Origin of the sequence: Streptomyces sp. SID14478, assembly GCF_010548525.1 — a bacterium.
GTDB lineage: Bacteria > Actinomycetota > Actinomycetes > Streptomycetales > Streptomycetaceae > Streptomyces.
Genome location: NZ_JAAGMG010000516.1, coordinates 1 through 41,164, shown reverse-complemented (window position 1 = coordinate 41,164; position 41,164 = coordinate 1). Strand labels below are relative to the sequence as shown.

The following is a 41,164-nucleotide window of genomic DNA, read 5'->3' as shown; positions in this document are numbered from 1 at the left end:
CCGTCCTCCGGTGCGCCCGCGCCGAGCCTCTCCTCGCCGCCCAGTGCCTCCGCGTCGCCCTCGGCGTCCCCGACGGCGCGGCACCGCGCGCAGCCGTCGCAGGGCGCGGGTACCGGCTCGGCCGCCCCAGTGAACTCGCGCTCTTCCAGGGCCGGTTCACCCCAAGGCTCCCCGTCGACGTCCAGCCCGGCCGGCACGACCCCGCGCCCGACGTCCTCCGCCCCGACCGCGTCCCCTTCCCCGTCGGAGACGTGCGACCGCTTCCTGTGGTGGTGCACCTAGGCCGGTCTCAGGCGGCCCCGTCCACCCCGACCATCCGCCGCAGCATGTCCCGCAGCGCGAGACGCTCGTCCCGGGAGAGGCCGGCCAGCGGTTCGCGCGCGAAGTCCAGGGACTCCCGCAGGCTGCGCGCCACCCGCGCGCCCTCCGTCGTGAGCGCCGCCACCTTCACGCGCCGGTCGCCGGGGGAGGGCCGGCGCTCCACGAGGGCCCGCGCCTCCAGGCGGTCCACGATCCCCGTGATGTTCGACGGCTCGCACTTCAGTCGCTGCGCGACCTGCCGCATCGGCAGCGGGTCCAGCGCCAGCAGGCTCAGCACCCGCGCCTGCGCGCCGGTCAGACCGTGCCGCGCGGCCGCTTCCTCGTACTCCTGGTAGTAGCGCGCGACGACGTCCCCGATCAGCTCGACCACTTCGAGCGTGAGCGGGTCCGTACGGCGGGGACGGGTGGCGGTCATGGCGTCCAGCGTACCCAGTTACTTGACATCGTGAAATATTCAGGAGCATGGTTGTTTCACGTACTGAAATACTTTTCCCTGTCGTGACCCCGTGAGGTAAGGACCCAGCGCATGCCCGCCGACACCCCCCAGATCCCCGCCACCGGCCGCGAGTGGGCCCTGATCAGCCGCCCCGTCGGCTGGCCCGTGCCCGAGGACTTCGCGCTGCGCGAGGCCCCGGTGGCCGCGCCCGGCCCCGGCCAGGTCCTGGTCAAGAACCTCTATGTGTCGGTCGACCCGTACATGCGCGGCCGGATGAGCGCCGCGAAGTCCTACGTCGCGCCGTACGAGCTGGGCAAGGCCATGCAGGGCGGCGCGGTCGGCGTCGTCATCGCCTCGAACGACGAGGGCGTCGCGGTCGGCGACCACGTCCTGCACTTCTTCGGCTGGCGCGAGTTCGCGACGTTCGACGCCAAGCAGGCCGTGAAGGTCGACCCCGAGGCCGCGCCCCTGTCGACGTACCTCGGCGTGCTCGGCATGACCGGCCTCACCGCGTACGCGGGCCTGCTGCGCACGCTCTCCTTCAAGGAGGGCGACAGCGTCTTCGTGTCCGGCGCCGCGGGCGCGGTCGGCGGCCAGGTCGGCCAGATCGCCAAGCTGAAGGGCGCCTCGCGGGTCATCGGCTCGGCCGGTTCGGACGAGAAGGTCAAGCTCCTCATCGAGGAGTACGGCTTCGACGCGGCCTTCAACTACAAGACGGGCGACGTCCACACGCAGCTGAAGGAGGCGGCCCCCGGCGGCATCGACGTCTACTTCGACAACGTCGGCGGCGACCACCTGGAGGCCGCCATCGCCCGCCTGAACCGCGACGGCCGCATCGCCATCTGCGGCGCCATCTCCGTCTACAACAACACGGAGCCGGCCCCCGGCCCGCGCAACCTCTCCCGCCTGATCCAGACCCGCGGCCGCATCGAGGGCTTCCTCGTCGGCGACCACTACGACCTGCAGCCGCAGTTCGTGCAGGAGGTCGGCGCCTGGGTCCGCTCCGGCGAGCTCAAGTACCGCGAGACGGTCGTCGAGGGCATCGAGAACAACCTGGAGGCCTTCCTGGGCCAACTGCGCGGCGACAACACCGGAAAGATGGTCGTGAAGCTGGGCCAGTGACCCCGGTCACACCCCGTGGTTCCATGATTCGGTAACCTGATTCCGCCCACCGAAATCAAGCGTATGAGGGAGCCGGTCATGGCCATCACGCAGTCCGACGTCGTCTACACCGCCGTAGCCACCGCCGAGAACGGCCGCGACGGTCGCGTCTCCACCGACGACGGCAAGCTCGACGTCGTCGTCAACCCGCCCAAGGAGCAGGGCGGTTCGGGCGCGGGCACCAACCCCGAGCAGCTCTTCGCGGCCGGCTACAGCGCCTGCTTCCAGGGCGCCCTGGCCGTCGTCGCCCGCCAGGAGGGCGCCGACATCACCGGTTCGACCGTCACCGCGAAGGTCGGCATCGGCAAGAACGACGACGGCTTCGGCCTCATCGTCGAGATCTCGGCGAACATCCCGAGCGCCGACGCGGCCACCGCCCAGGCCCTGATCGAGAAGGCCCACCAGGTCTGCCCGTACTCCAAGGCGACCCGCGGCAACATCACGGTCACGCTCTCCGTCTGACCGTCGGACGCCGTCGGCCCGTCCCGTAAGGTTTGCGCCATGCGTGATCTCGGGGCGGGCTTCGGCTATCTGATGAAGGGGCAGCGCTGGGTTGCCCGGCACGGCAAGCGGTACGGCTGGAGCCTGCTGCCCGGACTCATCACCCTCGTCCTGTACGTGGCCGCCCTGGTCTGTCTCGCCCTGTGGGGCAGCGACTTCATCACCTGGGCGACCCCGTTCGCCGACGACTGGACCTCCCCGTGGGCCGGCCTGTTCCGCGGATTCCTGACGGTCGTGCTGTTCGCCCTGGCCCTGCTGCTCGCGGTCCTCACCTTCACCGCCGTGACCCTCCTGATCGGTCAGCCCTTCTACGAGTCGCTGTCCGAGGAGGTCGACCGGGCGGAGGGCGGGGACGCCCCCGAGTCGGGCCTGCCCCTGTGGCGCGAGCTGTGGATCTCGGCCCGCGACAGCCTGCGGGTACTGGTCCGGGCCGGTCTGTGGGGCATCCTCCTGTTCGCGCTCGGCTTCGTGCCCTTCGTCGGCCAGACGGTCGTCCCGGTCCTCGGCTTCTTCGTCACGGGCTTCTTCCTGACGGAGGAGCTCACGGCGGTGGCGCTGCAGCGCCGCGGCGTCCAACTCCGCGACCGGCTGGCCCTGTTGAGGACCCGCAAGGGCCTGGCCTGGGGCTTCGGCGCACCGCTGGCGGTGTCCTTCCTCGTGCCGTTCGTCGCGGTGTTCCTGATGCCGGGGGCGGTGGCGGGGGCGACGCTCATGGTGCGCGACCTGGAGGAGAACGCGCCGCCGGGGGCGCGGGGGACGACCCGAGCCACCACGAACGACCCGCGCCCGGCGCCGCACGCCGACGGAGCGGACGAGACGTCACGAGGACTGACCGCATGAAGACAGCGAACATGGGCGTCCTGTTCCTCGTGGAGCTCGCCGCCCTCGCGGCCGTCGGCTCCTACGGCTTCACCCGCGACGTATCCGCCCCGCTGGCCTGGCTCCTCGGCCTCGCCGGGCTCGCGGTCATGATCACGACCTGGGGCCTCTTCGGCTCCCCGAAGGCCCGCTGGAAGACCCGCGGAGCGACCCGCGTCGGCTTCGAACTCGTCTGGTTCGGCGCGGGAGTCGTGGCCCTGGCGCTCTCCGGCGCGTACGTCTGGGCGGTCGTCCTCGCCCTGGTGTGCGCGGTGAGCAAGGCGCTGGCCGTCAGCTGGGACCAGTACTAGCCCGGCCGGCGAGCAGGTCGAGGAAGTCCCGGAACGCGCCGGGCATGTCCACGGCCTGCGGGTCCAGCAGCCACTGGAACTGCAGCCCGTCCATCACCGCGACCAGCAGCGGCGCGGCCCGCTCCGGCGTGAGCCCGCCCGGCAGCCGCTCCCCGTACTCGGCGCGCAGCACCTCCGTCATCGACGCCCGCACCCCGGCGTAGCGCCGCGTGAAGAACTCCCGCGCCGGATGCTCCTCGGTGACCGACTCCCCGAGCAGCGCCGAGAAGGTCTGCACGATCCCGGGCCGCATCGCGTTGTACTCCACCAGTGAGCCGAGCAGGTCGAGCCGCCACTGGCTGTTCGGCACCGCGTCCCACTGGTCCCGCTCCTCCAGGACCGCGACGAGCAGCGCCTCCTTGGTCGGGAAGTGGTGCAGCAGCCCCTGCTGGGTGAGCCCCACGCGCTCGGCGACCGCCGCCAGACTCGCGCCCCGGTAGCCGCGCTCGGCGATCACCTCGAGCGCGGCGCGCAGGATCTCGGCCCGGCGTTCCTCGCTCCTGGCGCTTCTGGTGCTGCTCATGCCGTCACCGTACGACATCACGGGGGCGCCCCCGGCCAGCTTTTATAACGGCAAAATAACGAAACCTACCACTCTACAGGTAACGGGTGCAGGATGGAGGAGCTCAGACTTCGACGAGGAGGTGCCGGCATGGCGAACCAGGTGGGCGACGAGAAGGCGCAGGCGCGGGAGGCGGTGGTCGAGGCCGCGCTCGGCAAGCTCGACCTCGACACCAAGGCGCGGCTGCTGGCCGGCCAGGACATGTGGTCGCTGCCCGCGATCCCCGAGATCGGCCTGGCGTCGCTGGTCATGTCCGACGGCCCGATCGGTGTGCGCGGCGTGCGCTGGACCGCCGACGACCCCTCGATCGCCCTGCCGTCCCCGACCGCCCTGGCCGCGACCTGGGACCCCTCGCTCGCCCGCAGGGCCGGCGCGCTGCTCGCCCAGGAGGCCCGCCGCAAGGGCGTCCACGTCCTGCTCGCGCCGACCGTGAACCTGCACCGGTCCCCGCTCGGCGGCCGCCACTTCGAGGCGTACAGCGAGGACCCGTACCTGACCGGCGCCATCGGCACCGGCTACGTCCAGGGCGTCCAGTCCGGCGGCGTCGGCACCACGGTCAAGCACTTCGTCGCCAACGACGCGGAGACCGACCGCTTCACCGTCGACAACATCGTCTCCCCACGCGCCCTGCGCGAGCTGTACCTGGCCCCCTTCGAAGCGATCGTCGCCAACGCCCACCCGTGGGGCATCATGACCGCCTACAACCAGGTCAACGGCACGACGATGACCGAGCACCGCTACCTCGTGAACGAGGTCCTGCGCGGCGAATGGGGCTTCGACGGCTTCAACGTCTCCGACTGGATGGCCGCCCGCTCGACCGTCGGCGACATCAAGGGCGGCATGGACGTCGCGATGCCCGGACCGCAGACCGTCTACGGTCCGGCGCTCGCCGCCGCCGTCCGCGCCGGCGACGTCGAGGAGTCCGAGGTCGACGACGCCGTGCGCAACGTGCTGCGCCTCGCCGCCCGCGTCGGCGTCCTCGAAGGCGCCGAGCCAGCCGTCCCCGAGGCCCCGGCCGGGATCGACGGCGAGGCCCTGGCCCGCGAGGTCGCCCGCCGCGCCTTCGTCCTCGTGCGCAACTCCGGTGTGCTGCCACTGCGTCCGGACGCCCGGATCGCCCTCATCGGCGCGGCCGCCCGCGACGCCCGCGTCCTCGGCGGCGGCTCCGCCACCGTCTTCCCCGCCCGCATCGTCTCCCCGCTCGACGGCCTGGGCGCCGCTCTTCCTGACGGCTCGCTCACCTACTGCGTCGGCGCCGACCCGAGCGAGGAACTCGCCCCCGCCGACAAGGGGTTCGTGCTGCGCGCCGTCTGCCGCGACGCCGACGGCACCGTCCTCGGCGAAGGCTCCCTGCCCAACGGCCAGGTCCAGTGGCTGGGCGACGACCTGCCCGCCGGGGTCACCCACGAGGCCCTGCACAGCATCGAGGTCACCGGCACGTTCACCCCGCGCGAGAGCGGCGACCACGCCTTCGGCACCCGCGGCCTCGGCGCCTACAAGCTCACCGTCGACGGCACCGTCCTCTACGACGGCGTCCAGCCGATGGGCGACGAGGCCGACCCCTTCGAGGCGTTCTTCGGCGCCCCGGTGGAGCGCGGCAAGGTGCACCTGGACGCGGGCAAGCCCGTCGAGGTCTCCCTGCTCCACCCGCTGGACAAGTCCCTCGCCATGCCGCTGCCCGCCATCATGTTCACCTTCACGCACCTCGGCCCGCGCCGCGGTGCGGACGAGCTGATCGCCGAGGCCGTCGAGGCCGCGCGCGGCGCCGAGGTCGCGGTCGTCGTGGTCGCCACCACGGAGCGCGTCGAGTCCGAGGGCTTCGACCGCGTCGACCTCCAACTGCCGGGCCGCCAGGACGACTTGGTGCGCGCCGTCGCCGCCGCCAACCCGAACACCGTGGTGGTCGTCAACTCCGGCTCCCCGGTGGAACTCCCGTGGCGTGACGACGTCGCGGCCGTGCTGCTCAGCTGGTTCCCCGGCCAGGAAGGCGGCGACGCGCTCGCCGACGTCCTGCTCGGGGCCGAGGAGCCGGGCGGCCGACTGCCCACCACCTGGGGCGCGTTCGCCTCCGCACCGGTCACGCGGACCACCCCGACGGACGGCGAACTCGCCTACAGCGAGGGCGTGTTCATCGGCTACCGCGCCTGGGACAGGGCCGGCGCCACCCCCGCGTACCCGTTCGGCCACGGCCTCGGCTACACCGACTGGACGTACGAGTCGCTCGACGTGAGCGGCACGACCGCGACGGTCCGGGTCCGCAACACCGGCGCCCGCCCCGGCCGCGAGACCGTCCAGCTGTACCTGGCCCCGGGCGAGCCCGACCCGGCCCGCCCGGCCCGCTGGCTGGCCGGCTTCACCAGCGTCTTCGCCGCCCCCGGCGAGGCGGTCGAGGCCGTCGTCGAACTCCCGCGCCGCGCCTTCGAGATCTGGGACGAGAGCGCGGGCGCATGGGCGCACCAGGCGGGTCCCTACGAACTGACCGCCGGGCGCTCGCTCACCGACGGGCGCGTCAGCGAGACGCTCATCGCCTGACGGCCCCCCCTGCTCAGGGGCGGCGGCACCTGACCCCGCCGCCCCTGTGAGCCGCCGCGCGCGCTCAGCCGCGCACCCCGAACCCGTACACCGTCTGCGACCGGTAGACCTCGCCCGGCCGCAGCACGGTGGACGGGAAGTCGGGCCGGTTCGGCGAATCGGGGAAGTGCTGCGTCTCCAGGGCGATCCCGTCGCCCGGCGCGAACGGCAGCGTCTCGTCGAAGTGGTCGGACGTGTAGAACTGCAGCCCCGGTTCGGTCGTGGCCACGCTCAGCACCCGCCCCGACCCGGGATGGTGCAACTCGGCGACGCCCACGGCCCGGTCCGTGACGCCCTTGTCGAGCACGTAGTTGTGGTCGTACCCGGCCCCCGCCTTCCGGCTCTGCCGGAAGTCGAACCGCGTCCCGGCGACCTCCGCCGCCGCACCCGTCGGGATCAACTCGTCGTCCACCACGGTCACCCGGCCGGCGTCGATGCGCACCGTGTGACTGCCCGTCGCGTTCCCGGAGCCGGGCCCGCCCAGATTCCAGTAGCTGTGATTGGTGAGGTTCACGAGCGTCGGGGCGTCGGTCGTCGCCTCGTACGAGATCCGCAGCGCCCCGCCCTCCTCCAGCGCGTACGTCGCCGAGACCTCCAGCCGCCCGGGGTAGCCCTCCTCGCCGTGCGGGGAGACGCGGCGAAGACGCACCGCGTGCTCGCCGACCGCCTCGGCGTCCCACACGCGCTTGTCGAAACCGCGCTCACCGCCGTGCAGCGCGTTGCGGCCGTTGTTCTGCGCGAGGTGGTAGATCCGCTCGTCGAGCGGGAACCGGCCGCCCGCGATCCGGTTCGCGTACCGCCCGACCAGGGCGCCCAAGTAGGGCTCCGGACGGGCCAGATACCCGGCCAGATCGTCGAACCCGAGCACGAGCCCGCCCGCGGCCCCGTCCCGGTCGGGCGCCTCGACCGACTGCAGGATGCCCCCGTAGGTCAGGACCCGTACGCGCACCCCGTCCCGCTCCAGGGTCCAGCGGTGGACGTCGGTGCCGTCGGACAGGGCGTCGAAGAGTTCACTGCGCATGATCGAGACCCTACGCCCGCCCCAGGCCCCGTCAGGCGCCCGGTTCCTTCGCGGTCACCCCGCGATACGCCAGCGTCGCCAGCCGCGCCTGCCCGCCCTTGCTGGGGTGGAACCAGTCCCAGTGGCTCAACTCGCCCTCCCCGAACCGGTAGGCGAAGACCGCCCCGTCGTCGTACCGGCACCGCTTGTCCTTCGCGCACACGTCCTTCAGCACGGCGTTGTACGCCTCGACGCGCCGCTGCACCGTGTCGCGCCGCTCGGTGGCCGCCAGGTCGGTGGCGTCCGGATCGGCCAGCATCGAGGAGCAGATCCCCAGCTTCCACACCTGCTTGCCCAGCGGATTGCCGCGCCCCGCGGACCACAGGCGCTTCAGATCCGGCACGCTCATCACGTACACCTGCGTCGTGGGCGCCTCGCCGCGCAACTGCCGCAGCGCCTCCTCGAAGTCGGCCCGGAAGCCGGCCACGGACGTCATCGCGTCGGTCGTCGACCGGCAGGCGTCGTTCGCGCCGGCCATGACCGTCACCAGTTCGGGGCGCACGGCCGCGGCCCGCTCCATCTGGCCCGGCAGATCGGCCATCCGCGCTCCGGTCTGCGCGTAGTTCCAACTGTGCGTCCTGGCGCGGCCCTTGCCGAGCAGTCGCACGGCCAGGCTCTTTACCTGGGCGTCGGTGCCGGTCGCCCAGGACACCTCGGGGCAGTCCGACAGCACGCTGCAGGCGTCGAATCCCCGCGTGATCGAGTCACCCACCGCGGCAACCGACCGCGGACTCGTGTCCCACGTCGGAGTGGGCTTCGGCGACGGCTTCGCGGCGGCCGTGGAGCCCTGGGGGCCGGGGGAGTTGTCACCGGAGGCGTCACACGCGGTGAGCGCCGTGAGTCCGAGCACGGTCGCGGCCACGGTGGCCACCGTCGCCCGGACCGCGCCGCGCGGGGCGGCTGACCGGTGCCTTCGCTTCCGCATCCCGTCGTCCCTTCCGTCACCCGCTGTCGCCTTTTCGCACCCGTACCGACCAGGCTGACGCCGTACGTGGGGCCGGGGTTGCGCCCCGCCGGGTGAAAGGTCGGCGTTTGTACGCCCCGGGACCGACAGTACGTCACACTCCTTGCACCGCTGCGCGATAGCCTCGCCCCGGGGTCCCCGGTCGACCCAGTGAGACCCCGCTGTACCGGTTCCGCTAAATTACAACACGTCAGATGTGTCCCTTTTTGTCTGGAGCTTGTCGGTCCGGGCAGAGGGAAGAAGGCTCGGCACGGGCGCGAGGCCGCTGGGGAAGGCGAACCTCGACCCACACTGGAGGTCCCGGTGACGACACGTGGAGTTCTGTACGTGCACTCCGCACCGCGCGCGCTGTGCCCGCACGTCGAATGGGCGGTCGCGGGCGTACTCGGCGCGCGCGTCAGCCTCGACTGGATCCGGCAGCCCGCGGCGCCGGGTACCTGGAGATCGGAGTTCTCCTGGCGGGGTGAGGGGGGCACCGCGGCCCAGCTGGCCTCCGCGCTGCGCGGCTGGCAGCTGCTGCGCTTCGAGGTGACGGCGGAACCCTGCGCGGCAGCGGAGGGCGAGCGCTACAGCGCCACCCCCGAACTCGGCATCTTCCACGCCGTCACCGGCATCCACGGCGACATCCTCATCCCCGAGGACCGTCTGCGCGCCGCTCTGGCCCGCTCCAAGGGCGGCGAGACGGACCTGGAGTCCGAGCTGGCCAAGCTCCTCGGCAAGCCCTGGGACGACGAACTGGAGCCCTTCCGCTACGCGGGCGAGGGCGCGCCCGTGCGCTGGCTCCACCAAGTGGTGTAACAGCCCCGAGCAGGTGGTGCCGCGGCCCCGAGCAGGTGGTGTCGCGGCCCCGAGCAGGGGGTGTAGCGGTCCTCGGGAGTCTTGAGAGGCTTCGAGAACCCCGCGAGCCGAGCATCAGAGGGCCCCGAGAGCCTCGTGAGCAACGGCGGGGGCCCGCCCCGGAAACCCGGGGCGGGCCCACTCTCGCGTACGACCGAACGGTCAGCCGAGCACTCAGACCGAACGGAACGCCAGCACCACGTTGTGGCCACCGAAGCCGAACGAGTCGTTCAGCGCGGCGATCCGGCCTTCGACGGGCAGCTTGCGCGCCTCGCCGCGGACGATGTCCGCGGCCGCCTCGGCCTCGGGGTCCAGGTTCTCCACGTTGATGGTCGGCGGAGCCACCCGGTGGTACAGCGCGAGCACCGACGCCACCGTCTCGACGCCACCGGCGCCACCGAGCAGGTGCCCGGTCATCGACTTCGTCGCGGAGACGGCGATGTGGTCGGTGTCGTCGCCGAACACCTTGCGCAGCGCCTTCAGCTCGGCCACGTCACCGGCCGGCGTCGACGTCGCGTGCGCGTTCACGTGCACGACCTCGGCCGGGTCCAGGTCCGTGTTGTTCAGCAGGTTCTGCAGGGCGGCCGCGATGCCGCGGCCCTCCGGCTCCGGCTGCACGATGTCGTGGCTGTCGGCGGAGATGCCCTGACCGACGGCCTCCGCGTAGACGCGGGCGCCACGCGCCGCGGCGTGCTCGGCCGACTCCAGGACGATGACACCCGCGCCCTCACCGAGGACGAAGCCGTCCCGGGCGGTGTCGTAGGGGCGCGAGGCACCCTGCGGGTCGTCGTTGTTCTTGGACATCGCCATCATGTTGCCGAACGCGGCGATGGGCAGCGGGTGGATGGCCGCCTCGGTGCCACCGCAGACGACGACGTCGGCGCGGCCGGTGCGGATCATCTCGATGGCGTAGCCGATGGCCTCGGCGCCGGAGGCGCAGGCGGAGACCGGCGTGTGCACACCGGCGCGGGCGCCCACGAGGAGACCCACGTTGGCGGACGGGCCGTTGGGCATCAGCATCGGCACGGTGTGCGGGGAGACGCGGCGGACGCCCTTCTCCTTCAGCACGTCGTACTGGTCGAGGAGTGTGGTCACGCCGCCGATGCCGGACGCGATGACGGCGCCCAGACGCTCGGGGTCGACGGCCGGGTCGTCGCCGGCCTTGTCGGTGAAACCGGCGTCGGCCCAGGCTTCCTTGGCGGCGATCAGCGCGAACTGCGCGGAGCGGTCCAGCTTGCGGGCCTGCGGGCGAGGGATGACCTCGCTCGGGTCCACGGCGGCCGGGGCCGCGATACGGACCGCCTGCTCGGCGGCCCACTCCTGTTCGAGGGGCTTGACACCGGAACGTCCGGCGATCAGACCCTCCCAGGTGGACGTCGCGTCGCCACCCAGCGGTGAGGTTGCGCCGATACCGGTGACGACCACGGTGCGATTGGTCGGGCTCACAGGAATTCTTTCTCCAACGGATGCGAGGGATTCAGCGGCGCCACCGCCGGGTGGCGGAGCGACTGACCTTGAGGTGCGAGCTTGTGGCTCAGGCCTGGTGGTCGAGGATGTACTTCGTGGCGTCGCCGACGGTCTTGAGGTTCTTGACGTCGTCGTCCGGGATCTTGACGTCGAAGCGCTCTTCGGCGGCGACGACGACCTCGACCATGGACAGCGAGTCGACGTCCAGGTCGTCGGTGAAGGACTTGTCCAGCTGGACGTCCTCGACCGGGATGCCGGCGATCTCGTTCACGATCTCGGCGAGACCGGCGACGATCTCTTCCTGAGTGGCGGCCATTGTGGCGCTCCTTCGGTGTGTATCCAGAGGGTGTGGCGCCCGCCGCGGAGCGGCAGGTGTTACAGCCGTACGGATCGGGTGATCCGTACGGGATGCCTAGGGGAGGGTAACGACCGTGGCGGCGTACACGAGACCTGCCCCGAAGCCGATGACGAGCGCGGTGTCGCCGCTCTTCGCCTCGCCGGTCGCCAGGAGCCGCTCCATCGCGAGCGGAATCGAGGCGGCCGACGTGTTGCCGGTGGTGCGCACGTCGCGGGCGACCGTGACGTGCTCCGGCAGTTTCAGAGTCTTCACCATCGAGTCGATGATCCGCTCGTTGGCCTGGTGGGGAATGAAGACATCCAGGTCGTCCGGGCTGATCCCGGCCGCGTCCAGCGCCTGCTGGGCGACCTTCGCCATCTCGAACACGGCCCAGCGGAACACCGCCTGGCCCTCCTGCGTGATCGCAGGGAACTTGACGTTGCCCTCGGAGTCCAGGGGCAACTGCGTCACGTCGCCGATGTGGAACTTGTCCCACGGCACGGTCTGCTTGATCGTCCCGGCCTTGTCGCCCTCGGAGCCCCACACGGTGGGGCCGATCGCGGGCTCGGTGGCCGGGCCGACGATGACGGCGCCGGCCCCGTCGCCGAACAGGAAGGCCGTCGCGCGGTCCTCCAGGTCGGTCAGGTCCGAGAGCCGCTCCACGCCGATGACCAGCACGTACTGGGCGCTGCCCTCGACGATCATGCCCTTGGCCAGCGTCAGGCCGTAGCCGAAGCCGGCGCAGCCCGCCGAGATGTCGAACGCGGCGGCCTTCTGCGTGCCCAGCTTGTCCGCGATCTCCGTCGCGATGGCCGGCGTCTGCGAGAAGTGCGAGACCGTCGACACGACGACGGCGCCGATCTGCTCGGCCCCGATCCCCGCGTCGGCGATGGCCTTGCCGGACGCCTCGATGGACATCATGGCGACGGTCTCTTCGTCATTGGCCCAGTGGCGGGTGGCGATGCCGGAGCGCGAACGGATCCACTCGTCGGACGAGTCGATCTTCTCGAGGATCACCTCGTTCGGCACGACGCGCGTCGGCCGGTACCCGCCGACGCCGAGGATGCGCGCGTACGGTGCACCCTTGCTGGGCTTGATCTTCGACATGCTGCTCGGATCTCCTTGTCAGGCCGTGGCTTCAGCGGACTCGGCGATCAGGGCGCGGGCAGCGTCGAGGTCGTCGGGGGTCTTCAGGGCGAGCGTCTTGACGCCAGGAAGGGCGCGCTTGGCGATGCCGGTGAGGGTGCCGCCCGGGCACACCTCGATCAGCGTGGTGACGCCGAGCTCCTGGAACGTCTCCATGCACAGGTCCCAGCGGACCGGGTTCGCCACCTGGCCGACGAGGCGGGAGATCACTTCGGCGCCGGTCGCGACGGACTTGCCGTCCTTGTTCGAGACGTACGTGACCGTGGGGTCGGCGGGGGCCAGGTCCTTCGCGGCCTCCTCCAGCGTCGCCACGGCGGGGGCCATGTGCCGGGTGTGGAACGCGCCGGCCACCTTCAGCGGCACCACGCGGCGCACGCCCTCGGGCTTGTCGTCGGCGAGCGCGGCCAGCTCCTCGAGCGTGCCGGCGGCGACGATCTGACCCGCCCCGTTCACGTTCGCCGGGGTCAGGCCGAGCTTCTCCAGGTGGGCGACGGTGACCTCGACGTCACCGCCGAGCAGCGCGGACATGCCGGTCTGCGTGATCTTCGCGGCCTCCGCCATGGCCAGACCGCGCGTGCGCACGAGCCGGAGAGCGGCGGCGTCGTCGAGCACGCCCGCGAACGCGGCCGCGGTGATCTCGCCGACGCTGTGCCCCGCCACCGCACCCGGCGTGATGTCGCCGAGCGCGGACGCCGACAGGAGCCCGGCCGCGACGAGGAGCGGCTGCGCCACGGCCGTGTCGCGGATCGCGTCCGCGTCGGCCTGCGTGCCGTAGTGGGCGAGGTCGAGTCCGATGGCGTCGGACCACGCGGCGATGCGGTCCGCGGCACCGGGGAGGTCGAGCCAGGGAGTCAGGAAGCCGGGCGTCTGGGCGCCTTGGCCGGGAGCGACGAGTACGAGCACTCTCACACTCTCTCTTGTGGACGGTGTGGGCCGCCCGTGGGGACAGGGACGAAGAACCGCAGGGGGAATTGTAGAGCCCCTACAAAAGCCTACGACTGGGGATCCCCGTCGGCCAGACGCCCCAGGATCAGCGCGATGCGCAGCGTGAACGCCGAGCGGACATCCGACGGCGACCAGCCGGTGACGTCGGTCACACGTCGCAGCCGGTAGCGGACGGTGTTCGGATGTACGAAGAGCATCCGGGCCGCGCCCTCCAAGCTGCTCGCCTGCTCCAGATAGACGCTGAGCGTCTCCAGGAGCGCCGAGCCGGCTTCCTCCAGCGGTCTGTAGATCTCCTCCACCAACTGCTCCCGCGCAGCCGGGTCGCCCGCGATCGCACGCTCCGGAAGTACGTCGTCCGCCAGGACCGGCCGCGGAGCGTCCTGCCAGGCCCCGCAGGCCTTGAGCCCGGCGGCCGCGGCCTGGGCGGACCGGGTGGCGGCCAGCAGGTCGGGCACGACGGGGCCGGCGACCACAGGACCGGCCGCGAACGGCCCGATCAGCGACTTGGCGACGGCCAGCGGATTGTCACTGCCGCCCGCGATGACGACCAGCCGGTCCCCGAGCACACCGGTCAGGACCTGCAGCTTGGCGTGGCGCGAGGCCCGCCGGATCGCCTCCACGGTCAGCTCGCTGTCGCCGTCGGGCGCGGTCCCGAGCACCACGCACACGTGCTCCGGCGAGTTCCAGCCGAGCGCCGCGGCCCGACTCACCGCGCCCTCGTCGGCCTCCCCGGACAGCACGGCGTTCACCACGAGGGACTCGAGGCGCGCGTCCCACGCGCCCCGCGCCTCGGCCGCCTGCGCGTACACCTGGGCGGTCGCGAACGCGATCTCCCGTGCGTACACGAGCAGCGCCTCCCGCAGCACGCTCTCGTCACCCGGCGCGGCCACCTCGTCGATGGCCGACTCCATGACCTCGATCGTCGTGCGCACCATCTCCACGGTCTGGCGCAGGGTGATCGCCCGGGTCAGCTCCCGGGGCGCGGTGCCGAAGACGTCCGTCGAGATGGCCTGCGGGGCGTCCGGGTGCCGGAACCACTCGGTGAACGCGGCGATACCGGCCTGCGCCACGAGCCCGATCCACGAACGGTTCTCCGGTGGCATCGCCCGGTACCAGGGCAGCGTCTCGTCCATGCGCGTGATGGCCTGCGCCGCGAGGGCCCCGGACGACTTCTCCAGGCGCTTCAGGGTCGCCGAGTGCGCAGGGGGGTCCGCGTGCAGGTTCGGGCGACGGTCCGCCGGTTCGTTCGCTGAGGGCTGCGCTGATTCCGATTGGGGCACGGGAACAAGACTGCCTTATCGGAAGGGACCGGCGGAGTGGAGGGTCCGAGGCGATCCCGGCGAACGGCCGGAAACGGCGGCTACCGTGTACGGCGTGATTGACGTACGTCGCTCAGGCGACCGCTACCCCGGAGGCGAACCCGGGGCCGGGATCACCTCCCGCCACGCGTTCTCCTTCGGTCCGCACTACGACCCGGACAACCTGCGCTTCGGCGCGATCCTCGCCTGCAACGAGGAACACCTCGCCCCTGGCGCCGGTTTCGACGAGCACCCCCACAGCCACACCGAGATCGTCACCTGGGTCATCACCGGTGAACTCACCCACCGCGACTCGGCCGGCCACGAGTCCGTCGTGCGCCCCGGTGACGTGCAGCGCCTCAGCTCCGGCGGCGGAGTCCGCCACGTCGAACGCAACGACGGCGCCGAGCCCCTCGCCTTCCTCCAGGTGTGGCTTGCCCCTCGAACTCCCGGCGGCGACCCTGCGTACGAGGTGGTCCACGGGATCGCCGACTCCACCCCGTACGACGTCCCCGCGGCGGGCGCCATGCTGCACGTACGGCGATTGGCGGCGGGCGAGCGCACCGGACTGCCGACCGCCCCGTACGTCTACGTCCACGTGGTGCACGGCGAGGTGCGGTGCCAGGACGCGCAGTGGGAGCAGGGGGACGCCGCCCGGATCACCGACGAGGCCGGGCTGGAGATGGTGGCGACCACACCGGCGCACGTGCTGATCTGGGAGATGACCGGCTGAATCCGGCCGCGGACCGGCCATCACGGCACCCGGTCAGACCTCCGCGAGGACCGCGTCGGTGAACGCCGGCCAGACCTCTGCCGCCCACGGCCCGAAGGCCCGGTCCGTCAGCGCCACGCACGCCACCCGGGCGTCCGGGTCCGCCCACAGGAACGTGCCGGACTGGCCGAAGTGCCCGAACGTCCGCGGTGACGAAGAACTCCCCGTCCAGTGCGGCGACTTGTGGTCCCGGATCTCGAACCCGAGTCCCCAGTCGTTCGGGTTCTGGTGCCCGTACCCCGGCAGTACCCCCTTCGTTCCCGGGTACTGCACCGTCATCGCCTCCGCCACGGTGCGCGGGTCGAGCAGCCGGGGTGCCTGCACCTCCGCGGCGAACCGCACCAGGTCGTCCACCGTCGACACCCCGTCCTTGGCGGGGGAGCCGTCCAGTGTGGTCGAGGTCATGCCGAGGGGCTCGAACACGGCCTGCCGCAGGTACTCGGCGAACGGCATGTCCGCCGCCTTCGCGATGTGGTCCCCGAGCACTTCGAAGCCCGCGTTCGAGTACAGCCGCCGCGTCCCCGGCTCCGACGTCGTCCGGTGCTCGTCGAAAGCGAGCCCGCTGGTGTGCGCCAGCAGGTGCCGCACCGTCGAACCCTCGGGGCCGGCGGGCTCGTCCAGTTCGATGGCCCCCTCCTCGTACGCGACGAGGGCCGCATAGGCGGCGAGCGGCTTGGTGACCGAGGCCAGCGGGAAACGATGGTCCGTGGGGCCGTGCGTGCCCGACACGGTGCCGTCCGCACGGACGACGGCTGCGGCGGCGGTCGGGACCGGCCAGTTCTCGATCAAGGCGAGGCTCTGCATGGGTACGAGCCTAGAGCGTCAGCCTCATGGCGGGCGCGGGGGTGCGGGCGAACCCGAGGGAGCTGTAGAGCGGCTCGCCCTGCGCCGTCGCGTGCAGGTCGATCCGGCGCACGCCGCGCTCTCGGTACCAGTCCAGGAGCGCCTCCACGCAGGCACGCGAGAATCCCTGACGGCGGTGGACCGCGTCGGTGCACACGTTGAAGATGTGGCCGGATGTACCGGACGGATTGCCGGGGCTGCCCAGACCCTGGTGGATCGCCCCCGTCGCGCAGGCCGCGAGATGGCCGCCGCCCGAGGGCGCGTCGACAACGAAAGCCGTCAACTCGCCGTCCGGATCGGCGAGATGGGTGCGCAGGGCCTCGGTCGCGGCCGGTTGCCAGCTCACATCGGCACTGGGGCTCATCGCATCGAGCATGATCTTGCGCAGGCGGACGAGTTCCTCGGCGTCCCCGGGGATCGCGCGGCGTACGGAAGGCATGATCCAGACGGTAACGGCGGCGCCATGCTGTTGTCGCCGGGAAAATCCCGTGACTGCTTGCTTGGAGTGCACTCCAAGGTTCTAGCGTGGAGACCATGACGGTGATGGAGACCACGCCCGCACCCACCCGGACCAAGGTGGACAGCTGCGCCTCGGCGCCGAGCGCCCATCCACGCCCGGACGGTCAGGACCGGTACACGATCAGCGAGGTGGTCGCCTACACCGGACTGACCGCGCACACGCTGCGCTGGTACGAGCGGATCGGCCTGATGCCCGACGTCGACCGCTCGCACACCGGTCAACGCCGCTACAGCAATCGCGACCTCGACTGGCTCGCCTTCGTCGGCAAGCTGCGGCTCACCGGCATGCCGGTCGCCCACATGGTCCGCTACGCCGAACTCGTACGACTGGGCGAGGAGACCTTCGAGGAGCGTCAGGAACTCCTGGAGTCGACCCGCCGCGACGTCCTGAACCGCATGGCCGAACTCCAGGACACTCTGGCTGTGCTCGACCACAAGATCAATTTCTATGCGGGCGCCCAGCAGGCGTCAGAGAGGGTCTGAAGTTCATGACCAGCACGGAACGGACGCCGCAGGCGGGCGAACAGCGCATCTCCACTGTTGAGTTGGGAAGCAACGGGCCCGTGGTGGGCATTCAGGGACTCGGCTGCATGGGCATGAGCTTCGCCTACGGTCCGACGGACGCCGACGAGGCGCGGGCCACCCTGGAGCGAGCCCTGGAACTCGGCGTCACCCTGTACGACACCGCCGACGCCTACGGTTCCGGTGAGAACGAGAAGTTCCTTGCTCCTTTCGTCAAGGCACATCGTGACGAGGTCGTCCTCGCGACCAAGTTCGCCCTCGGGATCGACCCGAGCGACCCGACGAAGCGCACCATCAACAACGACCCCGCTTACATCCGGACCTGCATCGACGCCAGCCTCCAGCGCCTGGACGTCGACTCGATCGACCTGTACTACATGCACCGCAGGGACCCGAAGGTGCCCATCGAGGAAACGGTCGGCGTGATGGCCGAACTCGTCGCCGCCGGCAAGGTCAAACACCTCGGGCTGAGCGAGGTCACCGCCGACGAACTCCGCGCCGCCCAGGCCGTCCACCCGATCGCAGCCGTCCAGTCCGAGTGGTCACTGTTCAGCCGCGACATCGAACAGTCGGTGGTGCCGACCGCCGCGGAACTCGGTGTGGCGCTCGTCCCCTACTCGCCGCTCGGCCGCGGCTTCCTCACCGGTGCCTTCGTCAGTGCCGACAAGGAGCTGTCCGCCAACGACTTCCGGCGTCAGCAGCCCCGGTTCACCGGAGACAACGCCGCCGTGAACGCGGCCCTCCTCGCGCCGGTCCGCCAGATCGCCGAGGCGCACGGTGCCACGCCGGGGCAGGTCGCCCTGGCCTGGGTGCAGCGACAGGCGCAGACCTTCGGCCTGCCCGTCGTCGCGATCCCCGGTACGCGCAAGCGCAGTCGTGTAGAGGAGAACACCGCGGCGACGCACATCGCCCTCACCGACGAGGAGTTGGCGCTGCTCGAGCCCATCGCCTCCCAGGTGTCCGGTGACCGCTACGCCGACATGACCTTCACCTCGGCGGGCCGCGAATAGTCGCAGGACCGGCGTCCGGCGGCCGACCGCCGTCGGGCGCCGGACGCTCGACGCAGTACCGGGCGGGCCCCGCGCCCCGACCGTGGGAAGGGCGAGAAGCACCGGCCACGATCCGCAGACGGCGGCCGGTCCGGGCCCTCATGCCAGCCCCAGTGCGAACACCGTGAACCCGGCAGCGAACAGTGCCGCCAGTGCCCGGATCCCTCGGCTCGCCCGGCCCCACGGCGACTCGAAGCCCCGTGCGTAGCGGCCTATCAGGCCGAGCAGCACCGCGAACACTGGCAGCCACGCGAGGCGGCCCGCTATCCACGCCAGTGTGTCCGGCCCTGCGGTCAGGCCCGGTATCGCCCCGGCGAAGGAAGCGGGGACCGCCGCCGCGAGCATGGCCGTCTGGTGCCAGCACAGGATCGTCATCGCCGACAGGTTGATCACCACGACCGGCGCCCACAGCGCGGGACGGCGCAACAGACGGCCGATGCGCTCGCGAAGCAGGATCGCCGCGCCGCTCTGCGCCGCCGCCAGGGCGAGGACCAGGAGCGACGGAGGATGGGAGTTCGTCCTGGCCTCGCCCGGCACCCCGACCATCGATGCGGGGTAGTGGAAGGCGAGCAGTAGCGCCGCGAACAGGGCGGTTCCCCCGGCGAGAAGGACCCATGCGCCACGCCTGCCGAGCCTCTTCTGGGCCCAGCAGACGCCCAGTTGGTAGGCGAACATCCAACCCGGCAGCAGGTTCAGCAGGCTCAGCCAGGACGGCATGTCCGTAGCGAAGGGGCCGTACCGAAGAAAGTCGACGGTGGCGACCACGGCGAGGAGTGGCGCCGCCGCCCAGGCGCCGAGCCTGCGGGCGGCCCGAATGCAGAAGGGCGTGAACGCGGTGATCACCGTGTAGACACCGACGAACCAGAGCGGCTGTATCACCAGCGTGGCGCCGGTGCGCAACGTCGCCCCCGGTACCCCGAGCGCGTACAGCACCGGGATCATCGCCGCCCAGACCGCGGTCACCCCCAGAACAGGACGGCCGAGTCGGGCCAGCCGGCCCCGCAGCCAATGGACCGTGGACGTGCCGCGCTCCTGCGCCCGGCGGTACGACAGCGCTGACGCGTATCCACCCACCAGGAAGAAGACGCCGAGCATCTGCAACACCCAGCTCAGCGGTGCGAAGAAGCCGAAGGCGGACAGCGGACTCGCGTTGTGCAGGGCACCTTGAGTGTCCAGGGTGAAGCCTCCGAGAAGCCAGTGACCGGTCGGAACGGCGAGCAGTGCCAGGGCGCGCAGCCCGTCCACCGCCCGGTCGCGGTGGGCCGGGGTCTTCGCATCGATCGCGGAGACGGCAGAGGCGGCCGAGGCCCGCAGGGTGGTAAGGGTCATCGGGTCGCTCCGGTGGCGATGTCGGTGAAGGCACGCAGCGAGTCCGTACCGGGCGCGAAGTAACCTGTGTGCCCTTCGGCGCGCTCGGCCGGCACCCGGCGGGCCCCGAAGGACGGGACGGTGGGATCGGCGCCGTGTCCCAGACCGAGCAGCTCGACATGGGGAACCTTGGCGATCCAGTCGCTGTCGTCCCGCGCCGCCCACACCCGGGCCGAGGTGTGCAACGCGGACACGTCGTCCACGCGCAGTCCGGGGGAGGCGACCATCACCAGGTCCGACGCGGGCAGTTCGGGTGCGGCGATCCCGCACACCACCGACCCGTAGCTGTGACAGAAGACGGACGGCCTCGGCGTTCCCGCGGCGGTGAGGCCCTGCACGAAGCGGGCCAGACGCGGCGCTCCCGCCTCGGCGAGCCGTCCCGTGGCGGCATCCGGACCGAGGCCGACCGGAGTGGTGTATCCGACCCACGACACCACGGCCGTGCGCTCCTTGGCCGCCGTGTACAGAGACTTCGCCATTCCGGCCGGAGTCCCGTACACGTCCTTGGCGCGGTCGAACGAACCCAGGTCGATGTCGGAACCGGGAACGATCACGGATACATGCCGGGCGGTCGCCAAATCCCCGTAGACCTCGGCGATTTGGCCACGGCCACGGGGATCGAACGCGAGTATCCGGCGATCGGTGGCGAGGAGTTCGGCGTAGCGTCCGGCGAGGGCGCGTGCCGTTGCCCGCGCCTGCGACGGCAGCGTCGTGTCCTGTGCGGTCGACCGGGCCCGCGACTCCTCGGCACGCAACGACCGCTTGTTCGCCTCGTAGCGCAGGGCGAGCGGTGCGCCGTCCAGATTGCCGACGACCGAAGGATGCCGGTCGGCCAGCCGGTGCTGCTCCGCGTCACTCAACCCGCGGAAGAACGCGGCCATCTGTGCCGGATCCGTCGTCGCCGGATCCGGCAACGGGGTCCTCAGGGTGTCGTCCGCCCGCCAGGACGCGGTGCCCGGTGGCGGGCCGGTGAGCGGGCGCTGCTCATGGCCCGAAGCCCAGCCCGCGGTGCCGGCGACGATCGTCGTCGTGAGCGCGGCGACGATCAAGGTGCGGTGTCCGCGTCGTTTCCAAGAACCCAGGCCCATCGCCTGTCTCCCCTCCACCCGTTGGCATGACGAGGGGAAGGTAGAAAGCCGGCCTGCGCCGGCACGTCACACTGCGGAGCCAACTTGCGGCTGATACCGAGGTATCGGCACCTCATTCCGCAGTAGGGGGCGGCGTGGCCGCACAGCGCTGAACTCGCAAGGAGCGCTGATACCTGGGTAGTTGGACAGGCGCGGACGAGCGTGGCGCGTCGAGTGGGCCGGGAGGAAGCAGTACTCGGGTATCAGGCGCTACTGCCCGCCGGGCGTGACGAGCCCGGACTCGTACGCGAAGATCACTGCCTGGGCCCGGTCGCGCAGCCCCACCTTCGCGAGCACCCGGCCGATATGGGTCTTCACGGTCTGTTCGGCGAGGACCAGCTTCTGGGCGATCTCCTGGTTGGACAGGCCGCGCGCGATGAGCTCCAGAACCTCCAGCTCGCGTGGCGTCAGGCTCTTGAGCTGCGGGGAACGGTCCTTGCGCGTGGGCCGGGTCCGGGCGAACTCCTCGATGAAGCGCTTGGTGACGGTCGGTGCGAGCAATGCCTCGCCGGCTGCCACGACACGTACCGCGGCGATCAGATCGGTGGGCGGTGCGTCCTTGAGCAGAAAGCCCGACGCCCCCGCGCGCAGCGCGGCATACACATAGTCGTCCACGTCGAACGTCGTGAGCATCAGTACCTTGGGGCGGTGCACCACACCCGGTGGTGGGTCGAGCAGTTCGCGCGTCGCCGCGAGACCGTCCATCTCGGGCATGCGCACGTCCATGAGGACCACGTCGGGGTGCGTGGACCGACTGATGTCGACTCCCTGCCTGCCGTCCGCGGCCTCGCCCACGACGTCGATGTCACTCTGCGCGGCCAGCAGTGCGGCGAATCCCGCCCGCACCATGCTCTGGTCGTCGACGATGATCACGCGGATGGTCATGCGTCCTGAAATCCTTTACGCCGTGGGGGAGTCGGGCACGGCCAGGGGAAGCCGGGCAGCGACACGGAAACCTCCGTCGGGAAGCGGCCCCACGTCCAGCGTGCCGCCGACCAACCGTACGCGCTCGCGCATCCCTATCAGTCCGTGCCCGGTGCCGGTCGACTCGAGAGGGGAAACAGGTTCACGGGGCGGCCCGTTGACCACGATCACCAGCAGCGCGTCGTCGTCCAGGTCGACCGAGATGTGCGCCTGCGCGCCGGGGGCGTGTCGCACCACGTTCGCCAGCGCCTCCTGCACGATGCGGAACGCGGACAGGTCCACCGCGGGCGGCACGTCGGCCAGTTCACCGACGAGCGCCAGCTCCAGGAATGACACGTCCACCGGCACCTGCCCTCTGACGGTCGACTCCACCAACTGCCGCAGATGGGCGAGGCCGGGCTGCGGCGCGAGATCGCCCTGGGCGTCCTCGCTGCGCAGCACGGCCAGGAGGCGCCGCATCTCGGTCAGCGATTCCCGTGCGCCGGCCGCGATGGACGCGAACTCCTCGCGTGTCTCACCGGTCAGACCCTGCAGCCGGTACGGCGCGGAGTCCGCCTGCACGGTGATCACCGACATGTGATGGGCCACCACGTCATGCAACTCCCGGGCGATCCTCGCCCGCTCCTCCAGCAGGGTGCGGCGGGTCCGCTCGGCGTCGCTGATCGTCTCCTGCTCGACGAGTCTGCGCTGGGTCTCGCCGCGTTCGCGCAGGAGGGTGCCCAACAGCAGGACTCCGCCGCTCAGAACGATGAGCAGCACGCTCGTGTCCTGGCTCGTCCGGTCACGAAAGAAGCCGAGTGCGATGCTCACGACGACGGTGACCAGCCAGACGCCGAGCAGAGCGCGGCGGCTCTCCCGCAGCGACAGGGCGATGCACAGCACCACGTAGCCCACGACGACCATGGGAGTGAAGGGCGAAGGATAGTGCGCGTCCCCGTGGAAGATCGGGAGCGTGCCCAACACGACCGCGGTGATCGTGAGACACCAGGCGGCCAGCGGGCGGCTGACCGCGAGAAGCAGGGGGGCGGACTGAGCGACACCGACGGCACCTGCGAGGCCGCTGTCGACGCCGTAGTCGCCGGACAGCACCTGCGTCGTGACCGGGATGAGCACGGCGATGAAACCCAGCGCGATCAGATAGGGAAGCACGCGCATCCACCGCTGGGGAGCCTGGGCGAACAGCGGCTCCGACCGGTCGCCGCCAAAAGCGCCGACAAGTGCCGTACCGGCCGAGGCCAGCCTGCCCCTGTCGCCCGCGCCTCGCAGGCGGCGGCCGAGCGCACCGGGCACGGGCGGGAGCCCCGCTCGCCCGGAGTCGTCGTCCGGTGGGCGGGGTGGCTGATCAGGAGAGGGCGGCGCAGTGCTCATGGCCAGATCAGCGTAGGCAATGAGCCGGGCCCATGACGTCATACCGAGGTGCTCAACCGCACCTCATACCCAGGTATCACCGGTCCCGGTCCAGCCGGCGTTCACAGCTCGGCGAGCAGCTCGGCCTTCTTCGTCGTGAACTCGGTGTCGGTGACCAGGCCCGCCTGGTGCAGTTCGCCGAGGTGGCGGATGCGCTCGGCGATGTCCGCCGGGTCACGACGCCCGGACGACACGGCCTCGGCGTGCAGCGCAGCGGTCGACGCGGGCGCGGAACCCGAGGACCGGACGGCGGCGAGCACGGAGGCGGCGAACGGCAGCGACTCGTGCACGGGCCCGTAGCCGAGTCCGAAGACGACCGCCGCCGGGTCCTGGTCGGCCTGTCCTGGCTGCTCACCGGCGCCGTCACGGTGCAGGAGACGCAGATGCCCCTCGAACAGTTCGGGCGAACGCCACTCCACGCCGCTCAGGTCGGCGACCGGGAACGTCTGGTCCCCGGCCTTCCACTTCGCGGACGAGGCGCCCGTCCAGAACCAGCGGAAGGACACGGATGTGCCGTCGAAGGACGCCTTGCCGTCGTACGCCTTGAACTGATGCGGAGCCTCGGGAGGCGCCACCAGGTAGCCGTCCGGCCAGATGTCCTCGTCGGCGACGAGCTTGCCGCGCAACTCGTCCGCGTAGTACTCGGCAAGCGTCTCCCGCTCGGCGGGCAGCACCAGGCGGTAGGGGTCGCAGCTCTCCTTGAGCTGCCCCGACGCGGCATCCATCAGCGGATCGGCGCCCGGTCTCGGCACGGCGTGCAGCACTACGGTCCCGCGTTTGCCAGGAGTCAGAGTCACCGCCGCGATCGCTTCCAGAGGGATGCGGCGTTCGCCGAGCGCCTGAAGGAGCTTCGGCGTACGGATCCCCCGTTCGAAGCGGATGAGCACGGAGTCGGACTCGAACTCCCAGGCGGCGTGAAATCCGGCCAGTACATCACCCATGCGGCTCATCGTATGCGGCACGCGCTCCCCCGTCGCCTGTTGCGTAAGACCGCTGTCTGGCCGTTTTCTACGCGCGTCAGGCGGAGGCACCACCGGAAAAACCCTCCCGACAGTCCTGATCCGCGTGCGCACATCGCACCGACTGGTACGAGCCAGTCCCGATCTCGGCGAAGTTGCTGAGGCTCTCGGTGCCCGGTTCGAAGTAACCGGTGTGGCCCTTGGCGTCCGCTGCGGAGACGACGCGCGCGCCGAAGCCCGAGGAGACCGGGTCCGCGCCGTGCCCGAGGCCGCCCACTTCCATGTAGGGAACGTCCTGGATCCAGTCGTCCTTGTCGCGGGCGGCCCACACGCGCGCGTGGGTGTGCAGGTCGGACGCGCTCTCCGCGCGCATGCCCGGGCTGCCCGCCACGGCGATGTCACTGACCCGTGAGGGGAGGGCGTGGGCTGCCACACCGCACACCACGGATCCGTAACTGTGGCAGTACAGGGCGACGGGGGAACGACCGGGCAGTCCCCGCAGCATGGCGTTCAGGCGGACCGCGCCGTCGTCGGCGCGCATGGCCGTGGCGGCGTCCACGCCGAGGCCGCTCGGAGCCGTGTAGTCGGCCCAAGCGATGACCGCGGTGCGCGTGCGGGGGCTCGCCGCGTGCTCTGCGGCGTACAGCGAACGGGCCATGCCCACGGGAGCCGAGTACTTGCGGAACGTGCGCTGGAAGGTCAGTACGTTCGTGTCGACGCCGGGCACCACGACGGAGACGCGCTGCGCCTTGTCGAGGTTGCCGAAGACCTCGGCCACCCTGCCGTTGCCCAGGGGGTCGAAGGCGAGGATCTTCCGGTCGGGACCGCTCAGGAGCGCGAAGCGCTTCATGCGTTGCTTCGCGTCGTCGTGTCCGACCGCGGACAGCCGGTTGTCGTGGATGCGTTTGGCCTCGACCTGGCGGGCCTGGTCGAGCGCGAGCCGGTTCGCTCGATAACGCAGTTCGATCGGCGCGCCGTTCATGTTGCCGACCGCGAGCGGATAGCGGGCGGTGAGCCGGCTCTGCTCGTGTGGGGTCAGCGACGCGAAGAAGTGCGCGAGGCGGGTGGGGGAGCCGTCGGGCGCGGGCAGAGCATGTCCGTGCAGGCTGCCGTGTTCCCATGCGGTGAGCGCGGATTGAACCGGCGAGGTGACGCTCCGGTGCTGACGCACCGCGGTCCAGCCTGTGGTCGCCAGCATGACGAACACGACGGCCAGCGCGAGCAGTGCGCGCCAGACGTTGAGTTGGGGGGATGAGTCGAAGGAAGTCACTGCGGAACACCCTAGGAGAAGCGCATGACGCTCCGTGCAACGGGTGAGGTAGATCACCGTTTCCGGGGGGTATTTAGGTAAAAACGGGCGTACTTGCTGCCATTCCCTCACGCTACGTAGCGATGGATGCGCCCCACGCGCGCGGTGGTGCGACAGCGGTCACGTTGCCCACCTCACGTCACTCACCCTCGATCACCTCACGTCACTCACCCTCGATCGTGGCGCCAGTGCTCGCCCAGGGACGGCTCGAGATGGTCAAGGTGCGACTCGGTGAGCGCGCGGATGGACTCGACGCTCGCGTCTTCGCCCGCGCCCCACAGGCGCCCTGTCATCCGCATGACGCCGCTGAACGCGGCCACGGCGACGCGCGGCCGCGGGTCGACGTCCACGTCCAGCCCCTCGCGCTCGGCGATCACGCGCGCGATCTCCTCCTCCAGCTCGGTGGAGCGGCGAAGGTGCGCGGCGAGCAGGGTCGGTGTCGACTCGATCAACTGGTAGGTGCGCATGTGGAGTTCGACCGGGATGACCTCCTCCACCGACCGGCTCAGCGCCTCCCAGGTGCCCAGAACCGTGTGGCGCAGCGCCTCGAAAGGGCTTTCCCGCAGCGGGCGTTCGCGCAGGGCGGCGACGAAGCGGGACTCGACCATCTCCTGTACGGCGAAGGCAGCCTCCTCCTTGTTCGCGAAGTACCGGAAGAACGTGCGCTGGGAGACCTCGCAGGCCTCGGCGATCTCGTCGACCGTGGTCCGGTCGAACCCCTGGGACGTGAAGAGCTCAAGTGCGGAGCGCAACAAGGAGTTCCGTGTGCGCTGCTTCTTGAGTTCACGCAGGTTCAACCGGGTCGCCATGGTCCTCTTTCTGGCTGTATGTACACACCACCGTACTGTGAGCGATCTGACAGTTACCGACTTGTGAAATGCTTTGTCAACTGTCAGGGACTGTCACTAGCCTCGAACACATGACTAGTCAGACCACTGTCGACAAGGCGGACCGGGCTCCGGAGCCCGGTCCCGCCCCGGCACCGGCCAAGGGGCTGCGCGGCCACCCCTGGCTGACGCTCTTCTCCGTCGCGATCGGCGTGATGATGGTCGCCCTGGACGGCACCATCGTCGCCATCGCCAACCCGGCCATTCAGAAGGACCTCGGCGCGAGCTTCGCCGACGTCCAGTGGATCACCAACGGCTACTTCCTCGCCCTCGCGGTCGCGCTCATCACCGCGGGCAAGCTCGGCGACCGCTTCGGGCACCGACAGACCTTCCTCATCGGCGTGGTCGGTTTCGCCGCGGCCTCAGGGGCCATCGGCCTGTCCGACAGCATCACGTTCGTCATCACGTTCCGTGTGTTCCAAGGCCTGTTCGGCGCGCTGCTCATGCCCGCCGCGCTCGGCCTGCTGCGCGCCACCTTCCCCGCCGAGAAGCTGAACATGGCGATCGGCATCTGGGGCATGGTGATCGGCGCCTCGACCGCGGGCGGCCCGATCCTCGGCGGTGTGCTCGTCGAGCACATCAGCTGGCAGTCCGTCTTCTTCATCAACGTTCCCGTGGGCGTCATCGCCCTCGTCTTCGGCCTCTTCATCCTTCTCGACCACCGCGCCGAGAAGGCTCCGCGATCCTTCGACATCCTCGGCATCGTGCTGCTGTCCGGCGCGATGTTCTGCCTGGTGTGGGCGCTCATCAAGGCGCCGGCCTGGGGCTGGGGCGACGGCCTGACCTGGGCGTTCATAGCCGCTTCGGTGCTGTGCTTCGCCTTGTTCGCGCTCTGGGAGACGCGCGTGGCGGAGCCGCTCATCCCGCTCGCCCTGTTCCGCTCCGTGCCGTTGTCGGCGGGCGTGGTGCTGATGGTGCTCATGGCTATCGCGTTCATGGGCGGCCTGTTCTTCGTCACGTTCTATCTGCAGAACGTGCACGGCATGAGCCCGATCGACAGCGGCCTGCACCTGCTGCCGCTCACCGGCATGATGATCGTCGCCTCGCCGCTCGCGGGCGCGATGATCACGAAGGTCGGCCCCCGCATCCCGCTCGCGGGCGGCATGGCGTGCACGGCTATCGCGATGTACGGAATGTCCACACTGGAAGCGGGCACCGGCAGCGGCATCATGTCCGTCTGGTTCGCCCTGCTCGGTCTCGGCCTCGCCCCCGTGATGGTCGGTGCCACCGAAGTCATCGTGGGCAACGCGCCGATGGAGCTCTCGGGCGTGGCCGGTGGGCTCCAGCAGGCCGCCATGCAGATCGGTGGCAGCCTCGGTACCGCCGTCCTCGGCGCCGTGATGGCTTCGAAGGTCGACAACGACCTCGCCGGCAATTGGGCTGACGCCAAGCTTCCGCCGCTCACTCCCGGTCAGATGGACCAGGCGTCGGAGGCTGTACAGGTAGGCGTCGGTCCGGTCCCGCCCGGGACCCCGGCCGGCATCGCCGCGAAGATCTCCGACGTCGCGCACGACACCTTCATCTCCGGCATGAGCCTCGCCTGCCTGGTGGCCGCCGGTGTGGCGGTCGTCGCCGTCTTCGTCGCCTTCCTGACCAAGCGGGGCGACAACGCGGAGGCCGCAGCGGGTGCCGCGCACATCTGACACGGGACGGAGCATGCGCACACTGCACGCCCCCGTTCGCGGACGTCGACGCACCTTTCCTTAGTCGCGAACAGGCGCTGAAACCGCCCTTGTGAGGGAAGCCCCCGGGGAACTATCCGGGGGCTTTCGCTTATCCGGGTGACGTCCCTCGGCGACCCTTCCCGGAATCAGATCCTCCGGGCCAAAGTGTCAGGCAAGTGATCAGTCGCGACAGCAACTGGTCGACACGACACGGGGGTTGCATCACATGCGCACATCCATGCCCATGACCATCGCCGCAGCCGCACTCGCCGCGGTGGCACTCACACCAGGCCTGGCCACCGCGGCAGCGCCACCGACACTCGGCGACTGCGCGGCGGGGGAGCTGTGTCTCTGGGGCAAGACCGGGTTCAAGGGACCCCGGCACACCTATGAATTGGCCGGGACCGATATCGAGAGCTGCGTCGCGCTGCCGGAGGGGAGCAGCGCGGCGTCCGTCGCCAATCGCACCGGCCGGCCCGTCACCACCTACCAGTCCGCGGAGTGTGCGGAGACCGGGGAGTTCCAGACGTACCCCGGCAGTGGTACGTGGGAGCCCGAATCGCCCTACCGGGTCCGGGCGTTCAAGATCTGGGAGAGATAAGGGAGAGGGGGGTGCGCCGCGCGCGATAGACAGCCGTGGACGGGGTACTCGCTTCATCGCCCGAGCCGGACGAACGATCCCGAGGAGTTCCGGACGAACTCGAGGAGTGATGATGGCGGGCTTCGGAAACACCACGCGCAAACACCCCCGCTCACGTGACCGCATGCGGCCACGGACCAGGCCGGACCGCGCGTCGCTCGGAATCATCGGGCTCATCTGCGCGATCGCCGGGTTCTTCGTCCTTCAGATCGTGCTGGGTCCGGTTGCGCTCGTGTGCGGCTGGCTGGCCATGGGACGCCGCTGGACCGGTACGAAGTCCATGCCGGCTCTCGTCGCGGTCGTCCTCGGAGCGATCGACACCCTGCTCGCGATCGTCTGGCTGGCCTCATCGGCCGGCCCGGCAGGGGGCGGACTGCTCTGAGGCGAGCGCGGAAGCCGCGTGAGCACGGGGTGAGCACGATCGGCTGAGTGCGCGTCCGACGGCACCGGCTGCGCCGACCATCCGAGCGGTCAACTCCACATGGCCCCGGGCGACTTCCCGGGGCCATCACTGGGGACCCCCGCGCTGGACTGCGGTACGTCTGTTTTGGCGGCGGTGGCGGCAGTAGCCGCAGCGGGGCAGGCGGCCGTTTCCGATGAGCCCGTGGCGGTCGCCTTCGGTGAGCCCGTGATCGACGGCCTCGGCCCGGGCGAGTCCTGATCGGGTGAACCGGACCCAGGGACCACCGCCGCCCCCGGGACCAGCGTCACAGGAACGTTCGGCGGTGCGGGCTGCCCCGAAAGCACTGCCACCTGCGCTCGCAGCGCCCTCACCTCGTGCGCGAGCGCCTCGATCGCCTCCATCTGGCGTCGCTCCTGCGCGTCGTCCTTCTCGAACCGGGAGATGAACCATGCCGCGATATTGGCGGTGACCACACCGAGCAGCGCGATGCCGGACAGCATCAGACCCACCGCGATCACCCGGCCCATGCCCGTCGTGGGTGCGTGGTCGCCGTAGCCGACCGTCGTCATCGTGGTGAACGACCACCACACGGCGTCGCCCAACGTCTTGATGTTGCCCTCTGGCGACTCGCGCTCCACGGAGAGCACCGCCAGCGAACCGAACATCAACAGGCCCACCACGGCGCCGCCCACATACGTGGTCAGCCTTATCTGCTCGGCCATCCGGGCCCGGCGGCCCACCAGCATCAGAGTCGACACCACACGCAGCAGCCGCAAGGGCTGTGCCAGAGGGAGCACCACGGCAAGGAGGTCGAGGGGGTGCGAACGCACGAAATGCCGACGGTCCGGGGAAAGGACCAGGCGGACGACGTAGTCGAGGGCGAACGCGCCCCACACCACCCACTCCGCGATCGAGCACGCCTCGTTCACCGCGCGCGAGGCGTCCGGCCGCACGATAGGGACGGCGTAGGCGACGGCGAAGACCAGCGCGAAGGCGAGCAGCGGTCGCTGCGTGCGCTGTTCCCAACGGACCTGTGCCGGTTGCTCCTTCATGCGCGCATCGTAGGAAATGCCGGAGGGCAGCGGGACCCTTGGCCCCGCCGCCCTCGCGGTGGCGGACTGTCGCTCGGCGGGCTGTTACGCGTCGCCCCCGGCCGCGCCCGGGTCCGCGGCGGTGACGTCGAGCAGTTGGTAGCGGTCGATCGCCTGCTTCAGGACCGACCGGTCGACCTTGCCCTCTCGCGCCAGTTCCGTCAGGACGCCGACCACGATCGACTGTGCGTCGATGTGGAAGAAGCGGCGCGCGGCGCCCCGGGTGTCGGCGAAGCCGAACCCGTCGGCTCCGAGCGACTGGTAGGTGCCGGGCACCCAGCGGGAGATCTGGTCGGGTACGGACCGCATCCAGTCGGAGACCGCGATGAACGGCCCCTGCGCGCCGGACAGCTTCTGCGTGACGTAGGGCGTGCGCTGCTCCTCTTCGGGGTGCAGCAGATTGTGGCGCTCTACCTCCACTGCCTCGCGGCGCAGTTCGTTCCACGAGGTCGCGGACCACACGTCGGCGCGTACGTTCCACTCCTGCGCGAGGATCTGCTGGGCCTCCAGGGCCCAGGGGACACCGACGCCGGAGGCCATGATCTGCGCGGGGATCGTGCCCGAGGTCCCGGTGCTGATGCGGTGGATTCCCTTGAGGATGCCCTCGACGTCGACGTCGGCCGGCTCCGCGGGGTGCTGGATCGGCTCGTTGTAGACGGTGAGGTAGTAGAAGACGTTCTCACCGGGCTGGCCGTCGGCCGTCGGGCCGTACATCCGGCGCAGACCGTCCTTGACGATGTACGCGATCTCGTAGGCGTACGCCGGGTCGTAGGCGACGCAGCCGGGGTTGGTCGAGGCCAGCAGCTGCGAGTGGCCGTCGGCGTGCTGGAGGCCCTCGCCGGTCAGTGTCGTGCGGCCGGCGGTCGCGCCGAGGACGAAGCCGCGTGCCAGTTGATCGGCCATCTGCCAGAACTGGTCGCCGGTGCGCTGGAAACCGAACATCGAGTAGAAGACGTAGACCGGGATCAGCGGTTCGCCGTGCGTCGCGTAGGCCGAGCCGGCGGCGATCAGCGAGGCGGTGCAGCCCGCCTCCGAGATCCCGTCGTGCAGCATCTGACCGGTTGGCGACTCCTTGTAGGCGAGCAGGAGTTCACGGTCGACGGACTCGTACTGCTGGCCGAGCGGGTTGTAGATCTTCGCGCTCGGGAAGAAGGAGTCCATGCCGAAGGTGCGGTACTCGTCGGGCGCGATCAGCACGAAGCGCTTGCCGATCTCCTTGTCCCGCATGAGGTCCTTCAGGAGCCGGACGAAGGCCATGGTGGTGGCGATCGACTGCTGGCCGGAGCCCTTCTTCACACTCGCATAGGCCTTGTCGTCCGGCAGCTGCAGCGGCTTCGCGCGCACGACGCGGGTCGGGACGTACCCGCCGAGCGCGTTGCGGCGGTCGTGCATGTACTGGATCTCTTCGGAGTCGCGGCCGGGGTGGTAGTACGGCGGGGCGCCGCCCTCCAGCTGCGCGTCGGTGATCGGGATGTGCAGCCGGTCGCGGAAGCCCTTGAGGTCGTCGACCGTCAGCTTCTTCATCTGGTGCGTGGCGTTGCGGCCCTCGAAGTTCGGGCCGAGCGTCCAGCCCTTGACCGTCTGCGCCAGGATGACCGTCGGCTGGCCCTTGTGCTCCTTGGCCGCCGTGAACGCCGCGAAGATCTTCTTGTGGTCGTGACCGCCGCGGCCCAGGTGCAGGATCTGGTCGTCGGACATGTTCTCGACCATGGCCCGCAGCCGATGGTCGTCGCCGAAGAAGTGGTCGCGGATGTACGAGCCGGGCTCGGTGGCGTAGGTCTGGAACTGGCCGTCGGGCGTGGTGTTCAGCTTGTTGACCAGGACGCCGTCGCGGTCCTGCGCGAGCAGCGGGTCCCAGCTGCGGTCCCAGACGAGCTTGATGACGTTCCAGCCGGCGCCGCGGAACTGGGACTCCAGCTCCTGGATGATCTTGCCGTTGCCGCGCACCGGGCCGTCGAGGCGCTGCAGGTTGCAGTTGACGACGAAGGTGAGGTTGTCGAGGCCCTCGCGGGCCGCGATGGAGAGCTGGCCGAGGGACTCGGGCTCGTCCATCTCGCCGTCGCCGAGGAAGGCCCACACCTGCGACTTGGAGGTCTCCGCGATGCCGCGGGCCTCCATGTAGCGGTTCATCCGGGCCTGGAAGATCGCACCGAGCGGGCCGAGGCCCATGGAGACGGTGGGGAACTCCCAGAAGTCCGGCATCAGACGCGGATGCGGGTACGAGGAAAGCCCGTTGGGGGCCTTCGACTTCTCCTGGCGGAAGGCGTCGAGCTGGTTCTCGGTGAGCCGGTCCAGGAGGTACGCGCGGGCGTAGATGCCCGGCGAGGCGTGGCCCTGGAAGAAGATCTGGTCGCCGCCGTCGCCCTCGTCCTTGCCGCGGAAGAAGTGGTTGAAGCCCACGTCGTACAGCGACGCCGAAGAGGCGAACGTGGCGATGTGGCCGCCGACGCCGATGCCGGGGCGCTGCGCGCGGGACACCATCACCGCGGCGTTCCACCGCGTCGCGTTGAGGACCTTGCGCTCGATCTCCTCGTTGCCGGGGAAGAACGGCTCGTCCTTGGTGGCGATCGTGTTGATGTAGTCCGTGCTGCGCATCTCGGGCACGGCCACGCGCTTCTCGCGGGCCCGCTCGATCAGTCGGAGCATCAGGTAGCGGGCCCGCTCGCGGCCGCGTTCGTCGACTGCGGCATCAAGGGAGTCGAGCCACTCCTGGGTCTCTTCGGGATCGAAGTCCGGGACCTGGCTGGGGAGACCGCCAATGATGATCGGGTTGCGATCGGATCCGGAAGCCACGCTGTTCCTTCACTGTCGGTGATGCAACTGTTCCACTGTCGGGTACGCCGTTGCCCATCGTGTACCTCGGAATCGGAATCGTCATCTCTACCGAGAGGTAATCCGGAGACATCCGGAGGTCGGGGCGTGGCTCGAGAGCGGTTACGACTAAATCGCAACGATACGCCCATCTCGCTCAGGTGTTCCTTGAGTACTCCTCGGGGCTGGTCGACCCCGGTTACCCTCTGTGCAGGAGCAGGGCGGGCAAACCCGGCAGATCGCTGTGGCGTACATCACCGGCCTGCGGGAATCCTTGACAGGAGTTGTGGTGGCACGGCCTGGAACGTCACCGTTTCGGCGGTCTCGACGGCCGGGTACTTGCGCGATCCGTCGCGCACGTGTGGACTACGGCCAACGCTTCGCGCGTGCGCGATGCTGCAGACAACTTCGTAAACATGATCAGGAGGCAATCCGTGAGCGCGACCGCGGACCACGCGGAGTCGAACCTTGCCGTCAGGCTCGGTTTCCAGCCCGAAATGGTGGTCCAGGAGATCGGCTACGACGAAGACGTCGATCAGGAGCTCCGTGAGGTCATTGAGGCCGCCATCGGCAGCGAACTCGTCGACGAGGACTATGACGACGTGGCTGATGCCGTGGTGCTCTGGTTCCGTGAGGACGACGGGGACCTGACTGATGCGCTGGTGGATACCACCACGTACATCGAAGACGGCGGTTACATCCTGCTTCTGACGCCGAAGACCGGGCGTGACGGGTACGTCGAGCCGAGCGAGATCGGCGAGGCCGCCACCACCGCCGGGCTCTCGCAGACCAAGGGCGTCAGCGTGGGCAAGGACTGGACCGGGAGCAGGTTGGTGACGCCGAAGACAGCTGCCAAGAAGCGGTAGCCGTCCCGACGGCGGGAATATCCCTACGCAAGGCCCCTGGGGCGCGCTGCTGCGTGCTCCAGGGGCCTCACGCGTCTCGGGGGCCCTGGCCCGGCGGGCGACCGCCCACCGCGGCGTGGAGCCGTCCGAGGCGTCGGGCCGTCCGAGCCGGCGCAAAGCGGGGGAACTAGGCTGAGTCACCCGAACAGCCCCATCGAAGGGAAGCTTCACCATGGCGATCGAGGTCGGCACCAAGGCTCCGGAGTTCGAGCTCAAGAATCAGCACGGCGAGACCGTGAAGCTCTCGGACTTCCGCGGCGAGAAGAACGTGGTGCTGCTCTTCTACCCGTTCGCTTTCACCGGGGTGTGCACCGGCGAGCTGTGCGCGCTGCGCGACGAGCTGCCGAAGTTCGTCAACGACGACGTGCAGCTGCTCGCCGTCTCGAACGACTCGCCGTTCACGCAGCGCGTCTTCGCCGAGCAGGAGGGCCTTGAGTACCCGCTGCTGAGCGACTTCTGGCCGCACGGCGAGACCTCGCGCGCGTACGGCGTCTTCGACGAGGAGAAGGGCTGCGCGGTGCGCGGCACCTTCATCATCGACAAGGAGGGCGTCGTGCGCTGGACCGTCGTCAACGGTCTGCCCGACGCCCGCGACCTGAACGAGTACGTCAAGGCGATCGACGCTCTGTAGGCACGCCCTGTCAGCACTCTCTCAGTACCCCGTCCGCACGCCGGCGAGCACTCCTCGGGGACGACACCCTGTAGGAAGCCTCGCCGAGGACGGGAACCCCTCACTAGGATCCAAACGTTGATCCGATGCCAGACGTACTACGGGGCTCCCCGCCCCCAAGACCATAGGGAGGACTCGTGGGAGTCAGCCTCAGCAAGGGCGGCAACGTATCGCTGAGCAAGGAGGCCCCTGGCCTCACGGCGGTCGTCGTGGGCCTGGGTTGGGACGTTCGCACCACCACCGGTACGGACTTCGACCTCGATGCCAGCGCCATTTTGACCAACGCCGAGGGCAAGGTCCGCAACGACCAGGACTTCGTGTTCTTCAACAACCTGAAGAGCGCGGACGGCTCGGTCGAGCACACCGGTGACAACACCACCGGTGAGGGCGAGGGCGACGACGAGCAGGTCAAGGTCAATCTCGCGACGGTTCCGGCCGACGTGGACAAGATCGTGTTCCCGGTCTCGATCTACGACGCCGAGAACCGCCAGCAGTCCTTCGGCCAGGTGCGCAACGCGTTCATTCGCGTCGTGAACCAGACCGGCGGCACCGAGATCGCCCGCTACGACCTCTCCGAGGACGCCTCCACCGAGACCGCCATGGTCTTCGGTGAGCTGTACCGCAACGGGGCGGAGTGGAAGTTCCGCGCCGTCGGCCAGGGCTACGCGTCGGGTCTGCGCGGCATCGCGCAGGACTTCGGCGTCAACGTCTGAGCCGAATCGCACCACCACGCTCATCCGTCCGGCGCCGCACTCGTCCAGTGCGGCGCCGGACGCGCTCGACAACAGCAACGCATTACCACCCGGGGAGGACCAGGACCATGGGCGTCACGCTCGCCAAGGGAGGCAATGTCTCCCTCTCCAAGGCCGCACCGAACCTCACGCAGATCCTCGTCGGGCTCGGCTGGGACGCACGTTCCACCACCGGCGCCGACTTCGACCTGGATGCCAGTGCGCTGCTGTGCAGCGGCGGCCGGGTGATGGGCGACGAGTGGTTCGTCTTCTACAACCAGCTCAAGAGCCCCGACGGCTCGGTCGAGCACACGGGGGACAACCTCACGGGTGAGGGCGAGGGAGACGACGAGTCGCTCCTGATCGACCTCGCCAAGGTGCCGGCCACCTGCGACAAGATCATTTTCCCTGTCTCCATCCACGACGCGGACAACCGGGGACAGACCTTCGGCCAGGTCAGCAACGCGTTCATCCGTGTCGTGAACCAGGCCGACGGCCAGGAGCTCGCGCGCTACGACCTCTCCGAGGACGCCTCCACCGAGACCGCGATGATCTTCGGGGAGGTGTACCGCTACGGAGGCGAGTGGAAGTTCCGCGCTGTGGGGCAGGGGTACGCGTCGGGTCTGCGCGGGATCGCTCTAGACTTCGGAGTCAACGTTTCATAAAGCGTTGCTAAAGCCGTGCACGGAGCGGGGGAGCCCCGTACAACCAGCACGGGGAAACCCGTACACACGATGGGGTAGCCAGTGGTTCTGAAAACCTTCGGCTGGTCGTTCGCGATCACCGTGCTCGGTTTGATTGCAGCGGTGTTCTATGACGGATGGACCGCGCTCGGGCTCGTCGCGATCCTGGCCATCATGGAGATCTCGCTGTCCTTCGACAACGCGGTGGTCAACGCCGGAATCCTGAAGAAGATGAATGCCTTCTGGCAGAAGATCTTCCTCACGGTCGGTGTGCTGATCGCCGTGTTCGGCATGCGTCTGGTCTTCCCCGTCGTCATCGTCGCCATCAGCGCCAAGATGGGGCCGGTCGAGGCGGTCGACCTCGCGTTCAACCAGCCGGACCGCTACCAGCAGCTGGTCACGGACGCGCACCCGTCCATCGCCGCCTTCGGTGGCATGTTCCTGTTGATGATCTTCCTCGACTTCATCTTCGAGGACCGCGACATCAAGTGGCTCGGCTGGCTGGAGCGTCCGCTCGCCAAGCTCGGCAAGGTCGACATGCTGTCGGTCTGCATCGCGCTGGTCGTGCTGCTGGTCTCCTCCATGACGCTCGCCGTCCACGCGCACCAGCACGGCGGCGTGCACGCGGACAAGCAGTCCACCGTGCTCATCTCCGGGGTCGCGGGTCTCATCACGTACCTCGTCGTCGGCGGTCTCTCCGGATTCTTCGAGAACCGGCTCGAGGAAGAGGAGGAGCGCGAGCACGAGGAGGAGGAGAAGGCCGCCCGGGAGGGCAAGTCCAAGTCGGCCGTCGTCCTGGCCGGCAAGGCCGCCTTCTTCATGTTCCTCTACCTCGAGGTCCTGGACGCGTCGTTCTCCTTCGACGGAGTGATCGGCGCCTTCGCCATCAGCAACGACATCGTGGTGATGGCGCTCGGCCTCGGCATCGGCGCCATGTACGTCCGGTCGCTCACGGTCTACCTGGTGCGCCAGGGCACCCTCGACGACTACGTGTACCTGGAGCACGGCGCGCACTACGCGATCGGCGCGCTCGCCGTGATCCTCCTCGTCACCATCCAGTACCAGATCAACGAGATCATCACGGGCCTCGTCGGCGTCGTCCTGATCGCCTGGTCGTTCTGGTCGTCGGTGCGGCGCAACAAGGCGCTCGCGGCCGCGGAGGGAAATTCCGGTAGCCCGGACAAGTCCGAGGTGTCGTCCGGGGTCTGACCCGAACCCGGCGCCCGGTGTTTGACCGGGGGCCCCAGCCTGGAACCCTGTGAACGGGGCGGTCGTACGAGGACGAGTCCTCCCGCGACCGCCCCGTCGGCACGAGTGGACTGAACGAACGGTTCCGGTACGGCATTTGGGGGCGGTATGTCCTTCTGGGACAAGCTAGCGCGCGGCGGGCGCTCCGCGCAGTTCGAGTTCGATTCGGGCAGCGCGGCGACCAACGCCATCGAACTCACCAAGCGACATCCGGTCGTCTCGCTGTCCAAACAGGGCGCGGCCACCGGGAACCTGCGGGTCAACCTGTCCTGGCGGATGCGGACCTCGGACCTCGGCGGGTTCGAGAAGAACAGCCTGTTGCGTCATCCGTTCAGCATGTTCAAACCGGACGTCGTGCAGGCGCACACCCAGTCCATGGTCAACGTCGACCTGGACCTCGGCTGCCTGTACGAGATGAAGGACGGCGAGAAGGGGGTCGTCCAGCCGCTCGGCAGCTTCTTCGGCTCGCTCAACTCGCCGCCGTACGTGAAGCTCAGCGGCGACGACCGGTTCGGTTCGGCGTCCGGCGAGACCATGTACGTCAACCTCGACCACCGCGAGTCCATCAAGCGCCTGCTCGTCTTCGTCTACATCTACGACCAGACACCGGCCTTCGACCGTACGCACGCGAACGTGACGCTGTACCCGAGCAACGGTCCCCGGATCGAGATCAGCCTGGACGAGCGCGCACCGCAGGCCCGCTCCTGCGCCGTCGTCTCCATCGAGAACGTCAAGGGCGATCTGGTGGTGCGGCGCGAGGTGAAGTTCGTGTACGGGTTCCAGGCGGAGCTCGACCGGCTGTACGGCTGGGGTCTGCAGTGGGGCCGGGGCTACAAGTCCAAGGTCAGCGACCGATGAACTGCGGTCCCTGCGGCGGCAGCCGGAACGTGGGGTCGGGGTACACCGTCGCCGCCACCGGCTGCGGATAGCCGTACGCGGGCTGGGACGGCGGGGCCGGCTGGGCCGCGGGCTGCGGCGGGTAGCCGTACGACGGCGGCGGGTAGCCGTACGACGGCGGCTGCTGAGGAGGCAGCGGGAACGACGGCGCCGGTGCGGAGGCAGGGGCAGGGGCCGGGGCAGGGGCCGGGGCGGGCTCCGCCGCCGCTGATTCGTCGACCGAGATGCCGAAGTCCGTGGCGAGGCCGACCAGACCGTTCGAGTAGCCCTCGCCGACCGCGCGCAGCCGCCAGCCGTCGCCGCGCCGGTACAGCTCGCCGCAGATCAACGCGGTCTCGGCGCCGGTCTCCGGCTTGACGTCGAAGTGCGCGAGCGGTTCGGCGCCGTCGTCGGCGGCGTCGTACACGAACATCTGCAGCACCGGTACGTTGCGGAACTCGATGTTGTCCGCGGACGCCACGAGCAGGACGCGGGTGATGTCGGCCTCGACGCCCGTCAGGTCCGTCTGCACGGTGTCCGTCATGCCCTCGGCCACGCGCTTCTGGCCGAGCCGCCAGACCTTCCCCGAGGGGTGGCGCGGCTGGTTGTAGAAGACGAAGTCCTCGTCGGAGCGGACCCGTCCGTCGGCCGTCAGCAGCAGCGCCGACGCGTCGACGGCCGGCACGCCCTGCCCCGGGGTCCAGCGGAGCACGGCGCGCACCGCCGTGGCGTCGAGCGGGACGTTCGCCCCCTTGAGCATCGCGTGCGTCATGCGGTCATCCTGCCTTCCCGCCACGGGCCCGGACAACGCGGGGTGCCGGGATCGGCATGGGGTCGCGGGCCCGGAACACACCGCCCGACATGCATGGGTTACCAGAATTTCATTGCAGCCGGGAACTCTTGACACAGGTTTGTACGTACTATTACCGGCCACATCACATCGGGCAGGCCAGCAGTGCGGGGGAGTTTTATGCGTCATTTCGGGCACATCGCCCCTGAGGTGCGGGAGCGCCTGTTCCACGAGGAGCCGAGCGCCTTCACCGCGGACTCGGGCGCCCGCATGCTCGCGGCCGCCCTGGGGGCGACCCTCTACAGCCCCGCGACCCGGCCGCACCTCGCGGACGACGTGCTCAAGCAGGCCGGGCGCGGCGTCGTGTCCATGGTGCTGTGCCTGGAGGACTCCATCGACGACGCCGAGGTGAGCGGCGCCGAGGACAACCTGGTCCGCCAGTTCACCGACCTCGCCGCCCGCGAGGTCGAGCCGCCCCTGCTCTTCGTCCGCGTGCGGGTGCCCGAGCAGATCACGGACCTCGTCCGCCGCCTCGGTCCTGCTGCCCGGCTGCTGTCCGGTTTCGTGCTGCCGAAGTTCACGGAGGAGCGGGGCGTCCCGTTCCTGGAGGCGCTCACCGCCGCCGAGGCCGCCGCCGGACGCCGGCTCTTCGCCATGCCGGTCCTGGAGTCGCCCGAGCTGCTCCACCTGGACACGCGCGCCGAGACCCTCGACGGGATCTCCCGCACCGTCGACAAGTACCGGGACCGCGTTCTCGCCCTGCGGCTCGGCGTCACCGACTTCTGCTCCGCGTACGGGCTGCGCAGGCCGCCGGACATGACGGCGTACGACGTGCAGATCGTGGCCTCCGTCATCGGCGACGTAGTCAACCTCCTCGGCAGGGCCGACGGCACCGGCTTCACGGTGACCGGGCCGGTCTGGGAGTACTTCCGCCATCAGGAGCGGATGTTCAAGCCGCAGCTGCGCCGCAGCCCCTTCCTCGAAGAGGGCGCCGAGCCGCTGCGCGAGGCACTCATCCAGCACGACATGGACGGACTGCTGCGCGAGATCGAGCTGGACCGGGCCAACGGCCTGCTCGGCAAGACCTGCATCCACCCCTCGCACGTGCTGCCCGTGCACGCGCTGTCCGTCGTCAGTCACGAGGAGTACAGCGACGCCCGGGACATCCTGCGGCCCGAGCGCGGCGGCGGCGGAGTCCTGCGGTCCGCGTACACGAACAAGATGAACGAAGTGAAGCCGCACCGCGCCTGGGCGGAGCGCACGCTGCAGCGCGCGGAGGCGTTCGGGGTGGCCCGTGAGGACGTCGGCTTCGTGGAGCTGCTGGCCGCCGGACTGCCCGGATGACCGGCACGGCCGGGGCGGGGGACACGACGATCGAGGCAAGGGACACAGAGAGCACAGTGCTGCACACAGCGAACACCGTCTGGTCGGGCACCTGGGTCGCCGAGCGGCTCGGGGTCGAGCTGACCGGTGACCGCGAGCTGACCGGGCTCCTCGGACTCGCGCTGCGGCGCAACCCCAAGCGCGCGCATCTGCTCGTGTCGAACGTGCTGGGCAAGCACGTCCCCCAGCGCCCGTCGGTGGTCTGGCACGCCGGCAAAGAACTGGGCGTACGCGTACGGGAGTTGCTCGGCGACGAGGCGGCGGAGCAGGCCGTCGTGCTCGGGTACGCCGAGACCGCGACGGGCCTCGGGCACTCGGTCGCCGACGGCCTCGCCCTCGCGCCCTACCTGCACTCCACGCGCCGCCCCGTCGCGGGCGTGGCCCGCGCGGGCGGCTTCGAGGAGTCCCACTCGCACGCCACCTCCCACCTGCTGCTGCCCGAGGACCCGCGACTGCTCGCCGGTGACGGACCGCTGGTCCTGGTCGACGACGAGTTCTCCACGGGCAACACGGTCCTGAACACCGTCCGCGCCCTGCACGAGCTGCACGCCCGCCACCACTACGTCATCGTCGCGCTCGTCGACATGCGCTCGCCCGGCGACCAGGGCCGCCTGGAGGACTTCGCGCGCGAGATCGGCGCCCGGGTCGACCTGGTGGTCACCGCACGCGGCACGGTGCGGCTGCCGGACGGCGTCCTGGAGAAGGGGCAGGCGCTGGTCGCCGCCCACGCACAGGGCGCCGTGCCCGCGCCGCGCGCCGAGCGCGGCGA

Annotated in this window: 42 protein-coding genes; 20 read left to right on the top strand and 22 right to left on the bottom strand. The window is 70.0% G+C overall.

Annotated elements, in window-relative coordinates:
• Window positions 1–278 (bottom strand): hypothetical protein (locus G3I40_RS16890; protein ID WP_164302975.1); only part of this gene is annotated, 278 nt, incomplete at its 3' end.
• A gap of 11 nt (window positions 279–289) precedes the next feature.
• Entirely contained in the window at window positions 290–736 is a 447-nt protein-coding gene (locus tag G3I40_RS16885; protein WP_164302974.1) for a MarR family transcriptional regulator, read from the bottom strand.
• Between the two features lie 111 nt (window positions 737–847).
• Here G3I40_RS16885 and G3I40_RS16880 point away from each other — a divergent pair, with 111 nt between their 5' ends.
• From G3I40_RS16880 to G3I40_RS16865, 4 genes are all read left to right on the top strand, one after another.
• A complete protein-coding gene (locus tag G3I40_RS16880) occupies window positions 848–1,879 on the top strand; it encodes an NADP-dependent oxidoreductase (protein ID WP_164302973.1) in 1,032 nt (343 codons plus the stop codon).
• 78 nt (window positions 1,880–1,957) lie between these two features.
• Window positions 1,958–2,380: an organic hydroperoxide resistance protein gene (locus G3I40_RS16875; protein WP_164302972.1), complete on the top strand. Its 423-nt coding sequence runs from the start codon at window positions 1,958–1,960 to the stop codon at window positions 2,378–2,380.
• A gap of 39 nt (window positions 2,381–2,419) precedes the next feature.
• Window positions 2,420–3,259, top strand: a complete 840-nt coding sequence (locus tag G3I40_RS16870; RefSeq protein WP_239091777.1) for an EI24 domain-containing protein — start codon at window positions 2,420–2,422, stop codon at window positions 3,257–3,259.
• The gene (locus G3I40_RS16865) at window positions 3,256–3,588 is read left to right on the top strand and encodes a YrdB family protein (RefSeq protein ID WP_164302971.1); all 333 of its coding nucleotides are present in this window, start codon (window positions 3,256–3,258) and stop codon (window positions 3,586–3,588) included. The genes G3I40_RS16870 and G3I40_RS16865 overlap by 4 nt, the downstream gene beginning before the upstream one ends.
• Here the strand turns inward: G3I40_RS16865 and G3I40_RS16860 are convergent.
• Entirely contained in the window at window positions 3,569–4,168 is a 600-nt protein-coding gene (locus G3I40_RS16860) for a TetR/AcrR family transcriptional regulator (protein ID WP_164302970.1), read from the bottom strand. The genes G3I40_RS16865 and G3I40_RS16860 overlap by 20 nt on opposite strands.
• Before the next feature lie 111 nt (window positions 4,169–4,279).
• Between G3I40_RS16860 and G3I40_RS16855 the strand changes: the two genes are divergently transcribed.
• On the top strand, window positions 4,280–6,721 hold the full coding sequence (locus G3I40_RS16855) for a glycoside hydrolase family 3 C-terminal domain-containing protein (RefSeq protein ID WP_164302969.1): 2,442 nt from the start codon (window positions 4,280–4,282) through the stop codon (window positions 6,719–6,721).
• A gap of 64 nt (window positions 6,722–6,785) precedes the next feature.
• Here G3I40_RS16855 and G3I40_RS16850 read toward each other — a convergent pair whose 3' ends face one another.
• Window positions 6,786–7,781, bottom strand: a complete 996-nt coding sequence (locus tag G3I40_RS16850; RefSeq protein WP_164302968.1) for an aldose epimerase family protein — start codon at window positions 7,779–7,781, stop codon at window positions 6,786–6,788.
• 31 nt (window positions 7,782–7,812) lie between these two features.
• The gene (locus G3I40_RS16845; protein WP_164302967.1) at window positions 7,813–8,745 is read right to left on the bottom strand and encodes an SGNH/GDSL hydrolase family protein; all 933 of its coding nucleotides are present in this window, start codon (window positions 8,743–8,745) and stop codon (window positions 7,813–7,815) included.
• A gap of 342 nt (window positions 8,746–9,087) precedes the next feature.
• On the opposite strand from G3I40_RS16845, the gene G3I40_RS16840 reads away from it, so the two are divergent.
• Window positions 9,088–9,582 carry a DUF3145 domain-containing protein gene (locus tag G3I40_RS16840; protein WP_164302966.1) on the top strand — a complete coding sequence of 165 codons (495 nt, stop codon included), beginning with the start codon at window positions 9,088–9,090 and terminating at the stop codon, window positions 9,580–9,582.
• A 213-nt stretch (window positions 9,583–9,795) separates the two neighbouring features.
• On the opposite strand, the gene G3I40_RS16835 is transcribed toward G3I40_RS16840, so the two are convergent.
• The 5 genes from G3I40_RS16835 to fasR all read right to left on the bottom strand — a co-directional run bounded on the left by G3I40_RS16835 (window position 9,796) and on the right by fasR (window position 14,736).
• Window positions 9,796–11,067, bottom strand: a complete 1,272-nt coding sequence (locus G3I40_RS16835; RefSeq protein ID WP_164302965.1) for a beta-ketoacyl-[acyl-carrier-protein] synthase family protein — start codon at window positions 11,065–11,067, stop codon at window positions 9,796–9,798.
• 88 nt (window positions 11,068–11,155) lie between these two features.
• Window positions 11,156–11,404: an acyl carrier protein gene (locus tag G3I40_RS16830; RefSeq protein ID WP_103834200.1), complete on the bottom strand. Its 249-nt coding sequence runs from the start codon at window positions 11,402–11,404 to the stop codon at window positions 11,156–11,158.
• A gap of 96 nt (window positions 11,405–11,500) precedes the next feature.
• Window positions 11,501–12,532: a ketoacyl-ACP synthase III gene (locus G3I40_RS16825; RefSeq protein ID WP_164302964.1), complete on the bottom strand. Its 1,032-nt coding sequence runs from the start codon at window positions 12,530–12,532 to the stop codon at window positions 11,501–11,503.
• An 18-nt stretch (window positions 12,533–12,550) separates the two neighbouring features.
• On the bottom strand, window positions 12,551–13,474 hold the full coding sequence (locus tag G3I40_RS16820; protein WP_164302963.1) for an ACP S-malonyltransferase: 924 nt from the start codon (window positions 13,472–13,474) through the stop codon (window positions 12,551–12,553).
• An 89-nt stretch (window positions 13,475–13,563) separates the two neighbouring features.
• Window positions 13,564–14,736, bottom strand: coding sequence for a fatty acid biosynthesis transcriptional regulator FasR (gene fasR, locus G3I40_RS16815; RefSeq protein ID WP_164302978.1), 1,173 nt, complete (start codon window positions 14,734–14,736; stop codon window positions 13,564–13,566).
• Window positions 14,737–14,881: 145 nt separating this feature from the next.
• On the opposite strand from fasR, the gene G3I40_RS16810 reads away from it, so the two are divergent.
• A complete protein-coding gene (locus G3I40_RS16810; protein WP_164302962.1) occupies window positions 14,882–15,547 on the top strand; it encodes a pirin family protein in 666 nt (221 codons plus the stop codon).
• Window positions 15,548–15,580: 33 nt separating this feature from the next.
• Here G3I40_RS16810 and G3I40_RS16805 read toward each other — a convergent pair whose 3' ends face one another.
• Window positions 15,581–16,390 carry a serine hydrolase domain-containing protein gene (locus G3I40_RS16805; RefSeq protein ID WP_164302961.1) on the bottom strand — a complete coding sequence of 270 codons (810 nt, stop codon included), beginning with the start codon at window positions 16,388–16,390 and terminating at the stop codon, window positions 15,581–15,583.
• Window positions 16,391–16,400: 10 nt separating this feature from the next.
• On the bottom strand, window positions 16,401–16,868 hold the full coding sequence (locus G3I40_RS16800; protein ID WP_164302960.1) for a GNAT family N-acetyltransferase: 468 nt from the start codon (window positions 16,866–16,868) through the stop codon (window positions 16,401–16,403).
• Between the two features lie 95 nt (window positions 16,869–16,963).
• Here G3I40_RS16800 and G3I40_RS16795 point away from each other — a divergent pair, with 95 nt between their 5' ends.
• The gene (locus G3I40_RS16795; protein ID WP_164302977.1) at window positions 16,964–17,431 is read left to right on the top strand and encodes a MerR family transcriptional regulator; all 468 of its coding nucleotides are present in this window, start codon (window positions 16,964–16,966) and stop codon (window positions 17,429–17,431) included.
• A gap of 107 nt (window positions 17,432–17,538) precedes the next feature.
• On the top strand, window positions 17,539–18,480 hold the full coding sequence (locus tag G3I40_RS16790) for an aldo/keto reductase (RefSeq protein WP_239091778.1): 942 nt from the start codon (window positions 17,539–17,541) through the stop codon (window positions 18,478–18,480).
• Window positions 18,481–18,618: 138 nt separating this feature from the next.
• Here the strand turns inward: G3I40_RS16790 and G3I40_RS16785 are convergent, their stop codons facing one another.
• From G3I40_RS16785 to G3I40_RS16755, 7 genes are all read right to left on the bottom strand, one after another.
• On the bottom strand, window positions 18,619–19,848 hold the full coding sequence (locus G3I40_RS16785; RefSeq protein ID WP_164302958.1) for an acyltransferase: 1,230 nt from the start codon (window positions 19,846–19,848) through the stop codon (window positions 18,619–18,621).
• The gene (locus G3I40_RS16780; RefSeq protein ID WP_164302957.1) at window positions 19,845–20,975 is read right to left on the bottom strand and encodes an alpha/beta hydrolase; all 1,131 of its coding nucleotides are present in this window, start codon (window positions 20,973–20,975) and stop codon (window positions 19,845–19,847) included. Before G3I40_RS16780 ends, G3I40_RS16785 begins: the two co-directional genes overlap by 4 nt.
• A gap of 249 nt (window positions 20,976–21,224) precedes the next feature.
• A complete protein-coding gene (locus G3I40_RS16775) occupies window positions 21,225–21,899 on the bottom strand; it encodes a response regulator transcription factor (RefSeq protein WP_164302956.1) in 675 nt (224 codons plus the stop codon).
• A gap of 15 nt (window positions 21,900–21,914) precedes the next feature.
• Window positions 21,915–23,306 carry a sensor histidine kinase gene (locus tag G3I40_RS16770; RefSeq protein WP_203644196.1) on the bottom strand — a complete coding sequence of 464 codons (1,392 nt, stop codon included), beginning with the start codon at window positions 23,304–23,306 and terminating at the stop codon, window positions 21,915–21,917.
• A gap of 101 nt (window positions 23,307–23,407) precedes the next feature.
• Window positions 23,408–24,286, bottom strand: a complete 879-nt coding sequence (locus tag G3I40_RS16765; RefSeq protein WP_164302955.1) for a DUF4429 domain-containing protein — start codon at window positions 24,284–24,286, stop codon at window positions 23,408–23,410.
• Window positions 24,287–24,362: 76 nt separating this feature from the next.
• A complete protein-coding gene (locus G3I40_RS16760) occupies window positions 24,363–25,574 on the bottom strand; it encodes an alpha/beta hydrolase (protein ID WP_164302954.1) in 1,212 nt (403 codons plus the stop codon).
• A 206-nt stretch (window positions 25,575–25,780) separates the two neighbouring features.
• A complete protein-coding gene (locus G3I40_RS16755) occupies window positions 25,781–26,422 on the bottom strand; it encodes a TetR family transcriptional regulator (RefSeq protein WP_164302953.1) in 642 nt (213 codons plus the stop codon).
• 110 nt (window positions 26,423–26,532) lie between these two features.
• On the opposite strand from G3I40_RS16755, the gene G3I40_RS16750 reads away from it, so the two are divergent.
• The 3 genes from G3I40_RS16750 to G3I40_RS16740 all read left to right on the top strand — a co-directional run bounded on the left by G3I40_RS16750 (window position 26,533) and on the right by G3I40_RS16740 (window position 29,186).
• Entirely contained in the window at window positions 26,533–28,143 is a 1,611-nt protein-coding gene (locus G3I40_RS16750; protein ID WP_164302952.1) for an MFS transporter, read from the top strand.
• Window positions 28,144–28,408: 265 nt separating this feature from the next.
• The gene (locus G3I40_RS16745; RefSeq protein WP_239091776.1) at window positions 28,409–28,765 is read left to right on the top strand and encodes a peptidase inhibitor family I36 protein; all 357 of its coding nucleotides are present in this window, start codon (window positions 28,409–28,411) and stop codon (window positions 28,763–28,765) included.
• 109 nt (window positions 28,766–28,874) lie between these two features.
• The gene (locus tag G3I40_RS16740; protein ID WP_164302950.1) at window positions 28,875–29,186 is read left to right on the top strand and encodes a small hydrophobic protein; all 312 of its coding nucleotides are present in this window, start codon (window positions 28,875–28,877) and stop codon (window positions 29,184–29,186) included.
• An 89-nt stretch (window positions 29,187–29,275) separates the two neighbouring features.
• On the opposite strand, the gene G3I40_RS16735 is transcribed toward G3I40_RS16740, so the two are convergent.
• Complete coding sequence (locus G3I40_RS16735; RefSeq protein WP_239091775.1) at window positions 29,276–30,259, bottom strand: potassium channel family protein; 984 nt, start codon at window positions 30,257–30,259, stop codon at window positions 29,276–29,278.
• Window positions 30,260–30,343: 84 nt separating this feature from the next.
• Entirely contained in the window at window positions 30,344–33,091 is a 2,748-nt protein-coding gene (aceE, locus tag G3I40_RS16730; RefSeq protein WP_164302949.1) for a pyruvate dehydrogenase (acetyl-transferring), homodimeric type, read from the bottom strand.
• A 452-nt stretch (window positions 33,092–33,543) separates the two neighbouring features.
• On the opposite strand from aceE, the gene G3I40_RS16725 reads away from it, so the two are divergent.
• From G3I40_RS16725 to G3I40_RS16700, 6 genes are all read left to right on the top strand, one after another.
• On the top strand, window positions 33,544–33,975 hold the full coding sequence (locus tag G3I40_RS16725; protein ID WP_164302948.1) for a DUF3052 domain-containing protein: 432 nt from the start codon (window positions 33,544–33,546) through the stop codon (window positions 33,973–33,975).
• 211 nt (window positions 33,976–34,186) lie between these two features.
• Window positions 34,187–34,645 (top strand): peroxiredoxin, encoded by a 459-nt coding sequence (locus tag G3I40_RS16720; protein ID WP_164302947.1) that lies wholly within the window; start codon window positions 34,187–34,189, stop codon window positions 34,643–34,645.
• A 176-nt stretch (window positions 34,646–34,821) separates the two neighbouring features.
• A complete protein-coding gene (locus tag G3I40_RS16715) occupies window positions 34,822–35,397 on the top strand; it encodes a TerD family protein (RefSeq protein WP_164302946.1) in 576 nt (191 codons plus the stop codon).
• A 107-nt stretch (window positions 35,398–35,504) separates the two neighbouring features.
• A complete protein-coding gene (locus G3I40_RS16710) occupies window positions 35,505–36,080 on the top strand; it encodes a TerD family protein (RefSeq protein WP_164302945.1) in 576 nt (191 codons plus the stop codon).
• 81 nt (window positions 36,081–36,161) lie between these two features.
• Window positions 36,162–37,307: a DUF475 domain-containing protein gene (locus G3I40_RS16705; RefSeq protein WP_164302944.1), complete on the top strand. Its 1,146-nt coding sequence runs from the start codon at window positions 36,162–36,164 to the stop codon at window positions 37,305–37,307.
• A 147-nt stretch (window positions 37,308–37,454) separates the two neighbouring features.
• Window positions 37,455–38,204 carry a Tellurium resistance gene (locus G3I40_RS16700; RefSeq protein ID WP_164302943.1) on the top strand — a complete coding sequence of 250 codons (750 nt, stop codon included), beginning with the start codon at window positions 37,455–37,457 and terminating at the stop codon, window positions 38,202–38,204.
• Here G3I40_RS16700 and G3I40_RS16695 read toward each other — a convergent pair.
• Window positions 38,191–38,994, bottom strand: a complete 804-nt coding sequence (locus tag G3I40_RS16695) for a TerD family protein (protein ID WP_164302942.1) — start codon at window positions 38,992–38,994, stop codon at window positions 38,191–38,193. The genes G3I40_RS16700 and G3I40_RS16695 overlap by 14 nt on opposite strands.
• A gap of 198 nt (window positions 38,995–39,192) precedes the next feature.
• Here G3I40_RS16695 and G3I40_RS16690 point away from each other — a divergent pair, with 198 nt between their 5' ends.
• Both G3I40_RS16690 and G3I40_RS16685 read left to right on the top strand, forming a co-directional pair.
• A complete protein-coding gene (locus G3I40_RS16690; RefSeq protein WP_164302941.1) occupies window positions 39,193–40,356 on the top strand; it encodes an HpcH/HpaI aldolase/citrate lyase family protein in 1,164 nt (387 codons plus the stop codon).
• A gap of 59 nt (window positions 40,357–40,415) precedes the next feature.
• Window positions 40,416–41,164: phosphoribosyltransferase domain-containing protein (locus G3I40_RS16685; protein ID WP_203644194.1), on the top strand; the 749-nt coding region annotated here is incomplete at its 3' end.

What these genes read in the sequence shown, in the direction of transcription:
- G3I40_RS16885 (WP_164302974.1), bottom strand. Translation starts at nt 736, where the DNA reads ATGACCGCCACCCGTCCCCGCCGTACGGACCCGCTCACGCTCGAAGTG.
- G3I40_RS16880 (WP_164302973.1), top strand. Translation starts at nt 848, where the DNA reads ATGCCCGCCGACACCCCCCAGATCCCCGCCACCGGCCGCGAGTGGGCC.
- G3I40_RS16875 (WP_164302972.1), top strand. Translation starts at nt 1,958, where the DNA reads ATGGCCATCACGCAGTCCGACGTCGTCTACACCGCCGTAGCCACCGCC.
- G3I40_RS16870 (WP_239091777.1), top strand. Translation starts at nt 2,420, where the DNA reads ATGCGTGATCTCGGGGCGGGCTTCGGCTATCTGATGAAGGGGCAGCGC.
- G3I40_RS16865 (WP_164302971.1), top strand. Translation starts at nt 3,256, where the DNA reads ATGAAGACAGCGAACATGGGCGTCCTGTTCCTCGTGGAGCTCGCCGCC.
- G3I40_RS16860 (WP_164302970.1), bottom strand. Translation starts at nt 4,168, where the DNA reads ATGTCGTACGGTGACGGCATGAGCAGCACCAGAAGCGCCAGGAGCGAG.
- G3I40_RS16855 (WP_164302969.1), top strand. Translation starts at nt 4,280, where the DNA reads ATGGCGAACCAGGTGGGCGACGAGAAGGCGCAGGCGCGGGAGGCGGTG.
- G3I40_RS16850 (WP_164302968.1), bottom strand. Translation starts at nt 7,781, where the DNA reads ATGCGCAGTGAACTCTTCGACGCCCTGTCCGACGGCACCGACGTCCAC.
- G3I40_RS16845 (WP_164302967.1), bottom strand. Translation starts at nt 8,745, where the DNA reads ATGCGGAAGCGAAGGCACCGGTCAGCCGCCCCGCGCGGCGCGGTCCGG.
- G3I40_RS16830 (WP_103834200.1), bottom strand. Translation starts at nt 11,404, where the DNA reads ATGGCCGCCACTCAGGAAGAGATCGTCGCCGGTCTCGCCGAGATCGTG.
- G3I40_RS16825 (WP_164302964.1), bottom strand. Translation starts at nt 12,532, where the DNA reads ATGTCGAAGATCAAGCCCAGCAAGGGTGCACCGTACGCGCGCATCCTC.
- G3I40_RS16805 (WP_164302961.1), bottom strand. Translation starts at nt 16,390, where the DNA reads ATGCAGAGCCTCGCCTTGATCGAGAACTGGCCGGTCCCGACCGCCGCC.
- G3I40_RS16800 (WP_164302960.1), bottom strand. Translation starts at nt 16,868, where the DNA reads ATGCCTTCCGTACGCCGCGCGATCCCCGGGGACGCCGAGGAACTCGTC.
- G3I40_RS16795 (WP_164302977.1), top strand. Translation starts at nt 16,964, where the DNA reads ATGACGGTGATGGAGACCACGCCCGCACCCACCCGGACCAAGGTGGAC.
- G3I40_RS16790 (WP_239091778.1), top strand. Translation starts at nt 17,539, where the DNA reads ATGGGCATGAGCTTCGCCTACGGTCCGACGGACGCCGACGAGGCGCGG.
- G3I40_RS16785 (WP_164302958.1), bottom strand. Translation starts at nt 19,848, where the DNA reads ATGACCCTTACCACCCTGCGGGCCTCGGCCGCCTCTGCCGTCTCCGCG.
- G3I40_RS16780 (WP_164302957.1), bottom strand. Translation starts at nt 20,975, where the DNA reads ATGGGCCTGGGTTCTTGGAAACGACGCGGACACCGCACCTTGATCGTC.
- G3I40_RS16775 (WP_164302956.1), bottom strand. Translation starts at nt 21,899, where the DNA reads ATGACCATCCGCGTGATCATCGTCGACGACCAGAGCATGGTGCGGGCG.
- G3I40_RS16770 (WP_203644196.1), bottom strand. Translation starts at nt 23,306, where the DNA reads ATGAGCACTGCGCCGCCCTCTCCTGATCAGCCACCCCGCCCACCGGAC.
- G3I40_RS16765 (WP_164302955.1), bottom strand. Translation starts at nt 24,286, where the DNA reads ATGGGTGATGTACTGGCCGGATTTCACGCCGCCTGGGAGTTCGAGTCC.
- G3I40_RS16755 (WP_164302953.1), bottom strand. Translation starts at nt 26,422, where the DNA reads ATGGCGACCCGGTTGAACCTGCGTGAACTCAAGAAGCAGCGCACACGG.
- G3I40_RS16750 (WP_164302952.1), top strand. Translation starts at nt 26,533, where the DNA reads ATGACTAGTCAGACCACTGTCGACAAGGCGGACCGGGCTCCGGAGCCC.
- G3I40_RS16745 (WP_239091776.1), top strand. Translation starts at nt 28,409, where the DNA reads ATGACCATCGCCGCAGCCGCACTCGCCGCGGTGGCACTCACACCAGGC.
- G3I40_RS16740 (WP_164302950.1), top strand. Translation starts at nt 28,875, where the DNA reads ATGATGGCGGGCTTCGGAAACACCACGCGCAAACACCCCCGCTCACGT.
- G3I40_RS16735 (WP_239091775.1), bottom strand. Translation starts at nt 30,259, where the DNA reads ATGAAGGAGCAACCGGCACAGGTCCGTTGGGAACAGCGCACGCAGCGA.
- G3I40_RS16720 (WP_164302947.1), top strand. Translation starts at nt 34,187, where the DNA reads ATGGCGATCGAGGTCGGCACCAAGGCTCCGGAGTTCGAGCTCAAGAAT.
- G3I40_RS16710 (WP_164302945.1), top strand. Translation starts at nt 35,505, where the DNA reads ATGGGCGTCACGCTCGCCAAGGGAGGCAATGTCTCCCTCTCCAAGGCC.
- G3I40_RS16700 (WP_164302943.1), top strand. Translation starts at nt 37,455, where the DNA reads ATGTCCTTCTGGGACAAGCTAGCGCGCGGCGGGCGCTCCGCGCAGTTC.
- G3I40_RS16695 (WP_164302942.1), bottom strand. Translation starts at nt 38,994, where the DNA reads ATGACGCACGCGATGCTCAAGGGGGCGAACGTCCCGCTCGACGCCACG.
- G3I40_RS16690 (WP_164302941.1), top strand. Translation starts at nt 39,193, where the DNA reads ATGCGTCATTTCGGGCACATCGCCCCTGAGGTGCGGGAGCGCCTGTTC.